At 70.2% G+C, this 57,671-nt stretch carries 45 protein-coding genes and 1 riboswitch (2 of these 46 cut by a window edge); of the genes, 15 read left to right on the top strand and 30 right to left on the bottom strand.

Going from position 1 to position 57,671, the window contains the following annotated elements; all coding sequences use genetic code 11:
- Positions 1–809: the 3' portion of a hypothetical protein gene (locus tag G4X40_RS07045; RefSeq protein ID WP_277831123.1), read on the top strand. 79 nt of this gene lie to the left of the window's left edge; the window shows 809 of its 888 coding nt (coding positions 80–888); its start codon lies off the left edge, out of view; it ends in the stop codon at positions 807–809.
- A gap of 166 nt (positions 810–975) precedes the next feature.
- On the opposite strand, the gene G4X40_RS07040 is transcribed toward G4X40_RS07045, so the two are convergent.
- On the bottom strand, positions 976–1,740 hold the full coding sequence (locus tag G4X40_RS07040) for a hypothetical protein (protein WP_277831122.1): 765 nt from the start codon (positions 1,738–1,740) through the stop codon (positions 976–978).
- Positions 1,741–1,840: 100 nt separating this feature from the next.
- Here G4X40_RS07040 and G4X40_RS07035 point away from each other — a divergent pair, with 100 nt between their 5' ends.
- Positions 1,841–2,824 (top strand): ABC transporter substrate-binding protein, encoded by a 984-nt coding sequence (locus G4X40_RS07035; RefSeq protein WP_277831121.1) that lies wholly within the window; start codon positions 1,841–1,843, stop codon positions 2,822–2,824.
- Positions 2,825–2,827: 3 nt separating this feature from the next.
- On the opposite strand, the gene G4X40_RS07030 is transcribed toward G4X40_RS07035, so the two are convergent.
- From G4X40_RS07030 to G4X40_RS07020, 3 genes are all read right to left on the bottom strand, one after another.
- The gene (locus tag G4X40_RS07030) at positions 2,828–4,144 is read right to left on the bottom strand and encodes a lipase family protein (RefSeq protein WP_277831120.1); all 1,317 of its coding nucleotides are present in this window, start codon (positions 4,142–4,144) and stop codon (positions 2,828–2,830) included.
- Positions 4,145–4,235: 91 nt separating this feature from the next.
- The gene (locus tag G4X40_RS07025) at positions 4,236–8,738 is read right to left on the bottom strand and encodes an amino acid adenylation domain-containing protein (protein ID WP_277831118.1); all 4,503 of its coding nucleotides are present in this window, start codon (positions 8,736–8,738) and stop codon (positions 4,236–4,238) included.
- Positions 8,735–15,316, bottom strand: coding sequence for a non-ribosomal peptide synthetase (locus G4X40_RS07020; protein ID WP_277831116.1), 6,582 nt, complete (start codon positions 15,314–15,316; stop codon positions 8,735–8,737). Before G4X40_RS07020 ends, G4X40_RS07025 begins: the two co-directional genes overlap by 4 nt.
- A 183-nt stretch (positions 15,317–15,499) precedes the next feature.
- Here G4X40_RS07020 and G4X40_RS07015 point away from each other — a divergent pair, with 183 nt between their 5' ends.
- Positions 15,500–16,165, top strand: a complete 666-nt coding sequence (locus G4X40_RS07015; RefSeq protein ID WP_277831114.1) for a GNAT family N-acetyltransferase — start codon at positions 15,500–15,502, stop codon at positions 16,163–16,165.
- Here G4X40_RS07015 and helR read toward each other — a convergent pair.
- Entirely contained in the window at positions 16,128–18,329 is a 2,202-nt protein-coding gene (helR, locus tag G4X40_RS07010) for an RNA polymerase recycling motor ATPase HelR (protein ID WP_277831113.1), read from the bottom strand. The two genes, G4X40_RS07015 and helR, sit on opposite strands and share 38 nt — an antisense overlap.
- Before the next feature lie 155 nt (positions 18,330–18,484).
- On the bottom strand, positions 18,485–18,826 hold the full coding sequence (locus G4X40_RS07005) for a GNAT family N-acetyltransferase (protein WP_277831112.1): 342 nt from the start codon (positions 18,824–18,826) through the stop codon (positions 18,485–18,487).
- A 130-nt stretch (positions 18,827–18,956) separates the two neighbouring features.
- Between G4X40_RS07005 and G4X40_RS07000 the strand changes: the two genes are divergently transcribed.
- Positions 18,957–20,363 carry a DUF222 domain-containing protein gene (locus tag G4X40_RS07000; protein WP_277831110.1) on the top strand — a complete coding sequence of 469 codons (1,407 nt, stop codon included), beginning with the start codon at positions 18,957–18,959 and terminating at the stop codon, positions 20,361–20,363.
- Here G4X40_RS07000 and G4X40_RS06995 read toward each other — a convergent pair.
- The 4 genes from G4X40_RS06995 to G4X40_RS06980 form a co-directional block, all read right to left on the bottom strand.
- A complete protein-coding gene (locus G4X40_RS06995; protein ID WP_277831108.1) occupies positions 20,326–21,132 on the bottom strand; it encodes a siderophore-interacting protein in 807 nt (268 codons plus the stop codon). The genes G4X40_RS07000 and G4X40_RS06995 overlap by 38 nt on opposite strands.
- Before the next feature lie 30 nt (positions 21,133–21,162).
- On the bottom strand, positions 21,163–22,485 hold the full coding sequence (locus G4X40_RS06990; RefSeq protein WP_408642124.1) for a lysine N(6)-hydroxylase/L-ornithine N(5)-oxygenase family protein: 1,323 nt from the start codon (positions 22,483–22,485) through the stop codon (positions 21,163–21,165).
- A gap of 76 nt (positions 22,486–22,561) precedes the next feature.
- Positions 22,562–24,046 carry an aldehyde dehydrogenase family protein gene (locus G4X40_RS06985; protein WP_277831106.1) on the bottom strand — a complete coding sequence of 495 codons (1,485 nt, stop codon included), beginning with the start codon at positions 24,044–24,046 and terminating at the stop codon, positions 22,562–22,564.
- On the bottom strand, positions 24,043–27,558 hold the full coding sequence (locus G4X40_RS06980) for an amino acid adenylation domain-containing protein (RefSeq protein WP_277831105.1): 3,516 nt from the start codon (positions 27,556–27,558) through the stop codon (positions 24,043–24,045). The genes G4X40_RS06985 and G4X40_RS06980 overlap by 4 nt, the downstream gene beginning before the upstream one ends.
- A gap of 89 nt (positions 27,559–27,647) precedes the next feature.
- Here G4X40_RS06980 and G4X40_RS06975 point away from each other — a divergent pair, with 89 nt between their 5' ends.
- Positions 27,648–29,270 (top strand): (2,3-dihydroxybenzoyl)adenylate synthase, encoded by a 1,623-nt coding sequence (locus G4X40_RS06975; RefSeq protein WP_277831103.1) that lies wholly within the window; start codon positions 27,648–27,650, stop codon positions 29,268–29,270.
- A 15-nt stretch (positions 29,271–29,285) separates the two neighbouring features.
- Here the strand turns inward: G4X40_RS06975 and G4X40_RS06970 are convergent, their stop codons facing one another.
- From G4X40_RS06970 to G4X40_RS06960, 4 genes are all read right to left on the bottom strand, one after another.
- Positions 29,286–30,044 carry an alpha/beta hydrolase family protein gene (locus G4X40_RS06970; protein WP_277831326.1) on the bottom strand — a complete coding sequence of 253 codons (759 nt, stop codon included), beginning with the start codon at positions 30,042–30,044 and terminating at the stop codon, positions 29,286–29,288.
- Positions 30,045–30,267: 223 nt separating this feature from the next.
- Complete coding sequence (locus tag G4X40_RS06965; RefSeq protein WP_277831101.1) at positions 30,268–30,642, bottom strand: hypothetical protein; 375 nt, start codon at positions 30,640–30,642, stop codon at positions 30,268–30,270.
- A gap of 377 nt (positions 30,643–31,019) precedes the next feature.
- Positions 31,020–31,136: an SAV_915 family protein gene (locus G4X40_RS22940; protein WP_408642145.1), complete on the bottom strand. Its 117-nt coding sequence runs from the start codon at positions 31,134–31,136 to the stop codon at positions 31,020–31,022.
- Positions 31,137–31,331: 195 nt separating this feature from the next.
- Positions 31,332–32,672, bottom strand: coding sequence for a salicylate synthase (locus G4X40_RS06960; RefSeq protein WP_277831100.1), 1,341 nt, complete (start codon positions 32,670–32,672; stop codon positions 31,332–31,334).
- A gap of 101 nt (positions 32,673–32,773) precedes the next feature.
- Here G4X40_RS06960 and G4X40_RS06955 point away from each other — a divergent pair, with 101 nt between their 5' ends.
- The 4 genes from G4X40_RS06955 (at position 32,774) to G4X40_RS06940 (ending at position 37,105) form a co-directional block, all read left to right on the top strand.
- Positions 32,774–34,186: an iron ABC transporter permease gene (locus G4X40_RS06955; protein WP_277831099.1), complete on the top strand. Its 1,413-nt coding sequence runs from the start codon at positions 32,774–32,776 to the stop codon at positions 34,184–34,186.
- Positions 34,183–35,238, top strand: coding sequence for a FecCD family ABC transporter permease (locus G4X40_RS06950; RefSeq protein WP_277831097.1), 1,056 nt, complete (start codon positions 34,183–34,185; stop codon positions 35,236–35,238). The genes G4X40_RS06955 and G4X40_RS06950 overlap by 4 nt, the downstream gene beginning before the upstream one ends.
- Positions 35,235–36,113 carry an ABC transporter ATP-binding protein gene (locus tag G4X40_RS06945; RefSeq protein ID WP_277831095.1) on the top strand — a complete coding sequence of 293 codons (879 nt, stop codon included), beginning with the start codon at positions 35,235–35,237 and terminating at the stop codon, positions 36,111–36,113. Before G4X40_RS06950 ends, G4X40_RS06945 begins: the two co-directional genes overlap by 4 nt.
- Before the next feature lie 74 nt (positions 36,114–36,187).
- Positions 36,188–37,105: an alpha/beta fold hydrolase gene (locus tag G4X40_RS06940; protein ID WP_277831325.1), complete on the top strand. Its 918-nt coding sequence runs from the start codon at positions 36,188–36,190 to the stop codon at positions 37,103–37,105.
- A 15-nt stretch (positions 37,106–37,120) separates the two neighbouring features.
- On the opposite strand, the gene G4X40_RS06935 is transcribed toward G4X40_RS06940, so the two are convergent.
- From G4X40_RS06935 to G4X40_RS06925, 3 genes are all read right to left on the bottom strand, one after another.
- Positions 37,121–38,329 carry an MFS transporter gene (locus tag G4X40_RS06935; RefSeq protein ID WP_277831094.1) on the bottom strand — a complete coding sequence of 403 codons (1,209 nt, stop codon included), beginning with the start codon at positions 38,327–38,329 and terminating at the stop codon, positions 37,121–37,123.
- 3 nt (positions 38,330–38,332) lie between these two features.
- Positions 38,333–39,073: an acetoacetate decarboxylase family protein gene (locus G4X40_RS06930; protein WP_277831093.1), complete on the bottom strand. Its 741-nt coding sequence runs from the start codon at positions 39,071–39,073 to the stop codon at positions 38,333–38,335.
- 74 nt (positions 39,074–39,147) lie between these two features.
- Positions 39,148–39,507 (bottom strand): Rv2640c family ArsR-like transcriptional regulator, encoded by a 360-nt coding sequence (locus tag G4X40_RS06925; protein WP_277831092.1) that lies wholly within the window; start codon positions 39,505–39,507, stop codon positions 39,148–39,150.
- Positions 39,508–39,601: 94 nt separating this feature from the next.
- Between G4X40_RS06925 and G4X40_RS06920 the strand changes: the two genes are divergently transcribed.
- Positions 39,602–40,042 carry an ArsI/CadI family heavy metal resistance metalloenzyme gene (locus tag G4X40_RS06920; protein ID WP_277831091.1) on the top strand — a complete coding sequence of 147 codons (441 nt, stop codon included), beginning with the start codon at positions 39,602–39,604 and terminating at the stop codon, positions 40,040–40,042.
- A gap of 64 nt (positions 40,043–40,106) precedes the next feature.
- Here G4X40_RS06920 and G4X40_RS06915 read toward each other — a convergent pair whose 3' ends face one another.
- The 8 genes from G4X40_RS06915 to G4X40_RS06880 form a co-directional block, all read right to left on the bottom strand.
- Positions 40,107–40,514: an arsenate reductase ArsC gene (locus tag G4X40_RS06915; RefSeq protein WP_277831089.1), complete on the bottom strand. Its 408-nt coding sequence runs from the start codon at positions 40,512–40,514 to the stop codon at positions 40,107–40,109.
- The gene (gene arsB / locus G4X40_RS06910; protein WP_277831088.1) at positions 40,511–41,638 is read right to left on the bottom strand and encodes an ACR3 family arsenite efflux transporter; all 1,128 of its coding nucleotides are present in this window, start codon (positions 41,636–41,638) and stop codon (positions 40,511–40,513) included. Before arsB ends, G4X40_RS06915 begins: the two co-directional genes overlap by 4 nt.
- On the bottom strand, positions 41,635–42,036 hold the full coding sequence (locus tag G4X40_RS06905; protein ID WP_277831086.1) for an ArsR/SmtB family transcription factor: 402 nt from the start codon (positions 42,034–42,036) through the stop codon (positions 41,635–41,637). The genes arsB and G4X40_RS06905 overlap by 4 nt, the downstream gene beginning before the upstream one ends.
- Before the next feature lie 127 nt (positions 42,037–42,163).
- Positions 42,164–43,495, bottom strand: coding sequence for a sensor histidine kinase (locus G4X40_RS06900; protein ID WP_277831085.1), 1,332 nt, complete (start codon positions 43,493–43,495; stop codon positions 42,164–42,166).
- Positions 43,492–44,193, bottom strand: a complete 702-nt coding sequence (locus G4X40_RS06895) for a response regulator transcription factor (RefSeq protein ID WP_277831324.1) — start codon at positions 44,191–44,193, stop codon at positions 43,492–43,494. The genes G4X40_RS06900 and G4X40_RS06895 overlap by 4 nt, the downstream gene beginning before the upstream one ends.
- A gap of 36 nt (positions 44,194–44,229) precedes the next feature.
- Positions 44,230–44,619 carry a hemophore-related protein gene (locus G4X40_RS06890; protein WP_277831084.1) on the bottom strand — a complete coding sequence of 130 codons (390 nt, stop codon included), beginning with the start codon at positions 44,617–44,619 and terminating at the stop codon, positions 44,230–44,232.
- A gap of 65 nt (positions 44,620–44,684) precedes the next feature.
- On the bottom strand, positions 44,685–45,509 hold the full coding sequence (locus tag G4X40_RS06885; RefSeq protein ID WP_277831083.1) for a CHRD domain-containing protein: 825 nt from the start codon (positions 45,507–45,509) through the stop codon (positions 44,685–44,687).
- Positions 45,510–45,650: 141 nt separating this feature from the next.
- Positions 45,651–46,001, bottom strand: a complete 351-nt coding sequence (locus tag G4X40_RS06880) for a hypothetical protein (RefSeq protein WP_277831081.1) — start codon at positions 45,999–46,001, stop codon at positions 45,651–45,653.
- 156 nt (positions 46,002–46,157) lie between these two features.
- Between G4X40_RS06880 and G4X40_RS06875 the strand changes: the two genes are divergently transcribed.
- On the top strand, positions 46,158–47,234 hold the full coding sequence (locus G4X40_RS06875) for a methyltransferase (RefSeq protein WP_277831080.1): 1,077 nt from the start codon (positions 46,158–46,160) through the stop codon (positions 47,232–47,234).
- A 23-nt stretch (positions 47,235–47,257) separates the two neighbouring features.
- On the opposite strand, the gene G4X40_RS06870 is transcribed toward G4X40_RS06875, so the two are convergent.
- Positions 47,258–47,707, bottom strand: a complete 450-nt coding sequence (locus G4X40_RS06870) for a large conductance mechanosensitive channel protein MscL (RefSeq protein ID WP_277831079.1) — start codon at positions 47,705–47,707, stop codon at positions 47,258–47,260.
- A gap of 249 nt (positions 47,708–47,956) precedes the next feature.
- Entirely contained in the window at positions 47,957–49,921 is a 1,965-nt protein-coding gene (gene htpG / locus G4X40_RS06865) for a molecular chaperone HtpG (protein ID WP_277831078.1), read from the bottom strand.
- A gap of 230 nt (positions 49,922–50,151) precedes the next feature.
- Here htpG and G4X40_RS06860 point away from each other — a divergent pair, with 230 nt between their 5' ends.
- The 3 genes from G4X40_RS06860 (at position 50,152) to G4X40_RS06855 (ending at position 52,270) form a co-directional block, all read left to right on the top strand.
- Positions 50,152–50,958 (top strand): YdcF family protein, encoded by an 807-nt coding sequence (locus tag G4X40_RS06860; RefSeq protein ID WP_277831076.1) that lies wholly within the window; start codon positions 50,152–50,154, stop codon positions 50,956–50,958.
- 144 nt (positions 50,959–51,102) lie between these two features.
- Positions 51,103–51,246: a putative leader peptide gene (locus G4X40_RS22935; protein ID WP_408642123.1), complete on the top strand. Its 144-nt coding sequence runs from the start codon at positions 51,103–51,105 to the stop codon at positions 51,244–51,246.
- Between the two features lie 55 nt (positions 51,247–51,301).
- A complete protein-coding gene (locus G4X40_RS06855; protein ID WP_277831075.1) occupies positions 51,302–52,270 on the top strand; it encodes a sulfite exporter TauE/SafE family protein in 969 nt (322 codons plus the stop codon).
- 25 nt (positions 52,271–52,295) lie between these two features.
- Here G4X40_RS06855 and G4X40_RS06850 read toward each other — a convergent pair whose 3' ends face one another.
- The 3 genes from G4X40_RS06850 to G4X40_RS06840 all read right to left on the bottom strand — a co-directional run bounded on the left by G4X40_RS06850 (position 52,296) and on the right by G4X40_RS06840 (position 57,282).
- Positions 52,296–52,658, bottom strand: coding sequence for a DsrE family protein (locus tag G4X40_RS06850; protein WP_277831074.1), 363 nt, complete (start codon positions 52,656–52,658; stop codon positions 52,296–52,298).
- A 419-nt stretch (positions 52,659–53,077) separates the two neighbouring features.
- Positions 53,078–55,387, bottom strand: coding sequence for a 5-methyltetrahydropteroyltriglutamate--homocysteine S-methyltransferase (gene metE, locus G4X40_RS06845; protein ID WP_277831072.1), 2,310 nt, complete (start codon positions 55,385–55,387; stop codon positions 53,078–53,080).
- Between the two features lie 191 nt (positions 55,388–55,578).
- A riboswitch (cobalamin riboswitch) is annotated at positions 55,579–55,718 on the bottom strand.
- A gap of 145 nt (positions 55,719–55,863) precedes the next feature.
- A complete protein-coding gene (locus tag G4X40_RS06840) occupies positions 55,864–57,282 on the bottom strand; it encodes a short-chain fatty acyl-CoA regulator family protein (protein ID WP_277831071.1) in 1,419 nt (472 codons plus the stop codon).
- Between the two features lie 209 nt (positions 57,283–57,491).
- On the opposite strand from G4X40_RS06840, the gene prpD reads away from it, so the two are divergent.
- Positions 57,492–57,671: the 5' end (the start) of a 2-methylcitrate dehydratase PrpD gene (gene prpD, locus G4X40_RS06835; RefSeq protein ID WP_277831069.1), read on the top strand. It continues 1,323 nt past the right edge of the window; 180 of the gene's 1,503 nt are visible here — the first part of the coding sequence; the start codon lies at positions 57,492–57,494; its stop codon lies off the right edge, out of view.

The raw sequence follows: 57,671 nt of genomic DNA, 5'->3' as shown, positions 1-57,671 counted from the left end.
CCGTCCCATCGGCTGATCACTCGGCGAGCGTGCGGCTGACGTCGTCGGAGGTCGGCCCGCAATGGATCCTCTCCGCGGGGGCGGTGCCGAAGTTGGTGCAGGCCGGGCTGCCGCGTGCGCAACTCGAGCAGGAATTCGACCGGCCGACCACCCTGCTGCTCGCGCGCCGCGTGTGGCGTAACAAGTATCTGCCGCAGAGCTCGACGGCGTTCAGTTTCCCGAGCGCCGATGCGCTGGTGGCCGCCCTCGACACCGGGCAGGTCCCCGACTCGACGCGCTGGCTGCTGCTGGACCTGGAGAGGTGGACCCGCACTCCCCAGGCGGAGCAGCAGGACCCCATCGGCGCGCTGCGCCGGGCCGTCGCCGCCGCACACGCCCACGGCAAGCAGGTGCTCTTCACACCCGGCGTGGACCTGATGGGAACGCTGCGCCCGGGGCTGTCGGGTGTCGCACGGTACGGCGCGTTCATCGAATCGGTAGTGTCCCCCGGCGCCGCGGTGGCCGATGCCTTCGAGGTCCAGTCGCAGAGCACCGAGGCGACCGGCGCGGCCACCACCTTCGTCGGCGCGGCCGTCGCCGCCGCGCGGTCGGCGCATCCCGGCGCCCCGGTGCTGGCCGGACTGAGCACCAACCCGAACGGGCGCCGCGTCCAGCCCGGCGATCTGGTGGCGGTCTACCGCGCGGCCCGGTCGGCCGGCGCCACCGGATTCTGGCTCAACGTCCCCAACGGCGGTACGGCGTGTCCGAACTGCGGGGCGGCCCAGCCGCAGGTCGCCGTGGCGTTCCTGCAGGCGATCACCAACGGGTGACCGCGGATTCCTCCTGGTCGCGCATCGGTCCCGCGGACCAGCTCATGGACCTCCTCGCGGTGAGGCCCTACGACCGTGTCGCCGACCGTGCGCCCCGCATTGCGGGTGTCCCGCAATGCGGGGCCCGCTGTGGCACGAGACCGGTAAATCGCCTGCCGCGGAGGGGTCAGATCGAGCAGGGGGCCATCGCGGTCGCGGCGAGCGAACACACGCTGTCGTTGCTGAGCTTCCAGCTGCCGTCGACCCATGTCCAGGTCAACGGCTGACGACGGTCGCCGAACCCGATCAGCGAGGTCTTCAGCTGCACGGTCAGGGTGTCGCCGTCGACCTTCACCGGCCCCTCCAGCGCCCACTTGTACACCGGCCCTGCGGCAGTCAGTGCCGCACCCACGGCGTTCACGGTCGGCATCGCGGCGCCGCCCGCCTGCAACTCCGCGGACTTCGCGGCGGCGGAGGCGCCCGGGTTCAGCAGCACCTGCAGCTTGCCGGTCAGGTCCTGCACCGACGGGGTGGTCCGCTTCTGCTCGACAGGCTCGGGCTCGGGCTCGGGCTCGGGCTCGGCGGCCGGTGCCGGCTGATGCTGCGCCGCCACCGGGGCGGCCGCGACGGGCGCTGCGGCGGACGGAGTTTCCGCGGGTGCCGGTGCCGCGGGTGCCTTGTCGCCGTCGGGCTTCGGATCAGCAGGCTTCGAATCCGCCTTGGGATCGGCCGGCTTGGCATCGGCAGTCCCCGGCACCGCGGCGGACTGCTGCACGAGGCCGCTCGGCAGCGCCGTGACGACGGTCTGCCGGGTGGAGTCGCGCTGGTCCAGCAGCATCATCCCGACGACCCCGACGGTGACGATGATCGCCGACACCACGGCGGAGACCCCTGCCGCGACCGCGATGGTGACGACCGAACTCCTCGATCCGCGGTCTTGCTCCGTGTCCATCCCGTGCTCGCCTTTCCTCGCTCACCGATCAGGTGAGGCTACACATAGTGAGGTGAGGGTAACCTACCTTCAACTTTCGGATCGAGGGAGGACTTCCACCGTGCACAGCAGAATCATCGGCGGCCGCAGCATCCGCCGTCTCGTCGTCGCGTTGACCACCGGTGCGCTCGCGCTGACCGTGGCGGCGTGCGGCAGCGACGACACCGCCCCGGCCGCCGGCCCGGCCGTCACCATCGAGCACACCCTGGGCAGCACGACGATCACCGGTGTGCCGCAACGCATCGTCACCCTGGGCAGCCAATGGCTCGACGCGACCGAGTCGCTCGGCGTCACCCCGGTCGGCTACATCGACAACGTGGCGTTGACCACCGGCGGCACGCCCGCCCCGTGGGAGCCTGCCGCGCTGGCGGATTCGAAGCAGATCGACGCCAAGGGCGACATCGTCGAGCAGGTCGCCGCGCTGCGCCCGGACCTGATCCTGGCGCCGGGATTCGCCACCGACCGGCAGACCTACGACCAGCTGAGCAAGCTGGCCCCGACCATCCCCAACCTCGGCACCGAACAGGTCGAGCCGTGGGACGAGGAGGTCGAGATCATGGGCCGGATCCTGCACCGGGAGGACCGCGCCAAGCAGGTCGTCGCCGACGTCAACGGCGAGATCGACGCACTCGCACAGCAGAATCCGGGCCTGAAGGGCAAGACGTTCGTCACGTCGTTCCTCGCCTCGCCGACCCAGCTGATGGTCCTCGCCGACCCGAAGGACGGCGCCAGCGCGCTGTTCGAGCGTCTCGGCATGCAGCTGCCGGCGCATCTGGTCGCCGAGGTCGGATCGGCGGGACGCACCGCGCTCTCGCCCGAGCGGCTCGGGGACCTGGACTCGGACCTGCTGGTGATCACCTCACCCGCGAACCTCACGGACTCGATCGCGCAGCTGCCCGGCTACGACGAGCTCCCGGCGGTCCGCAAGGGTGCGGTCGCCAAGGTCGACCTGGCCACCGGCACCGGCATCAATGTGCCGACGCCGCTGTCGATCCCGTACGTGCTCGACAAGCTGACCCCGGCACTGGTCAACGCGGCGAAGTGACCGTCACGGCTGTGGCGTCAGCGGGTTGCCCGGCGCGATCTGTCCGCAGTTCGCCGGGGCCGGACGGCCCGCGAAGCGGTCACTGAGCCACAGCCACGCCGCCGGCAGCCAGGCGGCCATCGCGGATGAATGGCTGAGCAGGTCGTACTGCGCGTACTGGATGTGCGGGTCGCCGGTGGCACAGTACCGGCGGGCGAGCTCACGGACGTCACCGGCGATCATCACCCCGTCGCCGGGCCCGATACCGGGCTTGTCGTTCGGCGTCCCCTCCACGGCCCCGTCGGCACCCTGACCGATGAACATCGGAACGGTCGGGGTCGGTGCGAGCCCCAGATCGATCTTGCGGACGGCCTCCATCAGTGGTGGGACGTCGGCGGGGTCGGCATACTGCGGCTTGGCCATCTGCTGCCAGGTCAGTCCGGGGTAGTGCCCCATCACCTCGGTGATCGACGCCGTCTGCATCTTCGAGAGGATCTGCTTGCCGTAGTCACTGAGGTAGGGCGCGAAGTCGATGCCGTAGGAGCGCGCGACGCCGGTGATCGCCATCGCCGCGACACCGGACCACATCCGGCTCCCGTTGACGTAGCTGAGGTTGTGGACCGGGTTGACCAGCAGGCCGCCCTCCGCCGCACCGACGAGTTCGCGGTCGACGTCCGGCGCATATCCGGCAGCGAGCGCGGCGGCCCAGGCGGTGGCGATCGCCCCACCCGAGTAGCCGAACAGCCCCACCCTGGTGCGTGAGTTCAGGCCGACGGCCGGGGATCGCGTCGCGGCGCGGACGGAATCGAGGGTGGCCATCCCGTATTCGGGACCGGCCGCGAAATCCGCGTTACGGCCCTCGGTGTCCGCGACGATGACCGTGTAGCCCTGCGCGAGCATGCCGACGATGAAGCGGCTTTCGATGGTGTTGACCGTGCCCTTGCCGGAGGGCTGGCCGGCGATGTCCCGGGAGGGACCGTCTGCGGGGTTGAGCGAATCGTAGAACGACTGGTAGGCAACGGCTCTGGTCGGATCGACCCCGCCGGGCGGCTTGAGTACCGAGGTGACGTTCGTCGTCGGCGCACCCTGTGCGTCGGTCGTCCGGTACAGCAACTGCACCGTCGTGATCGGTACCGGCAGACCGGTGACGTGGTACGGGAAGGTCCTCGATGCGAGCACCGTCCCGGGGTCGACCGAGGACAGCGCGGCACTTCCGGAGTAGTCGTAGAAGGACGCCTGTTGCGCAGAGGCGGCCGGCGCGAGTCCGGTGTAGCAGGCTGCGGTCATGGTCAGCGCCGCCGCGGCGGCCGACGCATGCCTGGTCCATCGGGGTGTGCGCACGGTTCCGCCTCTCCACAGGCCAACGCGACAGCGCGTTAGTTCGCGAGCGAAAGTACTCTTGCTCACGGGACCGGGCAAGCGTCCGGGGCGTTCACCGGGGTCCAACCCGTGACAGCAAAACCAGCGCCCGCTCCCAGTCCGCGATCAGCGCGTCCACGTCGGCAGCCGCGAGCACGTCCGCACTCCACTGCCAGGTGCTGCGCAGCTCCGGACCGTCCGCGCCGGACACCACCGCGACCCCCACCGCCAGCTCGCGCGGGGTGGGCGTCGCGGGATCCGCCGCCGACGCCACCGCAGCGGCAATCCGCTCGTTGGCCACCAATGACCAAGGGCTCCCGTCGAATTCGCCGCGATCGAGCCGTCCCAGGTAGTTGAACTCGATCTGCGGACGCGCCCCCGGCTCGAGCCCGCACAGCAGCCCGTGGTCCGCACCGCCGTTCGGTACCGCCGCCATCTCGGCGACCACGGTACGCAGCACGGCCTCGAGCTCCTCGGGATCGCCGCGGCCCAGGTCGACCGCCGCGCATCCGGCCGCGAGCCGCACCGGATACACATCGGTGAACCACCCCACGGTGCGGCTGGTGTCGACGTCCGGGTCCGGCATCAGCTGGTCGTACCTGCCGTGACCCTCGAGCGCGATCAGCGCGCCCACGGTCTCGTCCTCACCGCGCCGACGCCGGTGCGCCGCAACCGCCGAGGCCAATGCGGCCAGCAGGATCTCCCGCACCGCGGTGCCCCGACCGGACAGGTCGAGCAACGGGCCGACGATCGCGGCGGGAGTCCGTGATGCGGTCGACCGCACGGCCACCTGCCGGTCTCGTGACGGGTCGAGCCGTCGCACACCGAGTTCCGGGTCCGCGGCCGAGGTGACCCGCTGCCAGTACCCACGCTGGCCCTGCACCGCCGGATCCTCCACCCGCCGCGCAGCCATCTCGCACCAGTCGCGGTATCCGGTCGTCTCCGGGGTGATCTCGGGCTCGCGACCGTCGCGCAGCGCCGACCACGCCTGCGCCAGGTCGCCTGCCAGCACCTGCCAGGACACCGCGTCGATCGCGAGGCGGTGCACGCACGCCAGCAGCAGCCCCGGTTCCCCGCCACCGGGACGCAGCCACACCGCCTGCAGCACCGCACCGCGTTCCGCGTCGAGCCGGCCCAGTGCCCGCTCGGCGCACGCGCCGACCGCCGCCGCCAGGCCGTCCTGCACGTCCTCGACGCTCAGCGCCGTCTCGATCGAAACACCTTCTGCGCCAAATGTTTCCAGGACAGCATGATCGTCCAGTCGACGCGCCCGCATCCGCAGTGCCGGATGCGCCGCGACCACGGCGTGCCACAGCGCGCGCAGCGCCGGCTCGTCGATGCCCGCAGGCAGGGTCAGCAACTGGACCTGCCCGTTGCGGCGCAGCGGCCCGGCCGCGAGCAGTCGACGCACCGCCGGCAGCGGCGTCACCGGACCGTCCTCCTGGGTGGCACCGGTCGGCCGAGTCGCGGCCTCGTCCACCGCAGCAGCGAGGTCGCGCACGCTCGGGTGCGCCAGGATCATCCGCGGCGTCACCGCGACCCCGGCGGCCCGCGCCCTGTTGACCAGCGCGATCGTGGCGATGCTGTCGACGCCCAGGTCGAAGAAGTCGGTGTCGGCGCCGATGCGGTCGTCGCCCAGCAACTCCGCGATCACGATCAGCAGGGTCCGCTCGGTGGCGGTGGCCGGCGCGAGTGCCGCTGTATCGGCCGCCGGGTGGTGCTCGCGATCGAGAAGCGCCCGTGTGTCCAGTTTGCCGTTCGGTGTGAGCGGCAGGTCGTCGACGAGCGTGATGCGCGACGGGATCATGTAGCCGGGCAGGCGGTCCGCGAGCGCCGCGCGCAACCGCGGCACCGTGGGTTCCGCACCGCCGCGGGATGCGTCGGTGTCGCGAACGACGAAGCCCGACAGGCTCGCCCCCGTCGGGCGCCGTGCGACGACGACCGCCGCCCGCGCCACGCCCGGCACCGCCGTCAGGGCCGACTCGACCTCGCCGAGTTCGATGCGGTGGCCGCGGATCTTGACCTGATCGTCGGCGCGGCCGAGGTACTCGAGCACCCCGGACACGGTGCGGCGCACGACGTCCCCGGTGCGGTAGAGCCGGGTCCCGCCCGGCCCGGCGACGAACCGCGCCGCGGTCAGCCCCGGCCGCCCCGCATACCCGCGGGCCACCTGCGGACCGCCCAGATACAGCTCGCCCGACGCGCCGCGCGGCACGGGCCGCAACCGACGGTCCAGCACGCGCGCGGTCATGCCCGCGACCGGTCCGCCGACGTTGGGCCGCGGCGCGTCCGCGAACGCGGCGACCAGCGCGTCGACCGTGGTCTCGGTGGGGCCGTAGAAGTTGAACACCGCGGTGCCGGGAAGCGCGCGCAGCCGTGACCACGCCTGGGTGCCGACCGCCTCGCCACCGAGCCCGAGCACCGCCAGCGGGCAGCGCGGACCGTCCGGACCGTCGGTCACCAGCCCGGCCTCGGCCAGTTGACCGAACATCGACGGCGACGTCTCGATCATGTCGACGCCCCGCTCGACGATGCCGCGCACCAACAGATCCGCGTCGGTCATCTCGGTCGTCGAGAACAGTTCCACCGCATGGCCGTCGAGCAGCGCGAGCAGCGGCTGCCAGGAGGCGTCGAACGACATCGACCAGGCGTGCCCGACCCGCAGTGGGCGGCCCAACCGCGCCGCCGCGGGCGCATACACCCGGTGGCGGTGGTCGGCGAGCAGCGCGGCGATGCCCCGGTGGGTGGCGACGACGCCCTTGGGCTCCCCGGTCGATCCGGAGGTAAAGATGATGTACAGCGACCGGTCGGGATGGATTGCCGCGTCGATGTTCTCGTCTCGCGGGTCCACCGTGGCGATGTCGACGACGGTCGGCACCTCGGCGACGGTGTCGCTGTGCGCGGCGTCGGTGACCGCGTGCCGGGCCTCGGCGCGGGTCAGGATCGTCGCGATTCGCTCGGGCGGCAGGTCGACCGCAAGCGGCACCGCGGTGCCGCCGGCCTTCGCGACCGCCAGCAGCGCGACGACGAAGTCGATGCCGCGGGGCAGCGCGATCGCGACGCGGTCCTCGGCACCGACACCGCGGCCCCGCAGCGCGGCGGCCAACCCGTTGGCGGCGGCGTTCAGCTCGCGGTAGGACAGTGCGCGTCGGCCGGCGCGGATCGCCGGCGCCTCGGGCACGCGGGCCGCGTGGTATTCGAGGAGTCCCGGAACCGTCTGCGCCACCACAGATTCCGGAGTCCGCATGGGAATCTGGTCGCCAGGTAGCAGCACGTCCAGGCGGTCGGGGCCCGCGGCGGCCAGTTCCGGCAGTTGCCGCAGCACACGCAGCAACCGTTGGCCGACCTCGCGCGGGTCCAGGTGCGGCAGCAGGTCGGCCCGGTGCTCGATCACCAGGCCCAGCGCCTCGCCGTCGAGATACGGGACGACGGTGAGCGGGTAGTCGGTGAGACTGTCCATGTCGACCGGCGTGAACCGGACGCCGTCGGGCGTGGTCACCGGCTCGGCGACGCTGCCGCGCGGCGCATTCTGGAACACCAGCAGCGTGTCGAACAGCGTCGGGATGCCGGCCGCCCGTTGGATGCTCGGCAGGTCCAGGTGACCGTGACCGCGTAGGCGGGCCGACTCACGCTGCAGCCGCGTGCAGTGCTCGAGGACCGTCTGCTCGGCGGCCAGGTCGACGCGGACCGGGATGGTGTTGATGAACAGCCCGATCATCGACTCCACGCCGGGCAGCTCGTCGGGTCGGCCGGAGACGGTGGCGCCGAAGACGACGTCGGCGCGGCCGGTCAGCCGGGAGAGCAGGACCGCCCAGGCGAACTGCGCGGCGGTGTTGGCCGTCAGACCATTCGCCCGCAGCCAGGCCAGCAGCGGCGCGGCCTCGCGGACGCTCAATCGCAGTTCGTGCGCGGCGGGCAGCACGTCGTCGCGCCGGACGCCTCCCTCGGCGAGCAGCGTCGGGCCCTCGAGCCCGGCGAGCTGGTCGCGCCACACCGCGAGCGAGGCGTCCCGGTCCCGCCCGGCGAGCCAGGCGATGTAGTCGCGGTACAGGCGCGGCGCGGGCAGCGTGTCGAGCGTGCCGCCGCACAGGTACGCGGCGACCAGCTCCCGCACGAAGATCGGCACCGACCAGCCGTCCATCACGACGTGGTGAACGGTGAGGATCAGCCGCCACCACCCGTCCGCGGTGCGCGCCAAGACGATCCGCAGCAACGGCCCGCTACCGAGGTCGAACGGCCGGCGCCGCTCCGCCTCCGCCAGCGCCGCCAGCTCCTCCGGCGCGGCGTCGACCTCCCGCCACGGCACGTCGACCGTGCCGGGCACGATCTGCACGGGACGGGGCAGGTCCTTGTCCCAGAACGACACCCGCAGGTTGGGGTGTCGTCGCAGCACCGCGTCGACGCTGCGGCGCAGCAGCGGCACGTCCAGCGGCCCGTCGATGTCGGCGAGGAACTGGATCGTGTACGGGTCCACCGCGCCGTCCGAGAGCCGGGCGAGGGTGAACAGCCCCTCCTGCAGCGGACTGAGCGCCAGCACGTCCTCGATCTCGGCAGGGGCCTGCTGTGTCTGCGTCACCTGTTGCTCCAGGAGGCTCGAAGTGCCGCCAACGCGTCGGTGTCGAGACCGGAGGCGCTCATCGGGGCACTGGGTGGTTCCGGCTGCGCGGTATCCGCCACAGCCGCGGTTTCTTCCGCGGCGCGATCGCACGCCGCGGCGAGTTCGGCCACGGTCGGGTTCTCGAAGATCAGCTGCGGGCTGATGGTCAGCCCCTCGGCGCGGGCACGGCCGGCCAGCTGGATCGAGAGGATGCTGTCGCCGCCGAGCGCGAAGAACCCGTCACCGCGACCGACCTCTCCGGCCGGCGCCAGCAGGTCCCGCAGCAGTGCGGCCAGGATGCGTTCGGTGTCGGTGCGCGGCGGTTCGGCGGCACCGCCGGTGCGCACCCGCGGCTCGGGCAGGGCCAGCCGGTCCAGCTTCCCGGAGCCGGTCAGCGGCATGGTCCCGAGCACGGTCAGCGACGACGGCACCATGTAGCCGGGCAGCGTGCGCGACAGATGCGCGCGGACCGCATCGACGGGATCGGCCCCGGCCGCCTCGTCGACGCCCGTATCGAGCACCACATAGCCGGCCAGGCTGCTCGCGCCGCCCAGTTCCCAGGTGCGCGCGGCGGCGGCCGTGACGCCCGGTGCACCGCGCAACGCGGCCTCGACCTCGGCGAGTTCGATGCGGAAGCCTCGCACCTTCACCTGGTGATCGGTGCGGCCCGCGAACTCCAGGTCGCCGCCGTCGTTCCACCGGCCCCGGTCGCCGGTGCGGTACAGCCGCTCCCCCGGCGTCGCGGGATACGGGTTGGCGACGAACCGCGCGCCGGTCACCCCGGACTGGGCCCAATAGCCGCGTGCCAGTTGATCACCCGCTACGTACACCTCGCCGACCATGCCCCGCGGCACCGGGCGCAGCCGCTCGTCGAGCAGCAGGATCTGCACTCCCGGCACCGGCCGACCGACCTTGATGCGATCGTCGATCACGCCGCGCACGATCGACCCGGCCGTCTCGGTCGCACCGTATCCGTTGACGACCTCCCCGCCGGGGGCGACGCGGCGCAGCCCGGACAGCAACGACCCGGTCAACGGCTCGCCGCTGCACACCCACCGCGGCACCGAGGCAACCGCGTCCGGCGCTGACTCGACGAGCGCGGTCACCGCGCTCGACACCGCGGTCACCTGGCCGATCGGGTGCGACCGGATCAGCCCGGCGAGCGCCTCGAGGTCCCGGGCCTGCGCGTCGTCCGCGACCACCAGGGTGGCCCCCGCGGCCAGGCCCGCCAGCAGTTCCAGCCCGCCGTCGAGGAAGCTCAGCGAGCCCTGCGCCAGCCGGGTGTCGGTGTCCCGGCCCGCTGCGTCCACGGCCCGGACCGGGAACAGTTCCGGCTGCCAGGCCAGGCGGCCCGCCATCGCACCGTGCGTGCCGAGCACGCCCTTGGGCACCCCGGTGGAGCCGGAGGTGTAAAGGAAGTAGGCCGCGTTGTCCGGGTGCACCTTGGCGGGCGCCGCCGGCGCGACCTGCTCCAGATCGACCGTGTCCAACAGCAGGGGTGCCGCGCCGGCCGGCAGCGACCCGGCCGCCGCCGACGTGGTGACCACGCACACCGGTCCGGCGCGGTCGATCATCTGCGCGAGTCGCTGCGCCGGGTAGCGCAGGTCCAGCGGCAGGAAGGCCGCGCCGGACCGCATGGTCGCCACGAACGCGACCACCATGTCGATCGACCGGGGCACGGCGAGCGCGACCACGGTCTCCGGACCGGCGCCGTGCCCGCGCAGCACCGCCGCCAGCCGGTCGGCACGGTCGTACAGCTGCCCATAGGTCAGTTCGGAGTCGTTGCAGCGCAGCGCAGCCCGGTTCGGGTCGGTGACAACCCGGGAGGTCTCGAGCAGCTCGACAACCGTGCGCGGCGCGGTCGCCGTGGTGTCCCGGCTGCGGCTGAGTTCCCCGAGTACCTGCCGCCGCTCGTCGTCGCCGAGCAGGTCCAGCGAGCCGATCGTGCGGTCGGGTTCGGTCGCGAACGCGGCCAGCACCCGCAGCAGCCGCGTCGCCATCGCCTCGATCGTTGCTCGGTCGTACAGGTCGGTGCGGAAGTTGATCCCGCCCTGCCAGGTGCCGGAGGCCACGGCGCAGAAATCGAAGGTGAGGTCGAACTTGGCGGTGTCGAAGCGCGGCTCGATCGCGGTCAGCCGGGTCTGCTCGTCGCCGCCGAAGGCGCCGGACAGCTCGCCGGCCTCCCGCACCTGCACGAGCACCTGGAACACCGGGTGCCGCGAGAGCGAACGGTCCGGTCGCAACGCGTCGACGAGACGCTCGAACGGCAGGTCCTGGTGCGCGTAGGCCCCCAGCGCCGCGTCGCGTGCGCGGGTGACCGCCACCGTCGGGGTCGGGTCGCCGGACAGGTCGTTGCGCACCACCACGGTGTTGACGAAGAACCCGATCAGTGATGCGAGGCCGTGTTCGGTGCGGCCGGCGATCGGGGTGCCGAGCGGCACGTCGTCGCCGGCGCCGAGTCGCGCCAGTAACGTCGCGACCGCGGTCTGCAGGACCATGAAATCGCTGGCGCCACAGCTCCTCCCCATCGCCGTGAGGCTGTCACGGATCGCCCGCGGAACCGTGAACTCGACGGTGTCGCCGCGTGCGGAGGCGACCGCCGGGCGGGGCCGGTCGCGCAGCACGGCAGTGTCGTCGGGCAGCCCGGCGAGCGTGTCGCGCCAGTACGCGATCTGCTCCGCGCCGACGGTGTCCGGCTCGGGGTCGGCGCCCGGTTCCCGGTCCAGGCCCAGCAGTTCGCGCTGCCACAGCGCATAGTCCGCGTACTGGACCTGCGGCGGCTCCCACTGCGGCGGCGTGCCGGTTCGGCGGGCACGGTAGGCGGCGGTCAGGTCGCCGAGCAGCACCGGCGCCGACCACTCGTCGCCGGCGATGTGGTGCAGCAGCAGCGAGAGCACGTGCCGGTCCGGGCCGAGCTGCAGCAGCGTCACCCGCAGCGGCAGGTCGCGGTCCAGTTCGAAGGTGTGGTCGCCGAGCCGTTTGAGCTCGGCGTCCAGATCGGTCTCGACGACGTCGTGCACCGGGATCGGCACCGGCGCCGGCGCACTGATCTGCTGGCGCGGGGTGCCGTCGCGGTCCGGGTAGGTGGTGCGCAGGATCTCGTGCCGCGCCACCACGTCGCCGACCGCGGCGGTGAGTGCGGCGACGTCGAGCGGTCCGTCGATCCGGGCGGCGAACGGGATGTTGTAGGTCGGGTTCGCGCCCTCCATCCGGTACAGGAACCATTGGCGCAGTTGGGCGTACGACAGCGGAAGCTCGTCCGGGCGATCCGCCCGCACCAGCGGTGGGCGGGTGGCCGCGTCGGGGAACGCCGACCGCTTGACCTCGATCAGCGCGGCCAGCCCGGCCACCGTGGGCGCGTCGAACGCCTCGCGGACGGTCACCTCCACGCCGAAGTCGGCGCGCAGCCGCGCCACCAGCCGGGTGGCCAGCAGCGAATGCCCACCGAGGTCGAAGAACGACTCGTCGACGCCCACCCGCTCGCGGCCGAGACTGTCCGCGAAGATCGCGCACAGTGCGATCTCGACAGGTCCTTGCGGATCGCGGGAGTCGCCGGCGGCGACCGGTTGCGGCGTCGGCAGCGCCCGCCGGTCCAGCTTGCCGTTGGGGGTCAGCGGGATCGCGTCGACCGTCGCGTAGGCGGTGGGCACCATGTGCGCCGGCAACCGGCCGGCCACGTGGGACCGCAACTGCTCGAACGGGATCGGCGCGCCGACCGGCACCACGTACGCGGCCAGCGACCGGCCCAGCTCCGGGCTCTCGTGCACGGCGACCGCGGACTGCGCAACGCCCGGGTGGCTTGCCACCGCGGCCTGCACCTCGCCGAGCTCGATCCGGAAGCCGCGGATCTTAACCTGCTCGTCGGCGCGACCGACGAACTCGATCTGCCCCTCGGAGTTCCAGCGGGCCAGGTCGCCGGTGCGGTACAGCCTCCCGCCCCGTACGAACGGGTCGGCGACGAACCGCTCGGCGGTCAACGCGCGGCGACCCAGGTAGCCGCGCGCGAGTTGACTTCCGCCGATGTAGATCTCGCCGATGACGCCGGTCGGAGCCAACTGCAGCGACGCATCCAGCAGGTACACCTCGGTGTTCGCCTTCGGCGAGCCGATCGGTGCGACGCGGGTTCCCTGCGGTCCCTCGACCGGATACCGGGTGGCGGCCAGGGTCGCCTCGGTGGGTCCGTAGAAGTTGTGCAGTTGGGCGTCGAAGGTGCGGTGGAACGCATCGGCCAGCTCGCCGGGCAGCGCCTCCCCTCCGATCGGGATGCGGCGCAGGCTCGTCCACTCCTCGATGCCGGGCAGTTGCAGCAGCAGGCCCAGCAGCGAGGGCACGAAGTGCATCGTGGTGACGGCCTCGTCGCGCAGCAGCGCGGTCAGGTAGCCGATGTCCTGCAGGCCGTCCGGTCGCGGGATCACCAGTCGGCCGCCGGTAACCAGGGCCCCGAAGATCTCGCCGACCGACACGTCGAAGCTGGTCGAGGCGACCTGCAGCAGCACATCGTCCGGCCCCGGCGCGTACTCCTCGTCGAGCCAGGTGAGGTGCTCGACGATGGCCCGGTGGCTCACCGGCACACCCTTGGGCCTTCCGGTGGACCCGGAGGTGTAGATGACGTAGGCGATGTTGTCGGGGCGCAGCGGTGCGGTCCGGTCGGCGTCGGTGGGTGCGGTGTCCGGGAACCCGGCCGCCGCCGACTCCGCGTCGTCCGGTCCCAGCTGCAGCGCCGGTGCCGCGTCGGCGAGCATGTACTCGATGCGGTCCGCGGGATAGTCGGGGTCGATCGGCAGGTACGCGGCGCCGGCCTTGAGGGTCGCGACGGCGGCGACCACCATCTCGGGTGAGCGCGGGTAGGCCAGCGCGACGAGATCCTCCGGTCCGATTCCCTGCGCGATCAGCCGGCGCGCGAGTCGGTTGGCGCGGGTGTCGAGCTGGGCGTAGGTGATCCGCTCCGTGTCGGCGACCAGTGCCACCGCGTCGGGAGTGGCCGCGGCCTGTCGCTCGACCAGTTCGACCAGCGTGGTCGCGGTGCCGCCGGACAGCCGCGGACCGGTGGACAGCTCCAGCGCTGCCACCCGGTCCTCGCCGAGCAGATCGAGCGCCGCGATCGCCGAATCAGGCGCGGCCAGAGCCGATTCGAGGAAGGTGGCGAGGTGCCGCGACCAGTTGGCCGCGACCGCATCGTCGATCACCTCCACCTGGTGCTCGAATTCCAGCGTCGCGCCGTCGGCCCCGCCGAATTCGACCATCACCCCGACCGGCACCTGCGCCACCGCGCTGCGCAGATCCGCACGGGCGCAGCCGATCCCCGGCGGGCAGAAGCCGGCGCCGTCTGCCGAACGCGCGCCGAAGCTCAGCCGGATCAGCGACTCGATTCCCGCGCCGCGTTCCGGCCCCACCTGCTGCACCAGCCGGTCGATGCCCAACTGCTGGTGCGCGAACGCCCCCAGACACATCTCGCGGGTACGGTGCAGCAGCTCCCGGAACGTGTCCCGCGGCCGCACCCGCGCCCGCAGCACCACGGTGTTGCCGAAGTAGCCGAGCGCGCCCTCGGCTTCGCCGCGCCGGTTCACCACCGGGGTCGCGACGAGGAAGTCGTCGGCCCCGGTGTACCGGTGCGCGACCGCATCGAACGCCGCCAGCAGCACCATGAACGGGGTGGCGCCCTCGGCGCGGGCCAGCGCCCGCACCCGATCCAGCAGGTCGGCGCGAAGGGGGCGTTCGAGGTGCCGCGCCGCGGTGGACGCCGTGCGTGCGCCCGCGGGCTCCCCGGGCAGCTCGATCGGCTCGGGCAGTCCGGCGAGGGTGCCGCGCCAGTAGTCCAGGTCGGCGCCCTCGGCGGCGCCGGTGCCGGTGTCGCGTCCGGCGAGCACCTCGACGTCGAGCAGGTGCACCGCGCCGGCGCGTGCGGTCTCGAGGTCGGCCGCGGTGTCGAAGCCGGCTGCGGTGTCGGCCAGGTAGGCGCGGGTGAGGTCGCCGAAGAACACGCCCCAGCAGTCGTCGTCCCAGGCGACGTGGTGCACGACGAGAACCAGCACATGCTCGTCGGGACCGGTCCGGGCCAGCACCGCCCGCAGCGGGTGGTCCCGCTCGAGCCGGTAGGGCCGCGCGAACGCCGCACGGGCGAGTTCCCGCAGGCGCGGCGCGGGGTCCGCGCCGTCGACCAGATCGTGAAAGGCCCAGTCGGGCGCGGTGTCCCCGTCGACCCGCTGGCAGGGCGCGCCGGCGTCGTCCTGGTGATAGGTGGTGCGCAGGATGTCGTGCCGGGCGATCACATGGGCCAGCGCGCGGTGCAGCCGCTCGACGTCCAGCGGGCCGGTCAGGGTGTAGGCCGTACAGACGTTCAACGTGGTGTCGTCGGGGCTCAGGTGCTGCAGGAACCACATCCGCTGCTGGGCGGGCGCGAGCGGGTGACGGACGCCGAGGTCACGCGGACCGGACGCCGTGGGTTCCGGGGCCGAGCCCAGCCTGCTCTGCGCGATCCGACGCTGCAGCAGCGCGGCTCGCCGGTCGGCGAGCGCGGCACTGCGCTGGGTTGTCGGTCGGTGTTCTCCGATGGTCACCTGTGGAGACCTTTCCCCGGGCATCCCGGTTGCCGCTCGCGTCGGATCGGCAGGCCCGTTTTGGTAGCCTACCCTTACTTAGATTTCGTGAGCCTAGCCTAACCAGTTGGGTGCTCGGTGGACACCGGCACGGAATGACGCCGACGTCGCACACAGAGGGGACCGAAACCCGGTATGCCCGAGATGGATTCACACAAGCTGCTCCCGCGGCACCGGACCGAGGGACTGCCTCCGGAGGTGCTGGCGGCGCCGGCCCCGCCGGTCCCGCAACTGCCCGACCCCTTCCGTGTCCGCGTGGTCGACCCGGACGGCGACGACCCCGCACTGGTCGCCACCTGGATGAACCGACCGCATCTGGCCGCCACCTGGGAACGCGCCTGGCCCACCGAACAGTGGCACGCGCACCTGCGCGCCCAGCTGGCCACCGAATATTCGCGACCGCTGATCGCCGCCTACGACGGCGTCGACGTGGCATACGTCGAGGTCTACCGCCCTGCTCAGGACATCGTCGGTGCCGTCTACCAGGCATGGCCGAACGACCTCGGCGTGCACGTCGCGGTCGGCGACCCGCAGATGACCGGGCGCGGGCTGGTGTCGCGGGCGATGAACAACGTGGTCCGGTCGCTGTTCTTCGCCGAACCGGACTGCCACCGCATCATGTACGACCCCGACCACCGCAACCGGCCGGTCCGCGCGCTGCTCGAATCCGCCGGTGCCGTCGGTCTCGGGCTGCACGACGTGCCCGGCCGGCGGATCGCGCTGTACGCCACCGTGCGCAGCGCGGAGCACATGCCCCGGCTCCGGTCGGCGGCTACCGCGGAGCCGGCACTTCCTCGTCCAGACCGGTGAGCGCGGCCGGGAGCGGGCCGCGGTGCACGACGCCGAGGCGCTGGGTCGCGCGGGTCAACGCCACGTAGAGTTCCGCGGCACCCCGGGGCCCGTCGCCGAGGATCCGTTCCGGTTCCACCACGAGCACCGCATCGAACTCCAGGCCCTTCGTCTCCGACGCCGGTACCGTGCCGGGCACGCCGGGCGGTCCGATGACGATGCTGGTGCCCTCCCGGCCGGACTCGTCGCGGGTGAACTGTTCGATGGCCGTGGCGATCTCGTCATCGGTGACGCGGCGTGACCAGGGCCGGATCCCGCACGCACGCACCGACTCCGGTGGCGGCACGGTCGGCGCGAACTCGGCGAGCACCGCAGCGGCCACGGCCATGATCTCCGCGGGCGTGCGGTAGTTCACCGACAGCGATCGGTACAGCCACCGCCCCGGCACGTACGGCTCGAACATCGCGCCCCAGTCGCGCGCCCCGGCCGCCGAACGGCGCTGCGCGAGGTCGCCGACGACGGTGAACGACCGGCTCGGGCAGCGCCGCATCAGTGCCCGCCAATCCATCTCCGACAACTCCTGCGCCTCGTCGACGACGACGTGCGCGTACGTCCAATTCCGGTCGGCTACAGCGCGTTCGGCCAACTCACGGGTGTCTCGCTCGACGAAGTGGTCCGCGAGTTCCTCGGCGTAGAGAAGATCGGTGGCGAAAAGGTGGTCCTCGTCGTCCATGTGGTCGGCGCGAGCGACCAGCGTGTCGAGAACCTCTGCGGCATAGACAGCCTGGGCGCGTTGTTCCCGCTCGGCCGCGCGGGCGGCACGGGCCTCCGCCTCCGTGTCGCGGCCCAGCAGGTCGACGAGCTCATCGAGCAACGGTACGTCCGACACCGTCCAGGCATCGCCCTCGGCGCGCCACAGTGCGGGGTCCGCACCGGCCGCGCCCAGCCTGTCATGGGATCGATAGAGCTGTGCCAGCAGTGTTTCCGGGGTCAGCACCGGCCAGAGCTCGTCGAGCGCTGCGGTGTAGTCGGCGTTGTCCGCGAGTTCGGCAGTCAGATCCGAACGCATCTGCTCCCAAGCCTGACGGTCGTCCCTGGTCAGCCATCCCCTGCCGATCCTCCCGATGGCGCGTTCGGTGAGCGCGTAGGTGAGGACCTCGCCGAACACCCTGCGCGCCTCGTTGTGCGGTAGCCCGCTCGCCCGCGCCTCTTCCCGGGCCCACTGCGCGGTCTCGGTGTCGATCCGTCCCGTGACATCGGCGAGCTCGATCGCGATGGGCTGCTCCGGCAACCGCTGACGGTCGGCGACCGCGGCGGCGAGCAGGTCGAGGATCTTCAGCGAACCCTTCAGTCGCGCGACCTCGGGGGTGTCCTCCACGGTCGTGGTCACGCCGGGTAGCAGGTCACCGGTGGTCGTGAACACCACGTCGGATTCGCCGAGCGACGGCAGCACCCGGTCGATGTGATGCAGGAACGCAGGATTGGGCCCGACCACCAGGACCCCGTGGCTCTGCATCCGCTCGCGCTGCGTGTACAGCAGGTAGGCGACGCGGTGCAGCGCGACCACGGTCTTCCCGGTTCCCGGACCGCCCTCGATCACGAGCACCCCGGGATGTTCGAGCCGGATGACCGCGTCCTGCTCGGCCTGGATGGTCGCGACGATGTCGCGCATCCCCTCGCCGCGCGGCGCGTTCACCGCCGCCAGCAGTGCCGTGTCCCCGCGACCTGCACGCTCGTCGTCGTCGGGCCGGCCGAGGGTCTCGTCGGTGAAGCGGAGCACCTCCCGTCCGCGGGTGTGGAACTGCCGGCGCCGGTGCATCCCCTCGGGTTTCGCCCCGGTCGCGACGTAGAAGGCCCGGGCGGCCGGGGCACGCCAATCCATCAGCAGCGGGACGTAGTCGTCGTCTTCGTCGAAGATCCCGATCCGCCCGACATAGGCGGTCTCGCCGTCCACCGAGTCCAGGCGGCCGAAGCAGAGACCGCTGTCCGCGACATTCAGCCGCCTGAGCTCGGTGGCCAGCGCGCGCACCTGCGCCTCACGGTCGACGAGGGTGACCTCGTGCCCGCGCAGCGCCGCACCGTGCTGGTCCGTAACCCTCGCACGCTCCGCGTCCAGGCGTGCGTAAAGCCCCGCCACGTAGTCCCGCTCGTGCTGCAACTCGTCTTCGTATTCGTGAGCGGCCATCGCCGTTCAACCCCCATTTCCGCAGGCCCTGACATCGGAGCAGTGATTGTGCGGCATCACCGGGGCCTTGCCGCAAGGCCCCCGGTGCGATATATGTTGAGGGTGGAAGGAGTTCGTCCACTCCTTCCGTTTGTTGGTTGCAGGGTCGGTCAGACTCAGTCGAGGCGCGACCTCGGAGCGACCATGCCGGCCGGAATCTCACGCACTCGTTTCGTCAGATGGACCAACGCATATCCGCCCGGAGTCACGGTGCGATGCGTTTCCTGATACCCGAACCGTAAGTAAAGGCGTAGATTGCCGAGGCTGCGTTCACCCGTGAACAGCCGCACATCGGTGACCTGTTCAGGTAGCCGCTGTTCCACAAGTTCGAGCAGTCGACTACCCCGACCCCGGCCCTGCAGGTCCGGGGCCACGACCAGCCGTCCCAGCGCGGCTGTGTGAGGATGCGTCGGAGACAGATGCACCCGCACGGCCGCGACGAGGCGCCCAGAATTCACGTGTCGACATCCATCTTCACAGCGCCACTGCAACTTTCACCACTGTGCTGAGTCAACGCAAACGCAGTCGAGTCCGACCGAATCCAGAAAATTCCTTTGATTCGAACTGTTGTTCGTATACACTGTGATCATGGGGACCGGGGAGATCGACGCACTGCTCGAGGCCGAGCCGTGGCAGCTGACCGAGGGTCAGCTCATCGAGGGTGTCCCCGCATTGACCCGGCGGATCCACGAGTTGGAAGCGGCGCGGGTACGACTGGTCGGCGAGATCGACCAGCGCGGCGCGGCCCCGGACCGGGCGCACCCTTCGCTGAAGAACTGGTTGGCGGCCAACCCGATCGGGCTACTGTCCCCGGGTGACGCCGCCCGGATCGTGGATTTGTCCAGGGCCCTGCGCGCCGAACCGGAGGTCGCTGCGGCCTACGACTGCGGCGCGCTGCGGACCGAGTTGGCGGTCGCGATCGCCTCGTTCTGCCAAGACCCGCCGAAGGGCATGCCCGAGGATCTGTTGCCCGCCTATCGGAAGGTGTTGATCGAGAACACCTCCCACGGGGCGTGTGGGATCACGCAGTTGCGGTCGGCGATCACGAAACTGAGGGACCACTACGCGCAGACCCCGCCCGCCGAAGACGTGGAGCGCAACGAGTTCTATGCGTCGACCACCTTGAACGGCCGGGTGGTCATCAAGGGGGATGTGGACGCGGAGACCGGGGAGATGCTGCTGAGCGTGCTCTCGACCCTGTCGGCGCCGGTGCCGGGTCCGGACGGGGAACCCGACCGGCGACCGGCGGCGCGGCGGCGGGCGGATGGATTCTCGGAGATGGTGCGCCGTTGCTGCGACACCGGTGTCGGGCCGGTCGAGGGCGGCGAGAAGCCCCACGTGACGGTCACAGTGAACCTGAAGGACCTGCACCACTGCGACGGAGACGACAGCGCAGACGGTTCCGGCAACGTGTATGCGCGGATGTTCGGTGACGACACCGGGCCGACGATGCCGTGGCTCGGCGGGCTGACCCGGGTCGCCACCCGCCGGTTGGCGTGTGACTGCATCATCACCCCGGTCATCATCAACCAGGACGGGGTACCGCTCGAACTCGGCCGCACACACCGCCTCGTCACCCCGGGCCTGCGCAAAGCCCTCCTGGTGCGGGACCGGTGCTGCGCTCCCCGGCTGCGGCCGACCCGCCGCCTGGACCGACGCGCACCATATCGTTCATTGGGCCAACGGCGGACCCACCGACCTGGCAAACATGGTGTTGCTGTGCCGGTATCACCACCGGCTGATCCACCACTCGGAGTGGGACGTGATCATGGGACCGGACGGGTATCCGTGGTTCCTGCCGCCGCGGTCTCGGGACCCGGACCGACAACCGATCCCCGCCCACGGCCGCACTGTGGAGTGACCGGGAGGATCAGCCCCACATCCGAGACTGCCTGTCCTGCACCGGCTCACGCGGTGCAGGACAGGTGTGTTTTCAGCCAGAAGTCCGGTGGCGTCCCTACCCTTGGCTCTTGCCGAACCGCCAATAGCCGGTGAACGACACCGCCTGCTTGTTCATGCCACGCTCGCCGACCAGATGCCGGCGCAGGCCGGTGGCCAGCTCGCTCTCCCCCGCCACGTACGCGTATCCCAGGGTCTCCGGTAGCTTCGCCGCCTTGACCGTTTCGAGCACCAGCGGACCCGGATGATCGTGCGCATTCGCACGCGGCAGCCAGTGCACCGTCACCCCCTCGGGTTCGCCCAGGTCCTGCCGGTCGTCCTCGTGCGGGATCTCGATGAACACCTCGCCACCCATGTCCTGCGGCGCCGACGCCAAGACTCCCGCGATCGCCGGGAGAGCGCTCTCATCACCGACCAGCAGCTGAAATCCCTTGGCAAGACCGGGCTCGTAGATCAGCCCCTCGTCGAGGATCGCGAACTCGTCGCCGGGAGCCGCGGCGGTCGCCCAGTCCGAGGCGGGCGTGCCACCGTCGTGGATGACGAAGTCGATGTCGAACTCCGGCCCCGTCACGCCGACCGCACGAAACTCGCGGATCGTGTAGTTGCGCACCGTGGGACGCGACTCCTTGCCCGTCATCAGGTACTGCGCGTACCAGAGGTTGCTGGTCGCCGTCGGCAACTTCAGGTCCGCCTGCCCTGGCCGAGGCAGGAACATCCGGAACCACTGGTCGTATCCCATCGCGGTGAATCCCTCGAGTCCCGCACCGCCGGCGGTGATGCGCAGAACGTTCGGGCTGATCCGCTTCGAGCCCAGCACCCGCAGGGTGCGGATCTCGCGGTGCTGCGGCTTGGTGCGCTTGGCCATCTCGGCTCCTGTTCGGTGGGTCGGGGGTGGTCAGAGCGCGCGGCCGGCGAGCTGGCGGGAGCGGGTGGCCTCCCGGCCGGCGAGCACCGACGTCAGGATCTCACCGGAGCGCACGGCCACGTTCGACAACAGCGACGAGGTCAGGCCGTGCGTGCGCTCGGTGCCGCCCTGCAGGTAGACACCCACCGGGCCGTAGGCCTCGGTGTCCAGCCGATAGTCCCGGGAAATACGCAGCGGCGCAGCGGCGGTCGGGCACAGGCCGGCCTGGAGGACCTCACCGAGCGACGCCGCCTCGAAGCCAGTCGCGAACACGACCGCATCGCAGCGCAGCGAGTCGGTCAGTCCGTCGAGGTTGCTGCGCACCCGGACCTCCACGCCGCCCTCGTCCTCGGTCATCGACTCGATAGTCGACGAGCGCCGCATGAACAGGCGCCGCCGGCCGTCGACCCGCTCGCGGTACTCGGCCGCATACAACTCGTTGATCAGTTCGATGTCGACCACCGAGTAGTTCGTACCGCGGTGCAGCGCCAGCAACCGGTCCCGCTCGGCCTGCGGTGCACCGTACAGCTCGTCGACTGCCGAGGGATCGAAGATGCGGTTGGCGTACGGACTGTCGTCGGCGGGGCTGTAGCCGTACCGCGAGAAGACGTTGTGTACCTCGGCCGCAGGGAAATTCGTGTGCAGGTACTGCACAACCTCGGCCGCACTCTGGCCGGCCCCGAGCACCACGAAGCGCTGATGCTTCGGCGCGGGCAGCTCAGCGACCCGGTGCAGGAACTGATGATTGTGAAAGCACCTGGACGACGGCGTCGCCCATTCGGGCAGCACCGGGCGCAGACCCAGGCCCAGCACGACTGCCCGGGTCCGCAGCAGCTCACCTGTCGCGGTGCGCACCTCGAACTCCTCGGCACCGTCCCCGACCCGACGCACGTCGGTCACCGTGGTGTCGTAGCGGACATCGGCATCCACCGTCGAGGCGGCCCAGCCCAGATAGTCGTGGAACTCCCGGCGGGTCGGGAAGAACGTCTGGTGGTTGACGAAGTCGACGAGACGCTGGCGTGCGTGCAGGTAGGCGAAGAAGGAGTAGCGGCTGGTCGGATTCCGGAACGTCGCAAGGTCTTTCGGGAACGCGATCTGCATGGTCGCGCCCTCCAGCAGCATTCCCGGGTGCCACCCGAACTGCGGCTGCCGTTCGACGAACGCCGCCCGCACCTGCAGGCCCGGGTCACACGACTCGTTGTGCTCCTCGATGGCGATGGCCAGTGCGAGGTTCGCCGGCCCGAACCCGACGCCGACCACGTCGAGCACCTCGCCGTCGATCCGATGGTCCGAACCTGTTGTCACCGCACGCATTCAATGTCTCCTGTCGTCCACACTGGCGCCTCCCGCACACGGGAGGCCCGGGCCGAGTTCGTAGGGCAGCCTAACCTTAGCAACTTGGTGTCGCAATGCCTTCACCGACGGACCGCGGATCACCACCATCCGGCTCTGTCGGCTCTGGTTCCGGCTCCACGGCGAAGCCGCCGAAGATCTCCCGTTCGTCGGGAATCCGCTCGGGTGTCGGCCGCGAGATCGTCGTCCGATTGAGGAAGTGCCGCCAGGTGATGTTCTCGGATTGACTGCATCCTCCCCAGCTGCCGCTGGCCACCACCGAGGTGAAGGGCAGGCCGTTGTCGAAGCTGCCGGCGTTGCCCATAGTCGACTGGTTGACCATGACGCGGCAGGTGGGAACGGCATCGGCCAGGTCCGAAATTCGTTGTTCGGCAACCGGACCGACACCGGTGTGAATGCCGCAGCTGTGACCGATTCCGCTCACCCGAAGTATCGACACGAGCGCGTCGACGGCACCACCGAAGCCGCGGTACGGCGCCACCGTGAGTACCGGTGCGAGCTTCTCGGTGAAGACCCTTTCTCCCGGGCGCGGCTCGGGCCGCACGATGACGAGCGTGCGCACACCGGCACCCGCAGACACATCGATGCCGCTGCGCCGCGCCAGTTCCGCCGCCGTACGCCCGACCGCCGTCCGGTCGAGTCGACCGTCAGGCGTCCACATCACCCGCTCCAGCCGCGCCGACTCCTCGGCCGTGCACACCCGCCCGCCCCGCAGGGTCAGCTCCTCGAGGAACCGGCGCAACGACCGCGCGTCGACCAACGCGTTGCTCTCCGACGAACACGAGGTGCCGTTGTTGAAACCCGCTCCGGCACACATCGTTCCAGCGGCGACGCCGAGGTCGGCGAGTTCGTCGACGAGGAACGTCGAGTTGCCCGTGCCGGCCCCCACCGCCGGTGTGCCGCTACGATACGCACGCCGGACGGTGCCCGGACCGCCGGTCGCCACCACGAAGTCGGCGGCGGCCATGAGTTCCTCGCTGTCCGCGCGGTCGGAACGTTCGAGCAGTTGCACCAGCGATTCGTCGCCACCCACCCGGCGCAGCCCGTCGTGCACGGCAGCGACCGCCTCGGCAACCGCCTCGTATGCGCTGGGGTGCGCACTGATCACCACCGCGTTCCGGGTCTTGAGCAGCGAGAGCGTGTTCGTGGCGATGGTCGCGCAGGGCGCGGTCGCCGGCGCCACCACGGCCACCACCCCGAGCGGCTTGGCCAGGGTCCGGATGCCCAGCTCGGGCCTGTCCTCGATCACCCCGACGGTCCGCCGTCCGTGCAGGTCGCGCAGGGTGCCGAGGACACGTTTGCGGTGCAGGGTCACGAGGTCGTCGACCGTGCCGAGCCCGGTGCACTCCAGCGAGCGACGCGCCATGGTCCGTACGCGGTCCTCGCGGTAGAGCTCCCACCCCACCGCGCGCACGATCTCGTCGGTGCGGATCTGGTCCCAATGCCGGGTCCTCGCCCCGGCGCGCCGGGCCGCCGCGACGGTCGCGGCCACGACCGAGGTCTCCAGGTCGGTCACGGTCACCGGGACTGCTCCGCTTCCGCCAGCAGTGCCGCGTCCAGCTCGGCCTCGTCCATCCGCGCGACCTCCAGATACAGCCGGGCGACCTCGTCGAGCCTGCCGGGCGCGTCGCGCTCGGCCAGCCGGGCTGCCAGCGCCGCGACCGTGCGGGTCGCGAAGATATCCGAGACCGTGGCGGCGGGCACGTCGAGCCAGTGCCGGATCCGCGTCACCGCGGCGGTGGCGAGTACCGAATCGGCGCCGATCGTGAAGATGTCGTCGGTGACGCCGATCCGTACGACCCCGATCACCTCCCCCAGGATGTCGGCCAGCGCCTCCTCTAGCGGTCCGCGCGGCGCCACGTGCGGACGCTCGGTGGCGCCGTCGTCGAGCAGCCTCAGCACGGCGCGGCGGTCCAGCTTGCCGTTCGTCGATAGCGGGAACTCGTCGAGCACCTCGATCCGCTCGGGAATCATGTAGGGCGGCAACGCCTCGACCAAGGCGGCAGCCAGCTCTGTCGACGCTGCCGCCGCCCAGTCCGGATCGGCCGGGACATCCGGCTGCAGGCTCACGGCCGCCACCAGCGATCCGACGGCGGTCACCGCGGCGACCGCCCGGTGCACGTCGGCGCGGCCGCGCAGCGCCGCCTCCACCTCGCCGAGCTCCACGCGGTATCCGCGGATCTTCACCTGGGAATCGGCGCGGCCGAGGAACTCCAGCATTCCATCGGTCCGATACAACGCGAGATCACCGGTGCGGTACCAGTTCTCGTCGTCGTGACGGACGAACCGGTCCGCGGTGCGCTCGGAGTCGCCCCGGTAGCCGCGGGCGACGCCGTGGCCGCCGATCCACAGTTCGCCGGGAACCCAGTCGGGACAGTCGCGGCCGGCGGCGTCGACGACGCGGCATCGCACGCCCCGCAGCGGGGTCCCGTAGGGCACCGACGTCCAGTCGGCCGGCGGTTCACCGACCTCACACACGGTCGAGTGGATGGCGGTCTCGGTGGTGCCGCCGAGTCCGGCGAACCGGCAGTCCGGGGCCTGCTTGCGCAACCGCACGGGCAGGTCGACGCCCACCCAGTCGCCGCCGAGCAGCACCACCCGCAGACCCGCGGCCGCGTCCGAACCCGCCCGCAACAGCAGGTCCAGAACGCTGGGCACACAGTTCAGCACCGTCACCGCATGCTCGCGCACGAGTGTCGCCCACCGCGCGGGATCCCGCCGCTCGTCCTCGTCGACGAGGACCACCGCACCGCCGACGGCCAGTGGCGCGAAGATGTCGAAGACCGACAGGTCGAATTCGAGCGCGGAGATCGCCAGCGTCCGGTCGCCGTGCCCGATTCCGAACCGGTCGACGAGATCGTCGATGGTGCCCATCGCCGCGCGGTGCGGCACCTCCACGCCCTTCGGCACACCGGTGGTTCCGGAGGTGAACAGCACATACGCGATCTGCTCGGGGTCGCCGGCGACCGGCAGCGACAGCGGCGCCGGGTGCCGACCGGCCGGTCCGACGGTCAGCGCCCGCACCCCGACCGGAAGCACACCGGACAGATTGTCGGTCAGCATGATTCGTGCGCTCGCGGTCGTCAGAATCCGTTCCCGCCGCGCCTCGGGCTGGTCCGATCCGATCGGCACGTACGCCCCGCCGGCGGCGAGCACACCGAGCACCGCCACGATCTGGTCGGCACCCTTGGGCAGCTGCACGGCAACCGCGTCGCCGGGCTGCAGCCCCGCCGCGCGGAGCGCGCCGGCGACGGCGAGCGCGCGGTCGGCGAGCTCGCCGTAGCTCAGGTCGCCGTCGGTGCCCACCACCGCAGGCCGGTCGGGGTCGGCGCCGGCCCGGGCGAAGAACCGCTCGTGCAGTCGCAGGACGGGGCGTCCGGGTGCCCAGTCGGTGTCGTTGACGTGTTGCCGGACCGCGTGCTGCGGTTCGGGCAGCGGCCGCACCGCCGGGCCCGACCACGCGTGCGGGTCGGTGCCGAGCGCGTCGACCGTCGCGGTGTACTCCGCGAACATCGCGTCGATCAGGCCGGGCGGGAAGGCCGACGCGCGCACGTCCCAGTTCAGCAGCAAGCCCCCGCCGACCTCGGTGACCTGGGCGTCGAGCAGCACCTGCGGTCCCTGGGAGATGAACCACACCGGCTCACCGAAGGTGTCGGTCACCTCGGGGGAGAACAGTTCGCCGAGGCCGAGCGCGCTGGTGTAGACGATCGGGGCGATCACCGGCCGGCCATGGTGGCGCCCGAGATCGCGCAGCACCTCGAGCCCGCCGTACGACGAGTGGGTGCCGGCCTCGTACATGGTGCGTTGCAGCACCCGGGCGCGGTCGAGGACCGTCGCCTCCGCGGTGACGTCGACGTCCAGCAGTACCGACGAGGTGAAGTCGCCGACCAGACGGTCGATGTCGGGGTGCAGCGGTTCGCGGCCGAACAGCGGCAGGTTCAGCAGGAACCGCGGCTGTGCCGACCAGTGGCCGATGGTCTCGGCGAACACCGACGCCAGCGCCATCGCGGGGGTGACCCCCTGCGCATGAGCACTGTGGAGCAGGCGCGCCTTGGCGGCGGGATCGAGTGCGTGGTGGTACCGCACGGTCCGATGCGGTTCGCGGCGTTCGGTTTCCGGAACGAGCGGCAGTGCAGGCGCGTCGGGCAGCTGCAGCAGCCGGCCTGCCCACCAGGCGCGGTCCCGATCGCGGTCGGGATCGTGGTCGTCCTCGCCTCGCCCGTTGTCGGCGAGGTACTGCGCGTAGGTGTAGTCGGGGTCGGGTCCGGTGTCATCTCCGCGCACCAGCCGGGCCAGGTCGGCGGTGAGCACCCGGTAGCTCATCGCGTCGGCCGCGAGCATGTCGACGTCCAGGTGCATGCGGGACCGGCCGTGCGGCAGCAGTGTCAGGGTCACGTCGAGCACCTGGCCGCGGTCCACATCCAGGCGCTGATGGGTCTTGGCCTCGCGCAGCCGTTCCAGCTCGGCATCGGCGTCGTCCGCCCCGCGCAGGTCGCAGAGCGTGAACACGCCCTCGGGGGCGGCGGGCAGGATCCGCTGGGTGCCGTCCGGGAGGAACTGGGCACGCAGCATCGGGTGGCGCGCGGTCAGCCGCTCGACCGCGGCACGCAGACCGTCCGGATCGACTGCGTCACCGTCGAATTCGACGTATAGATGCGCGGCTACCCCACCGAGTTCCTGTTCCTGCGACCGGCCCACCCAGTACGCATGCTGCATCGGCGCGAGCGCGAAGGCGCCGTCCACAGCGGGCAGTTGGCGGTGCGTCGAGGGCAGCTGCGTCACCTCGACCGGTTCAGGTCCGTCCCCACCGAGCGCGCCGAACCAGCTCTCCAGGGTGGGGTCGGCCGCGAGCACCGCGAAGTTGATGTCGAAGCCCTGCTTGCGCCAGCCGCCGGCGAGTTTCATCATCCGGATCGAGTCCAGACCGAGTGCGATCAGGTCCGTGTCGTCAGCGACCTCACCGGTCGAAATGCCAAGTTGTCCCGCTATTTCCGTACGGATCTCGTCGCGGGTGACCCGATGCGAATCGCTCACCGGAAGTCCTCTCTGCTCGCGGAATGGGAGCCAGCCTAACAGCTAGGGTAGGTTTGCCTAACCTACCCCCAAGGATGGATGAGGAGACCATGACCGGCGCAGCACAGCCCCGCACCGCCCCACTCGACGGAGTGGTCGAATTCCCGGCCGAGTTCGCCGAGCGCTACCGCGCCGCGGGCTACTGGCGGGGCGAGACCCTCGGCGCGCTGCTGCGTTCGACCACCGCCCGCCGTCCGGACGCCACGGCGCTGCACACAGCCGCCGGGCCGATGACCTATGCGGAACTGGACCGACGTGCGGACCGATTCGCGGCAGGTCTGCTCGAACTCGGACTGCACCCGGGAGACCGGGCCGTGGTCCACCTGCCGTCCACACCCGAGTTCGTCGTCGCGCTGTTCGGGATGATGCGGGCGGGCGTGGTCCCCGTGCTCTGCCTGCCCGCCCACCGGCAGAACGAGGTGGCCCATCTGGCCGAATTATCCAGTGCCGCTGCTTATGTGATTCCGGATGTGGACGGCGGGTTCGATTTTCGCGAGCTGGCCGCCACCGTCCGGGACCGGGTTCCTTCGGTGCGGCACGTGGTGGTCGTCGGTGATCCCGGCCCGTTCACCGCGTTCGACAGTGTCGACGCCGACCCGCGCGCACTGCCGGAGGTCGATCCGTCGTCGGTGGCAGTGCTGCTCGTCTCCGGTGGCACGACCGGCGTGCCCAAGCTGATCCCCCGCACCCACGACGACTACGCGTACAACGCCAGGACCAGCGCGCAGATCAGTGCGCTCACCGAGGACGACGTCTATCTGGCGGCGCTGCCGGCCGCGCACAACTTCCCGCTGTGCTGCCCGGGCATCCTCGGCACGGTCGCGGTGGGCGGATCGGTCGCGCTGCTCACCGACCCCAGCCCCGAGAGCGCCTTCGCGGCGATCGAACGGCACGGTGTGACGGTCACCGCGCTGGTACCGGCACTGACCCAGCTGTGGTGCGCCGCAACCGAATGGGAGGATGTCGACCTGTCCACGCTGCGGCTGCTGCAGGTCGGCGGGGCGCGCCTGGCCGAGGCGGACGCCGTGCAGGTGCGGCCGGCGCTCGGCGCCGCGCTGCAGCAGGTGTTCGGCATGGCCGAGGGGTTGCTCAACTACACCCGGCTCGACGACGCGGACGAACTGGTCACCACCACCCAGGGCCGGCCGCTGTCCGACGCCGACGAGGTGCGCGTCGTCGACGCGGACGGCAACGACGTCGCACCCGGCGAGGAGGGTGAGCTGCTGACCCGCGGTCCGTACACGATCCGCGGGTATTACCGTGCGGCGGAACACAATACACGTTCGTTCACCCCGGACGGTTTCTATCGCAGCGGGGACCTGGTGCGCAGGCTGCCCAGCGGGCATCTGGTGGTCACCGGACGGATCAAGGACGTGATCAACCGCGCGGGCGAGAACGTGTCGGCCGAAGAGGTAGAGGAGCACCTCGCGCTGCACCCGGCAGTCCGGCAGGCCGCGGTCGTCGGGCTCGCGGACGACGCTCTGGGCGAAAAGATCTGCGCCGCAGTGGTCGTCGACGGCCAGACACCTTCGCTCCCGGAACTGCGTGGGTTCCTACAGACGAAGGGCCTGGCCGCCTTCAAGCTCCCGGACGCGGTGCACCGGGTGGCGACGCTGCCGCTGACCGCGGTCGGCAAGATCGACCGCAAGGCGCTGCGCGCGCTGATCGGTTAGCGGCGGCGCGTCGGGCTACGTCCGGCCGACCGCGCCGGCGCCCAGGTTCCGGGCGAAGAACCGGGCCGCGTCGTCGACCTCGAACCGCGGTATCTGGTGTTGTCCGCCGGGGTTGGCGTGCAACGTCTTCTGTTCCGAGGAGAACGCGTCGTACAGGTCGAACCCGCATTGTCGATCGAGGACCGGGTTGTCCCACGCGACGAGGTACTGGATCGGGACGGTGATCTGCCGGGCGGCCGCGAGCAGCGACTCCCAGGCGAAGATGCCGCCGATAACCGCCGCACCGATCCGGGGTTCGGCCGCCACCAGCGGGATGCCGATCGCCGCAGCCAACGTCATCCCCTCGTAGCCGACGCCGACCTCGGAACCGATCTCGGGCAGCGACTGGAGGGCGTCGAGTGTGGCCCGCCACTCCGGCACCGCCCGTTCGGCCAGCGAGCCGTAGTAGTCGGCGACGACGGGGCCGAGGGGTTCGCCGGCCGCCCGGGCTCGGTCGCGCGCGTCGTCCCACCGCTTGTCCTGGTCGGATCGGGGGCGGTCGCCGTGCCCGGGCGCGTCGATCGCCGCCGCGCTGAAGCCGTACGTCGTCACGTAGTGTCGCGCACGGCCGACGACCCCTGGCGCGCGCTTGTGGAAGGTGCTGTTGTGGCCGATCAGGATCAGCGGACCGCCAGAGGCACCGGATTCGGGTGTCCAGAGGACGCCGGGGATGTCGCCGACGGTGAAGTCGCGCTCGACGACACCGTCAGAGGTTGTCTCGTTGGTGAATTGCAGAGTGCTCATGTTGATGCCCTTCGGGATTGCCTTGTTGTCGAGGCGCTCCCGGCGACATCTACTGCGGTCGCCCGACCGTGCGCGAAAGCGGGAGCACCCAGCTCGATACAGCGTTCATGGGTCTCACCTCCTCGCGTCGTTCACGGTCGCGTGGAACGGTAACAGCGGCGGTCGGGGGCGTCCAGTGAATTTCCGCGGCATATAGCTGCGCGTGGAATGCCGGCTACAGGTCGAGGATGTTGCGGGTCCTGCGCGACGGCGATGCCTTCCCCGACGCGACGGAATGCCGGATCCCGTTGTAGAGCAGATCCCACAGCGCCGGGTTGGTCTGCGCATCGAGCAGGCTCAACGATCGGATCTTGCGGCCGCTGCCGTCCGTCATACGCAGCATCTGGTTGTTACCGCTGACCTTGATCTCGACATACCGCAGGTCGTAGATCTCGACGTACTTCTCGCGGTTCTGAACCCAACGAGCCCCCGCAGCGACCCACCCGTTTTTCATGGAGAAGTACATGCCGATGCTGGGCAGTACCGGCACCAGCCAAAAGAACCCGAGATGCAGCCACTCGAATCCGTGCGCGATCGCGGTCATCGCCACCGCGCATATTCCAAAGCAGCTGAATGCGTATGTGAGTGCCGAACGCTTGCTCTGCTGACTCCATTCGAGGATGGACCCAAGGTCTTCGGGACTCTGCGGGTGCCGACGCGGCAGCCGATCACTTGGGGTGACCTCTTTGCCGTTCCACGCGCGCGGAGCCGCGGGCGGGCGCGGCTCGCCGGTTTGCGGGTCGGGCATCGGCGGCAGGTGTCCGGTCCCGGGTACGTATTCGGTCATCGGTCCTCAGAAGATGTCGGTGAAGAAGTGGCCGACGGCGTGCACCGCCGTCCCGCTCGCGTGTGAGATGCCGGCACGAACGAGATGTCCACGTTCACGACCAGCAGGTCGAAGCTCGCCCCTAGCAGCAACTTCTGGATCTATGCCCGCGGCACCGCAAGCCACGGCTGCCGATCTCCACAGCACCGGACGAACGCCCCGAGGGACGTGTACACGGGAAGCGCTCGGCGGCCGTCGGAGAGCCCGCGCAGCTCCATCGGATACTGCTCGCGCGACATGGATGCGCCCCGCCGCACGAAAAGCAACTCCGGTAATTCGACATCGGCGTCGTTCACGATTCCCCCTTACCGGCCACCGGAACGTGAGGCAGTGACCGCAACCCGACGTGACGCTACCAGCGGGCAGTTCCGGTCGATTGACAGTGGGAAACTGTGCCTGTTTACTTCAGCGACTTACGCCCGCACCACATACGGCGCGACACTGCCGAGCTTCTCGCAGGTCTCCTCGAACTCGCGCTCGGGATTCGACTGACCGATCACGCCGGCGCCGGCGCGCAGCCATGCCCGACCGTCCTGCTGGTACACCGCACGCAGCACCAGCGTCGCCTCGAGGCTCCCGTCGGACGAAACCGTCAGCACCGCACCCGAATACAGTCCGCGCGGTTCCGCATCGAGGCGGAAAATGCTGTCCACGCAGCCGCGCTTGGGGATCCCCGACGCGGTGACCGACGGGAACAACGCGTCGAGCGCGTCCCACCGGGTGCTGTCGGCGGCGAGCCGGCCCCGCACGGTCGACGCCAGGTGCTGGACGCTGCCGCGTTCGCGCACGGCCATGAAGTCCGACACCGCCGAGGTGCCCGGCTCCGCGACCGACGCGATCTCCTCGAACGAGGTGCGCACGGACACCGCGTGTTCGACGATCTCCTTCGGGTCGTTCACCAGATCGCGTCGGGCGGCATCGTCCGCGTCGGCTCCTCGGCCGAAGGCGCGGGTGCCGGCGAGCGGTTCGGTGACCACCTCACCGTCTCGGTCGACGGCGGCGACCAACTCGGGGCTGAAGCCCGCCGCCTGCAGTCCGCCGAGCTGCAGCAGGAACGAGCGGGCCGGGGTGTTGTTGGCGCGTCCCCACGCGTAGGTCGCCGGCATGTCGACGAGGAAGGGCACCGGCACCGTCCGTGACAGGATGACCTTTTCGTATCTGCCGCTGCAGATCTCGTCGATGGCAGTGGCGACGCGGGCGCGATAGTCACTGTGATCCCGGCGAACGTCGACAGGCTCGGCGACCGTCGCGAAGACGTCACCGGCACCCTGTACGGTGCGCCACAGCGCATCCCGCTCGTCCGGGCCGTCGGCGCGGATCGTGACGCCGTCCGCGCCGATGCGCACCTCGGCGCGCGGGACGATCAGGTGCGCCAGCGGGGTTCCCGGCACCAGGTGACCCTCGGCGCCGAGGCTGTAGGCGCACGACTCGAACCCCATCCAGCCGTATGCGTTCCACGTCGCAGTGGGCAGCGACTCGAGCGCGTGGCCCAGTGCGATCGCCGGCCGACCGGTCCAGCCGGTGCGCCGCTCCTCCCCGTCCCAGTGCACGCGCAGCTCCTCGGTGTCGAGTTCGACCGAGCCGAGCACACCGCCGGCGAAGATCCATTCGCCCTCACACTCGTACACGACGTAGTCGGCGTACAGGCCGGATGCGGCCAGTGCCGCCGCGCAGTTGGCCGGGGCGATCGCCGTGTCGACCTGCAGGTCGGTCGCGTCAACCCGTAGAGAACCGTCCACCGTCACCGCGATCATCCTCCTGATTCCCAGGGCCCGAGCGGGCCGGTTGGGAAGTGAGGTTAGCATTACCTAGCTTCATGTCCAGACCATGACGACGAGCATCGAGGGGAGGGCGCATGCGCGCACCGTCGACCGTGACGCCGGAGAGCGCCGAACGCTCGGATCCACCCGGATCCTCGGCGCGGCAACGTTTCGCGGCCGGGTCGATCGACCTCGCCGTCGTCGCTGCGCCACTCGTCGTCGGCTGGCTGCTGCTCGGTTCCGTCGGCGCGGGCCAGGCCGACCGAGCGGTGTTCGGCGGCGCGGCCCTGGCGACGGCGGTGGCGCTGTGGGTGTGGAACCGCGGCCACCGCGACGGCCTACGCGGCCAGAGCATCGGCAAGGCCCGGTTCGGGCTGCTGGTGCGTGACCGCGCCACCGGCGGGCCGCTAGGTGTACGCGCCGCCCTCGGGACCCGACGCGGTGCCGAGACCCTCACCGTCGCCGGCGCGCTGGCGGACGGCTTCACCCCGCGGGCCGTCGACGGGTCCCGCTCCGCGGTGCGACGCCGCCGGCTGTGGGGGCTGCTCTGTCTCACCGCGATCCTGGTCCTGGCGGTACTGGCCGGCATCGCGGTCGGCGCGCGACCGCTCGAACTGGGGCAGGTGGTGCACGCGGTGTTCACCCCCGCGCACACCGAGACCGATCAGCTGGTTCAGACGCTGCGGATCCCCCGCACCCTGTTGGGCGTGCTTGTCGGGGTGACGTTGGGCGTCGCGGGGGCGCTGATCCAGGGTCACACTCGAAACCCGCTGGCGGACAGCGGCTTACTCGGACTCAATGCCGGAGCCGCCTTCCTGGTCGTGCTCGGCATCCACCTGTGGGGCCTGACCGCGCCCGGCCAGTACCTGTGGCTCGCCTTTGCCGGCACCCTCATCGCGAGCGTGGTGGTGTTCGCGTTCTCCTCGGCCGGCGGCGGCGGACCGCTGACGCTGGTACTCGCCGGCGCGGCGGTGTCCTTCTTCCTGCAGGCGCTGACCAACGCGCTCGTGCTCCTCGACCCGAAGAGCCTGGACGGCTACCGCTTCTGGGTGGTCGGTTCGCTCGCCGGACGCGGACCGGACATCCTCTGGCAGGTCCTCCCCTTCGCGCTCGTCGGCCTGGCCCTCGCCTGCGCCAACACGCCGAGCCTGAACATGCTCGGCCTGGGCGACGACCTGGCGCGTGGGCTGGGCACCAACGTGCTCGCCTCGCGGATCGTCGGCATCGCCGCGATCACGCTGCTCGTGGGGGCGGCCACCGCGGCGGCCGGGCCCATCGCGTTCGTCGGCCTGGTCGCGCCGCACGTGGTCCGGACCGTCACCGGCCCCGACTACCGCTGGCTGGTCCCCTACGCAGGCATCGTCGGCGCGATCATGGTGCTCGTCGCCGACGTGGTCGGCCGGGTGGTCGCCCGGCCGGGTGAGCTGCAGGTCGGGATCGTGCTGGCCGTGCTGGGTGCGCCGTTCTTCATCGCGCTGGTCCGGCGACGGAAGCTGGTGGGGCTGTGACGGTCTCGACGAACTCGGTGCTGCGGGCGGGAACTTTGTCGGTGCGCTGGCGGCCCCGTGTGGTCGTGGTGAACGTGGCACTGTTGGGGCTGATCGCCGCGGTTTTGTGCCTGAGCCTGAGCCGCGGTGACGTGGCGGTGCCGTTCGGTGAGATGCTGCGTGCGCTCGGCGGCGCGGGCCGACGGTTCGACCGGGTGATCGTGCTCGACTTCCGGCTGCCCCGCGCGATCACCGCGGTCGTCGTCGGCGCCGCGCTGGGCATGGCCGGGGCGGTCACGCAGGCGGTGTCGCGAAACCCGTTGGCCAGCCCGGACATTCTCGGCGTCACCGCCGGGTCCGCGGCCGCGGCGGTCGCACTGATGGTCTCGGCCGGCGGCGGGATCTCGGGTGCGCTCGCGGTCGGCGGCGTCCCCGCGGCCGCGGTGTGCGGCGGATTGCTCACCGCCGCAGCGATCTATCTGCTGTCGTGGCGCGGCGGCGTGCTGGGCATGCGGTTGATCCTCGTGGGTGTCGCGATCAACGCGATGCTGCTGGCGGTCGTCCAGTGGCTGCTGGTGCGCGCCGACATCGCCGACGCGACCCGGGCGCAGGTGTGGATCTCGGGGTCGCTGTCGACCAGCGGCTGGGGTCAGGCCTGGCCCACCGCGGTCGCGGTCGTGGTGGTCGGCGGCGCGCTGATCGGATCGGTGCGGCTGCGGTCGGCGCTGCAGCTCGGCGAGGACACCGCCGGGGCGCTCGGCGTCCGGGTCTCCGGCGGCCAGGCGATGCTGCTGCTCGGTGCCGTGCTGCTCGCGGCGGTCGCTACCGCCGCGGCCGGGCCGGTCGGGTTCATCGCGTTGGCCGCCCCGCACATCGCGCAGCGCCTGGTCCGCACGGTCGGGCAGCCGGTCTTCGCGTCGGCCCTTGTCGGCGCGGTCCTGGTGATCGGCGCCGACGTGATCGCCCGGACCATGCTCCCGGCGGAACTGCCGGTCGGGATCGTCACGGTCGTGCTCGGCGCACCGTTCCTGCTCGTCCAACTCGTCCGCCAGAACCGGAGGCACCGCGCATGATCCCCCAGCCCCCGACCACAGCTCCGCTGGCAGCCGGGCCGACGTCCGCAACCTCCGACGCGGACCCGCGCCTGCGGGCGGAGCGGCTGACCCTCGGCTACGGCGACCGCACCATCGTGCACGACCTCGCCCTGACCGTCCCCACGGGTGTGGTCACCACGATCGTCGGCCCCAACGGCTGCGGCAAGTCCACGCTGCTGCGCTCCCTCGGTCGAATCCTCAAGCCCCGCAACGGCCGCGTACTGCTCGACGGCAAGGCCATCACCGCGATGCGCACCAAGGACGTGGCCCGCGTGCTGGGCATGCTGCCGCAGTCCTCGGTGGCGCCCGAGGGCATCACCGTCGCGGAACTCGTTGCACGGGGCCGGCATCCGCACCAGTCGCTGCTGCGTCAGTGGTCCGGCGACGACGAATCCGCGGTTGCCGAGGCACTCGCGTCGACCGGCATCGGCGACCTGGCCGGTCGGTCGGTCGACGAGTTGTCGGGCGGCCAGCGCCAGCGGGTATGGATCTCGATGGCGCTCGCACAGCAGACCGACATCCTGCTGCTCGACGAGCCCACCACCTACCTCGACCTGGCCCACGCCGTCGACGTCCTCGATCTGGTCGACCGGTTGCACGCGGAGATGGGGCGCACCGTGGTGATGGTGCTGCACGACCTGAACCTGGCGATCCGGTACAGCGATCACCTGGTCGCGATGAAAGACGGCCGAGTGGTCGACGCGGGCACGCCCGACGAGGTGATCACCCCGGAACTGCTGATGGAGGTGTTCGGGCTGGCGTCGACGGTCATCGAGGACCCGGTGTCCGGCAGGCCGATGATCGTTCCCATCGGTCGACGTCACGTGCGCGACGGCGTGCACGTTGTACCGTGAACCCGGGCGCAGCCGAGCCGACCGACGGGAGCACCATGGCACCGGACATGGACGGGGAACCGGGCATCGAGGGCATGGCGATGCGCAGCGGCATGGCCGAGGTCGGCGGCATCCGGCTCGCCTACGAGGACCTCGGCGACGTCGACGACCCACCGGTCGTGCTGATCATGGGCTTCGCCAGTCAGCTCATCACCTGGCCGATCGCACTGGTCCGGCGGCTCGTCGACGCGGGGTTCCGCGTGATCCGCTACGACAACCGCGACATCGGATTGTCGACGAAGCTCGACGGCGCACACATCGACGGCTCCCGGTTGCTGCGCCTGGCCCGTTACGAACTCGGTCTGCCCAGCCCGTCCCCGTACACGCTGGTGGACATGGCCGCGGACACCCGCGGGCTGCTCGACCACCTCGGCATCGACCGGGCCCACGTGGTCGGCGCCTCGATGGGCGGCATGATTGCGCAGATCGTGGCCGCCGAGCACTCCGACCGGGTTCGATCGCTGGCGATCATGTTCTCCAGCACGAACCAACCGCTGCTGCCGCCGCCGGCTCCGCGGGCGTTGCGGCGGCTGCTGGCCAGCCCCGGCAAGAACCCGACCCGCGAGCAGGTAATCGACATGACCGTGCGCTCGAACGAGGCGATCAGTAGCCCGAAATACCCTCAGCCGCAGCAGGTCGTGCGCGAACGGGCGGCCGAGGCCTACGACCGCAGCTATCACCCGGCCGGGGTCGTCCGTCAGTTCGCGGCCACGCTCGGCACCGGCAGCCTGCTCGGCTACACCCGCCGCATCACCGCACCGTCGGTCGTGTTGCACGGCACCGCCGACCCGCTGATGCGCCCGGCCGGCGGCAAAGCCATCGCCCGCGCGATCCGCGGAGCGCGGTTGCACCTGATCGACGGCTGGGCGCACGACCTGCCCCCGGAACTACACGAGCAGATCGCGGGCATCCTGGTCAGCAACATGCGCCGTGCCGCCGAGACGACGACCTGAATCGCCGGTCCGTCCTCACCGCGAGTCGTACCTCCCACCGACCCGCACCACCCGCGCGGCCACGGCGATGACCACTGTCAGCACCGGAACCAGCGTCAGCGCGGTGGGCAGCGACCACGTGTCGGACAGCCGGCCGATCAGCGGTGCACCGCCGAGCGAGCCGGCCCAGGCGATGGCCGACACCACCGCGATCGCCGTGCCGGCCGACACGCCCGGCACCCGCGCCGATGCGCTGTACGTGGTCGGCACCACCAGCCCGATTCCCACGCCCAAACAGCCGAAGCCCACCACCGCCGCTACCAGGCCGCCGGCGATCAGTGCCGCGGCCATCCCGGCCGTGGCGACCGCCGCGACCACCGGAAGTACCCGAGTCGCGGGGTAACGGACCAGCAGCCGGTTCCCGACTGTCCTCACCAGCAGCATGCCTAGCGAGAACGCCACGAACCCGAGGCCCGCCGGCGAGGCGTGCAGCGAATCGCGCAGGTACACCGCGGACCAACTCTCGGCGGCCCCCTCACACCAGGCGCTGGCAACCGAGATCAACCCCAGCTCGACGACCACCGGATTACGAAGGGCCGCACGCAGATCGCTGCGGGTACGCGTCGGCTCCGGCCACGTATCCGAGGCTGCATCCGGCGCCGGCCTCGCCGGGTCGTCGAGCAACCGCGGCGACAGACCGACTCCGAGCAGCGCCACGACCGCACCGAGGACGACGAACTGCCATGCCAGTGAAACCCCGATCCACACCCCCGCCAGCCCCAGGCCGGACCCGAGGAAGGCTCCCAGGCTCCAGCAGGCGTGCAGTCCCGGCAGGACCGGTCGACGCAGCGACCACTCGACAGTCGTGCCCTGCGTGTTCATCGCGACGTCGAGTGCGCCCTGAAACGCGCCCCACAGGGCGAGCGCGCCGAACAGCAGCACGGCGCGGTCGGCCAGCCCGATCAGCGGACCGGTGACGCAGTACCCGAGCAACGTCCACCGCACGACCACACGACTTCCCCAGCACCGCAACGCCCAGCCGACAACGGCGACCGAGCAGATCGCGCCGATCGGGCCGCCGACCAGCGCAAGACCGAGGGTCTGGTCGTCGATGTGCAGACGGCCCTCGACCGAGGGGATGTGGGCGGCCCAGGAGGCGAACAACGTGGCGTGGACAGCGAAGACGATCGACACCGCGCCTCGCGCGGTGACACGCGGCCGGGCCCCTGCGATCGTCCCGCGCATCGGTCAGCCGACCTCCTGCGCCTCCTCGAACGTCATGCGCACGTGCGCGATTCCGCTGGCGAACATCGCCCTTTTCGGCAGGCCGAGCTCGCGCAGTTCGTCGGCCCACGGATGTTCACCCAGGATCAGCTCGGCGCCGCCCGGCCGCATCCGGGTTCCGGAGGCCTCGAGCTTCCACGGGATGCGGCGGGTGTGCCCGTCCAAGTGCGCATAGGCGTCCAGAGAGGTCGCGAGGCCCCCGCCCGGTACGGGTAGCCCCGGCCTGACCCTCAGATCCGCGACCAGTTGCCCGTCCAGTCGCAGGACTCCGCGCGCGCCCGCATCGTCGCGCTCGATGTCGATCTGCGACATCACCTTCGGGAACCCCCAGATGGTCCGGCCCGCCTCGAGCGTGAACTCCTCGTTGACGGGCAGCCGGTGGATGAACACCCCGGCGCGGCCGGTGATGAGTGTGCGAAGGTCTCCTGGACCGTCGCCGATCGGGCCGCCGTCGACCGGACGGACCAGGAAGCCCACCCCGTACTCGTGGTACCGGTGGAGGTCGCCGTCGACGTACTGCACGAACAACACCGTGCAGACGGTCCGCCCCGGTCGGTACTCGAGCACGTGCAGGCCCGAATGGTCGATAATCCGTTGGGCGGCTGCCGCGGGAACCGAGTACATCGCCGCGTGCGCGTTCGCGTCGCGGATGCGCACCGGCATCGCGACCCGCTCACCCTGGATGAGATATCCCTCGCCGGGCATCGAACCCCTCTCGTCGTGAAACACGTTCTAGCACAGATCGGTCGCGCCGGACCGGCGTTCCGGACGATGTGTCGCTACCGGCAACAGTTCGGATCCAGGACCGCTCTCAGCGCGTCGAGAGCTTCGCGACGCGCCCGGTGGTAGACGTTCATACCGCGACGTTCGGATTCGACCATGCCGGCCTTGCGGAGCTGGCCGAGGTGGTGACTGACGGTCGACTCGCGTAGCCCCACCCCTGTTGCGAGGTCGCAGGTGCACGCCTCGCCGGCGTCCGCCGTGAGCAGTATCGAGAGCAGCTTGATCCTCGTCGGATCCGCGATCGCCTTGAGCCGCAAGGCGATTTCGAGCGAGGCATCGTCGCTCATCTGCTCCGAGGACACCGGCGCACAGCAGACCGGCGCGCTGACATCGACGAGCGGAAGCGTCTTCGGCATGAACCCACCCTACCCAGCTTCTTGACTTATATCGAAGTAGTGCCATTCTAAGGAAGTCAGGAATTCGATATATGCCACACAGGTGGAGGATGTCATGTCCCGCGCGCAACTCGCCCTCAACGTCGACGACCTGCAGGAATCGGTTGCCTTCTACTCCAAGCTGTTCGGCACCGAGCCTGCCAAGCTCAAGCCGGGCTACGCGAACTTCGCGATCGAGAACCCGCCGCTGAAGCTGGTATTGCTGGAGAACCCGGGTAAGGGCGGCACGATCAACCACCTCGGCGTCGAGGTCGAGTCGAGCGAGCAGGTGCATGGCGAGATCGCCCGCCTGACCGGCGAGGGCCTGTTCACCGACGAGGAGATCGGCACCACCTGTTGTTTCGCGACGCAGGACAAGGTGTGGGTGACCGGCCCGGCGGGCGAGAAGTGGGAGGTCTATACCGTCCTGGCCGACTCGGACACGTTCGGCACAAGCCCGCAACTGCTCACCACCGCGGACGGCGCGTGCGCCTGCGAAACCTCCACCGCTCCCTGAGCGCCCGCAGTCGAGAACCTGGTCGGCCCCGCCGCGGCTCTCCCGAGGCGGGGCGGGCCTGTGCTCAGCGTGCGTCGGGAACCAGTTCGGCGATGATGTCCTCGACCCTGACACGGATCTGATCGCGGATCAGTCGCACGGCCTCGATGTCCTGCCCGGCGGGGTCGTCGAGCACCCAGTCGCGGTAGGACTTTCCGGGGAAGACCGGGCAGGCGTCGCCGCATCCCATCGTGATCACCACGTCCGAGGCCTCGACCGCGTCGGTGGTGAGGATCTTCGGCTGCTCACCCGCGATGTCGATGCCGACCTCGGCCATCGCGACGACTGCAGCCGGGTTCAGCTGCCCGGCGGGTGCGCTGCCGGCCGAGCGGACCTCGATCGAACCGCTGGCGAGGTGGGCGAGGAACCCGGCGGCCATCTGTGATCGGCCGGCGTTGTGGACACAGACGAACAGCACGCTGGGTGTGGTCATGAGACGGAACGCCCCTTGTCGGAGGTGATTCGGGTGGCGGTTGTGGTGACAGCCTCGGATGAGGCCGCGGCCTGGAAACGTCTGCGCAGCGCGAGGGAAACGTAGACCAATCCGACGAGGACGGGTACCTCGATGAGCGGGCCGACGACCCCGGCCAGGGCCTGGCCGGAGGAGGCACCGTAGGTGGCGATCGCCACGGCGATCGCGAGCTCGAAGTTGTTGCCCGCCGCGGTGAAGGCCAGTGTCGTGGTCCGCGCGTACCCCAGTCGCAGTGCGCCGCCGAGCAGGTACCCGCCGCCCCACATGACCGCGAAGTACACCAGCAGCGGCGCGGCGATGCGGACGACGTCGACCGGGCGGGAGGTGATCTGATCGCCTTGCAGTGCGAAGAGGATCACGATGGTGAACAGCAACCCGTATAGCGCCCAGGGCCCGAGCCGAGGAAGGAACCTCTGCTCGTACCGGTTTCGGCCCTTCGCGCGCTCACCGTAGCGACGGGTGACAAAGCCCGCGACGAGCGGAATCCCGAGGAAGATCAGTACCGATTTCGCGATCTGCCACGGCGAAATGGCGATATTGGTCTGCTCGAGACCCAGCCATCCCGGCAGGACCGACAGGTAGAACCAGCCGAGCACGGCGAACATGAGCACCTGGAACACGGAGTTGATCGCGACGAGCACCGCGGCGGCTTCGCGGTCTCCGCAGGCGAGGTCGTTCCAGATGATCACCATCGCGATGCAGCGGGCGAGGCCGACGATGATCAGCCCGGTTCGATACTCGGGGAGGTCGGGCAGCATCAGCCATGCCAGCGCGAACATCACGGCGGGGCCGACCAGCCAGTTCAGCACCAGCGAGCTGACCATCAGCTTGCGGTCGCCGGTCACGGTGTCGAGTCGGTCGTAGCGGACCTTCGCCAGCACCGGATACATCATGACCAACAGACCGAGGGCGATCGGCAACGAGATCCCGTCGACCTGCACCTTCTCGATCGCCGTGCCGATACCGGGCACCCCGCGCCCGAGCAGGAGGCCGACCGCCATCGCGGCACCGATCCACACCGGCAGGAACCGGTCGAGGGTGGACAGTTTGCCGACGACGGCCGGCGGTGTGGCTGTCTCGGTCACGGTGCCACCGCCACCGCAGCGTCGGTACCCACGCAGGTGGAGCCCTCCACCACGCCGGCCGCAGGAGACAGCACCGCTGACAACTGCTGTAACGCGGCGGGGATCACCCGGTAGTACACCCAGGTGCCGCGGCGTTCGCAATCGAGCAGTCCCGCTTCGCGGAGCACCTTGAGATGGTGCGAGATCGTGGGCTGCGACAGGGCGAACGATTCCGAAATGTCGCACACACACGCCTCGCCACCGGCATGCGATGCCACCAGCGACAGCATCCGCAGCCGCACGGGATCACCGATCGCCTTGAACATCCGGGCGAGGTCACCCGCCCAGTCCGAACTCAACGGCTCCCGCACCAGCGGCGAGCAACACGGCTCGCCGATCCCCTCTCGTTGATTCGACATATGTCAATATTGACAGAAGTCGAATCAGACGGCGAGCGGAAGTCATGCCGCGGGGGCGGGCATCCACGTGTCCTCGGGCTACGCCGACGATTGTGGACAGTCGAGTTCAGCACCCGATTCCACGCTGTCAGCGTGCCCACAACCACAACTCCACACGGAGCCCGCCGAGCCGCGACGGCGACAGCCGCACCCCTCCCCCGTGCAGCGCCGCCTGCTGAACGACCAGCGCCAACCCCAGCCCCGATCCACCCGGTGCTGCGGTGCTACCTCGCTGAAACCGTTGCAGCACTTGGTCGTACTCCACCGGTGGCAGGCCTCGCCCGTCGTCGTCCACCGACAGCACGGCCGGTCCGCGCAGGTCCGCACCCAGTTCCACCCGGCGCGCACGGCCGTGCACGACAGCGTTCTTGATCAGGTTGTCGACGGCCAGCCGCAGGCCGGCGGGCCAGGCCCGGACGGCCGGCAGGTCGGCGGACGCGGCGACACCAGGCAGCACCGTGACCACCAACTGCGGGTACAGCCGGCTCGCGTCGTCGGCCGCCCGACCGAACAGCTCCCGCACGTCGACGTCGGCGAAGTCGCTCTCGCCGGCCAGCTCCCCCGCGGCCAGCTGCCCCAAGGCGGTCACGATCCCCTCCACCCGCGCCTGCGTGCGGGCCAGTTCGTCGAGGACCTCGATGCGGTCTTCATCCGAGAGTTCGTGCGCGCGAAGCACTTCCAAGTCGGTTCGCATGACCGTCAGCGGGGTGCGCAGCTCGTGTGCCGCGGAGGCGGCGAAGTCGCGGGCGGTGCCAAGCGCATGTTCGGTCCTGCCCTGGGCCTGCTGGATACGCTCGAGCAGCCCGGTGATCGCGCCGGCCAGTTCCTCGGTCTCCCGTGAACCACCGGCCTCGACGGAACGCACGGGCCTCGCAGTGTCCCAATGGATTTTCCGGGTGCGGTCGGTGAGCAGGCGCAGCGGGCGCAGGGCCCGTCCGCCGATGAGCCACCCCAGTCCCCCGGCGAGCACGACCGCGCCGATCCCGATGAACAGCACCTCCCACCGCGCCCCGGCGGCGCGCGATTGCGCCGGCGCCTCGGGCAGACCCACCGACAGCAACTCGCCGCCGTGGCCCTTGATCGGCAAGGTGTGCACGCGGAAGCGCTCCCCGTCGACAGTGGCCGTCGAGAACCCCTGGCCATGGTGCGGCAGCAGCACCGTGCCGGTGTCGAGCACCGATCCGGCGCGATCGCGGATGGTGACTGCCAGTGCCGGGTCGGCCCGCTGCGCCGACGCCGGCACCTTCCCTCGCTCGGCGAGCGACAACGCCAACGTGTCGACCCGCACATCGAGTTGGCTCGACTCGTTGTGCGATATCCACGCCGCGGCGATCACCCCCACGATCACCACGATCAGCAGCGCCCCCGCGGCGGCGGAGGCCGCGACCCGCAGCCGCAGCGACGGCGAGCGGATGGTCACCGCGGCTCGCGCAGGACGAAACCGACCCCGCGGATGGTGTGGATCAGCCGCGGCCGGCCACCGGCCTCGAGTTTGCGGCGCAGGTAGCCGACGAACACGTCGACGACGTTGGTGTCGGCGGCGAAGTCGTAACCCCATACCAACTCGAGCAGCCGCTGCCGGCTCAGCACCACTGTGGTGTTCTCGGACAGCACCTCCAGCAGATCGAACTCGCGCTTGGTCAGTTCGATCTGCTCGTCGTCGACCAGCACCTGACGCTGCGCCGGGTCCACGGTCAACGGTCCGATCACGATCACCGCGCCGCGCTGTGGCACGGCTACCGCGCGGCGCAGCATCGCCCGCACCCGCGCGATCAGTTCCGCGAGTGCGAACGGCTTGACCAGATAGTCGTCGGCACCCGCCTCCAACCCAAGGACGCGGTCCTCGATGGTGTCGCGCGCGCTGAGCACGCACACGGGGACTTCGTCGCCGAACGCCCGCAGCGCGGTCACCACCGCGACGCCGTCCATGCCGGGCATGTTGACGTCGAGCACGATCGCGTCGGGTGCGGACTCACGCGCGGCCCGCAGTGCGGACGGCCCGTCGCCGGCGCCGATGACCTCGAAGCCGGCCAGCCGCAGGCCGCGCTCGAGCGACGCGCGGACATCGGCGTCGTCGTCGACGACGAGCAGGCGGGGTGCACTGGCCATGCCGAGCATCATGCACCCGCTACCTGGGGGTCGGGTGTGCGCCTCTTACATCTGGTGGTGGTGCATGTGCTGCGGGTGGCAGGCCTTCACGTAGTCGCGCATCGCGCTGTGGGTCTGCATGAAACCCTGCATCTCCTGCTGGTGGCTCTGCGCGTAGCTGTGCATCGCGGCCTTGCGCTGATCCTTCGGCATCTGGTGAACCGTCCACATCTCGTTGGCGAGGTCCGGGTGGGACGCGAGGTAGCCCAGCGACTGCGGCACGCTCTGGGAGGCGGCCTGCCACATCGCCTGCTGGTTGCACTGCGGCGGCGGCGCCTGCACCGGAGCGGCCTGCGCCAGCGCCGATCCGCCGACCAGAGTCGCGCCGCACACCGCGGCGACGAACACGGTCCTCATTCTGCGGGTCACCCCGCGGGGTCCGGACGAAGCGTTCATGACCTTCTCCCTTCTGCGAGAAATCATTCCGTGTGGTCGCAGTACCGCCTGATCGATCGGAACGGTCATCCGTTCACGTCGCCGCACAGGATGGGGGCGAAGAGCTCCGTCGGTGCGCCGTCGTGGGTGATCTGGTCGCTGGACCCGAGGTGCACGTTGACGTACCAGCCGGTGGCCGGCGGCGGGGAGGTGATGTCGTCGAGGGTGATGGTGGCGTGCGCGGATCCGTCCGCGCCGGCGGTCAACTCGGGCAGCGGATGCACGACGGATCCCTGCGCGTCGCACGTGCCCTGGTGCAGGTGCACGGCGTGCGCGGTGTCCGGTCGTAGTCCCTGGGCCACCACCGTGACCTTCAAGGTGTGCGCGGCCTTGTCGTAGGCCAGCGTGGCGGTGCCCGTGGGCGCCGTGCCGGACGGGTGCAGTTTCAGCGTCACCGGACCGTGCGGCGATGTCCCGGCCGGAATGTCCGCACAGGCCAGGGAGGTCATGCCGACACCACCGGGTGGCCCCAGCGTGGCGGCGGGTGCGAGGTGCACATTCAGATACGAATTCGCGGGGATGCCCTCGGGCGCCGGTTCGCTGTGCACGGTCTGCTGCACGGAACCGCCGGCGTCCGCGACCAGGTCCGGCAGCGGCACCGAGGGCGGGGTGCGCTGGTCCGCACAGGTTCCCGGATGGATGTGCATGGCGTGGCTGCTGCTCGGGGTGAACCCGTGCATGGCCAGCGCGACGGCGATGTCCTGGGTGTTGGGGTCCCAGCTGAGCGTTGCGGTGCCGACCGGCATGGCGGCCAGGCCGATCGTCTTCGGCGGCGGGGCGGCAGACGTGCCGGACGGCGGGTTCGACGCGCTCGAACACCCGGCGAGCGTGAGCGCGGCCGCAGCCGTCACGCAGATAGCGGCACCACGGAGCATCAGAATTACCCCCTGAACTGGGCGGAAATGCTGGCTTGTATCGACGCTAGGCCCAGGGTGCGGCGCTCCGCAAGACGGTGGTCGGCCGCCGGGGCCCGACGGCCCCGGCGGACCGGCTCACTTGACGTACGCGACCATGCCCCAGCTGATGTCGTTGACCGGCCCGTAGAAGCTCAGGCTCAGGTGACCCGCCGGGGTCGACGCGGAGTGGTGCGCGAGCACGGCGAGGTCCTCGCCGTAGGGCGCGCCGACGTTGTCGTACAGGTTGAGCAGGGTCGGCATGGCGCCGAGGATCTGGCCGACGTGCCCGTTGCTGACCGCGACGGTCTCGTCGTGCGAAAGGTTGAGGGTGACGCCGCCCGGTTCGGGGACCACGCTGGCCGCCGAGGCCACCCCGGATCCCAGAATGCAGACGGCCGCGGTGGCCGCCAAGGTGGCTCCGATGGTGACGAGTCGTGTGCGCTGCACGGTCTTCTCCCCTGAATTCGATGTGCTGATGCGACCAGGCTACCCAAGCTCGGAGCGGAAACGTGGCCCGGGTCACAGATGAGGCAAATGAGGCGAAAGATGCAGGTCGGACAGTCTTCTGGCACCGATGCGGACCGGGTGGCATAGCGTGAGCGGGTGCTGATCCCACCCCGCCCGGTGGTGCTGGCCGCGATGGCGGTCCGCCGACGGCTGCACCGACTGATCGACGCCCCGATTCCCGCCGAGCTGACCCTGTACGAACTGACCAATGGGGTCGCGGCCACCCAGGTGGTCGCCGCCTTCGCCGAGTTGGGGCTCGCCGACGCGCTCGCCGACGGACCCCTCCGTGCAGAAGATCTGGCGACGCGGCTCGACGCCGATTCCGCCGCGGTGCTGCGGCTGGCCCGCGCCGCGGCGGCCTTCGATCTGTGCACCGTCGACCACAGGGGCAGGGTCGCGCTGCGACGGCACGGCCGCGTGCTCCGCAGCGACCATCCGATGTCGATGCGCGACTGGGCGATGTTCATGGGCCTGCGGTCGACGACCGCGGCCTGGGCAGGGCTGGCCGGCAGTGTCCGAACCGGCGAGGGCGCGTTCCGCCGCGAACTCGGCAAGCCGATCTGGGAGTGGTTCGCCGACCATCCCGATGCCGCGCGCACCTTCGACGCCGCGATGCTCCGCAGCACCGAACTCAACGTCGGCTCGATCGTCGCGGCGCTGTCGTGCCCGCCGCACGCGACCGTGTGCGATGTCGGCGGCGGGGTGGGCGCACTGCTCGCGGGCGTGCTCGACGCGCATCCCGATGTCACGGGAATCCTCGTCGATTCGGCGTCCGTACTGGCCGAGGCGGCCGGCTATCTCGACGCGCGGGGGCTCAGCGGACGGGTGACCCCGGTCGCCGCCGACATGTTCGTGCAGATCCCCGCCCGCACCGACCTCTACCTGCTCAAGGACGTGCTGCACGACTGGGACGACGGGCGGTGCGCGCTCATCCTGCGCAACCTCGCCGAGGCCATGCCCGTCGGAAGCCGGGTGGTCCTGGTCGAGCAGTTGCAGCACCCGACCAGGGCCGACGCCATCGCCCCCACCGCCGATCTGCAGATGCTCACGCAGACCGACGGTGGTCGACAGCGGTCACTGGGCGAGTTGCACGAGCTGCTGCGGGCCGCCGGTCTGACCCCGACCGGGCACGCGCACGCGACCATGCACGCCCTGGTCGAGGCGACCCGCTGAGGGGTGGCACGGGATCGCCGTGATCAGACGCCCGCCGAATGGGCGCCACCGGTCTGCGGCTGCTCACTGCCGCAGTGCTTGCACTTGCGCGCGGCATCGGGGATGTCGTCCGACAGGCACTCCGGACAGACCTTGGTCGGCGGTTCGTCCCCGAACACGGTGATGCCGCGACGCGCCTGAATGTGCTTGTACGGCAACACGAGCACGAAATAGACAACCGCCATGAAAATGATGAAATAGATGATCGCCGAGATGAACGATCCGATGTCGAGGAAGGTCGCCTTGTTGCCCGCGTGGCCCAGTTGCCACCCGAGGCCGATCGTGTTGCCGCCCTGCGCGGCCGCCACCAGCGGATTGATCACATTGTCGGTAAAGGCCTTGACCAGAGTCGAGAATGCCAGGGCCACAACCAAACCGACAGCGACAGTGATCACGTCACCGCGCATCAGGAAATTCTTGAACCCCTTGATCATCCGAGCCACCCTTCTCATCGCACCGACGACTGAGGACGACCCCGACATCGCCCGTCAAAACCGTATTCCGATCTTGCCGGGTGTGCAGGCCAACCGCCGGAACCGACAATTCAAGGGTGACCGGTTTCGGGTCGATCGTCCCGTTTCCCTGGCGGGGAAATGGGACGATCGACCCGTGACCGGCGATTCAGCCTGTGTGACAACGATACGGTTGCGGTCCGCCGGTGGCCGCCGATCCGCGGGCGGCGCTCAGAGGGTGGCGGTCAGCCGATCCGCGAGGGTGTGCGCGAACTTCGCCGGGTCGCTCAGCTCGCCGCCCTCGGCGAGCACCGCCATGCCGTAGACCAGCTCCGCGGTCTCGGTCAGTGCGGCGTCGCCGGGCCGCTCGGCATGGGCCTTGCGCAGCCCCTCGACCAACGGGTGCGTCGGGTTGAGCTCGAGGGTGCGCTTGGCGTGCGGAACCTCCTGGCCCGACGCGCGATACATCTTCTCGAGCATCGGGCTCATGTCGAACGCCTCCCCTACCAGACAGGCCGGCGAGGTGGTCAGTCGCGAAGACAGCCGCACGTCGCGCACATCGGAGTCGAGCGCCGACTTCAACCACGTCAGCAGGTCGGCGAAGTCCTTGTCCTGCTGCTCACGCTCGGCCTCGTGCTCCTTGCGCTCGTCCTCGGTGTCGAGGTCGACGTCGCCCTTGGCGATCGACACCAGCGGCGTGCCGTCGAACTCCGGCACCGATCCGACCCACATCTCGTCGACCGGGTCGGTGAGCAGCAGCACCTCGAAACCCTTGGCGCGGAATGCCTCCATGTGCGGGGAGGACTCGATCTGCTGCCGGGATTCACCGGTCATGTAGAAGATCTTGTCCTGGCCGTCCTTCATGCGCTCGACGTACTCGCGCAGAGTCGTCAGGCCGGCCTCGTCGCCCTCGGCCGTCTGCGTCGAGACGAACGAGGAGATCTCCAGGATGGTCTCGCGGTTGTCCAGATCGGAGAGCAGGCCCTCCTTGATCACCCGGCCGAACTCGCGCCAGAAACCCTGGTACTTCTCGAGCTCGTCGGCGCGCATGTCCTTGACCGTGGCCAGCACCTTCTTGACCAGCCGGCGCTGGATCCGCGCGAGCTGGCGGTCCTGCTGCAGGATCTCGCGGGAGACGTTGAGCGACAGATCCTGTGCGTCGACCACACCCTTGACGAACCGCAGGTACTCGGGCATGAGTTCCTCGCAGTTGTCCATAATGAACACCCGCTTGACGTACAGCTGGACCCCGCGCTTGTGCTCGCGGGCGAACAGGTCGAACGGCGCGTGCGACGGCAGGAACAGCAGCGCCTGATATTCGAAGGTGCCCTCGGCCTTCATCGGGATGATCTCGAGCGGATCGTCCCAGGCGTGCGCGATGTGCCGGTAGAACTCCTTGTACTCCTCCTCGTCGACCTCGTCCTTCGACCGGGCCCACAGCGCCTTCTGCGAGTTCAGCGTCTCGGTCTCGACCGAGATCTCCTGCGTCTGCTCGCCGTCGTCGTTCGTGACGGTCTTGCTGCGCTCGATCTCCATCCGGATCGGGAAGGCGATGAAATCGGAGTACCGCTTGATGATCTCGCGGATCTTGTGCTCGGCGGTGTAGTCGTAGAGGTGGTCCTCGGTGTCCGCCGGCTTGAGGTGCAGCGTGATGGTGGTCCCCTGCGGCGCCTTCTCCGTGTCCGAGCCCTCGACGGTCTCGATCGTGTACGTCGACTCACCGCTGGACTCCCACCGGGTGCCGGCGTTCTCACCGGCCTTACGGGTGATCAGTGTGACCCTGTCGGCGACCATGAACGTCGAGTAGAAGCCGATGCCGAACTGGCCGATCAGCTCCTCGGGCGCGGCGGCGTCCTTCGCCTGCGCAAGCGTGCGGCGGACCTCGGCGGTGCCGGACTTTGCGAGGGTGCCGATGAGGTCGACGACCTCGTCGCGAGACATGCCGATGCCGTTGTCGCGCACGGTCAGCGTGCGGGCGACCTTGTCGACGTCGATGTCGATGTGCAGGTCGGAGGTGTCGGCGTCGAGGTCCTTGTCCTGGAAGGCGGCAAGCCGCAGCTTGTCCAGGGCGTCAGAGGCGTTCGAAACCAACTCCCGCAGGAAGATGTCCTTGTTCGAGTACACCGAGTGGATCATCAGCTCCAGGAGCTGGCGGGTCTCCGCCTGGAACTCGAGTTGCTCGGTCTGCGCGTTCACTCCGATTCCCTTTCGATTTCGCGATGTTCGCGTGCCTGTGCCGCCGTTTCGGCAGGCGGCGTTTCCGGCAGATGATACTGCGGCCGGGCGGCCGGTCCCGGTTCACAGGTTCGGTCGTTCACCTGCGGCTCAAGATCAAAGCCCCTAGCATTGACCCGCGCACGCGTGAGCATCGTCCAATCACCCCGCCGGGTTCCGGCGGGGCGCTCCTCGATCCGAGAGGATCCGCCGTGCGCAAGTCCCCGAAATGTTTCGCCTCCGCTCGCCGATTTCTCGTCGTCGTGGCCTCCGCTGCCGCCCTGTTCGGCGGGGTCGAGGCCGTTCCTGCGTGGCTGACCCCCGCGGTCGCCGCCGCGTCCACCCCGGCCGATCGCGCCCTCGCCGAGCAGGCCATCTGGGACAACTACAACGGCGACGTCGTAGGCCAGACGATGGCGATGGCGAAGCTGACAGCCGCCGACCCGGCGCTGGCCCAGCGGACGGGACAGGTGCTCTCGTCGGTGGGGACGGCGGTGCTGACGGTGCCGAACCCGGCGCCGGTGCCGGCCGGGGCGCAGACGGCGATCGTCGTCCTCGGCTACGGGCTGCTGCCGAACGGGACGATGCGCCCCGAACTCGTCAACCGGCTCAGCGCCGGCCTGCGGGAGGCGCAGGCGTCGCCGTCGTCACCGATCGTGGTCACCGGCGGCAACCCGCAGAGCGGGGTCACCGAGGGACAGGCCATGAAGGCGTGGCTGACCGGTCACGGCATCTCCGCGGACCGGGTGCACGCCGAGACTCGCGCGAACTCGACGGTCCAGAACGCCCTGTTCTCGACCACGATCATCAAGTCGATCGGGGCGACCGACGCGGTGCTGGTCAGCTCGCCCGACCACATCCGCCGGGCGACCGGCGACTTCCTCGTCGCCGGCACACCGGTCGTCGGGGTGACCACCTCGCTGACCGAACTGGCCGCGCAGGTGCCGCCGCCCGACAAGTCCGAGCGCTGGGGCATCTACCAGGACGCGATCAAGGTGTTCCAGGCCCAAGGGAATTGACCGGGCGGAATTGACCTCGCGGAACTGACCGGCCGAACCGAACCGACCCGCCGATCCTGATCAGTCGGACGACACCGCCCCCGCGCCGGCCGCACCGTCTAGGATCGGCCCGACACCGAACACCACACACGTCAGAGGTCAGCCATGAACGAGAAGCAGTCCGCGTCCCGCGGGCCCCGCTGTGGTGTCCGACCGACTGGTGTCCGACCTACCGGTGTTCGACTGACCATGCGGCGCCACGTCGATCTGCTCCGCGTCGCCAGCGCCGGTTGTCGCGCATCTCGCTGAACATCCTTCCGTCCCCGTCCGGTCCCCGGGCGGCCGAAGTTCTCCGAGGTTCGACGTGACTGCTTCCACTGTTTCCGACACTGCCGTTGTCACCCCCGCCGATGCGACCGTCGTCGAGCCGGCCGTCGCGCCGACCGGTCGGCTGCGCGGGTTCTTCGACTACCGGCGCACGACGATGACCCTCGCGGTCCTGCTGGTGCTGGTGCCCGCGATCGCGCTGTTTCCCGGGACCAGCCACGAAGCCCTGACCGCCGGGCTGAAGACCGGGTTCACGACGACGCAGTTGGTGACGTTCCTCGTCGTCGCGATGGTCGCCGCCGCGGTCAAGGGCCTGTCCGGCTTCGGCTACGCGCTGATCGCGACCCCGTTGGCGGCGGTGCTCATCAACCCGTCGGTGGCCGTCGTCGTGCTCGCGGTGCCCGCGCTGATGATGAATCTGTTCCAGGTCGGCGAGACCGGCACCGGGCTGCCGTACCTGCGGCGGCACTGGCCGCTGATCGTCGCGGCGCTCGTCGGTTCCGCGATCGGCGTGTTCATCCTGACCCGGCTCCCGGCCACTCCGATCCTCGGTGTCGTGATCGGGGTGCTGCTGGTGTCGTACGTGATCTGGTCGGTGGTCCGAAAGGGTAAGCCCGCCACCGGAACCGCGCATCCGGCCGCGCTCGGCACCGTCGGCGTCGCCGAGGGCGTACTGCTCGGCGCCGTGAACATGGGGCCGCTGCTGCCCGCCTATCTGCACACCTTCGAACGCGACGCGCGCCGCTACATCGGCGGCATCTCGCTGGTTTTCACGCTGGTCTTCGCGGAGCGGATCGGGCAGATGACGGTGAACGGCCTGATGACCCGCCAGCTGCTGTGGCTGGGGTCGGTGATCGCGCTGGTGACCCTCGTCGGCCTGGTCGCCGGCACCGCCCTGCGCCGGTGGGGCCGGGTCAACCCGGCGGTGTTCAACGCGGTGGTGCTGACCGTGCTCGGGGCGACCGGCGTGACCATGCTGGTCAAGGCGCTGCCGCACTTCCTCTGAGCCGAGCTACCCCTGATCCGGGCCGTCACGGTCGCAGGTACGACCAGCCCTGCCTCTGCCGGACCACCAGGTGCGCGATCCCCGATGGCACGAGCGTGACGCCCGGGAGCAGATCAGACTCGGCGAGTTGGCGCGCGGCGACGGTGTTCGCGCACGCACAGACGGTCACACCGCGCTGCTGCAGATCGGCCACGGTGTCGGCGAGGCCGGTCTCGCCGGTGCACAGTTCCACCCCGGGCCCGTGGGTGACGAGTTCGACGACGGTGTCGGGCCCGAGCGCACGCAACAGGTTGGCGACATTGCGCAGCACCGTTTCCTGACGCTTCGGGTCCGATTCGGGTAGGTGCACCACCACACCGTCGTCGACGGTGTCCCTGTTCACGCTCATCGTTGTCCTCTCGCCGCGGTCGCATGCCGTGATTGTCTGCAGGGGCGATTGTCGTCCGCCGCCAAGCGGGTCGGGCCCGCCCCCCTGTGCGGGAGGCGGACCCGACGTCGTTTCCGGTTGTCAGGCGGACAGCGCGGCGACCGCCGCTCCGGCACCGACCAAGGCGATGACCGCGCCGGCGAGGCCGGTGATCGCGGCGATCTCGTTGAGCTGATCAGCAGACGAACCCATGAAAATCACTCCTGAACTGTTGGCAGGACCAGTCGGCCCACCGATGTGTTGTAAACGTGTGTGTTGCAACGATCTGTCGAATGCCCTTGTGTCTCGGGCCGAACTCAGTTGTGCGTGCGTGAACACCCCGCTTCCGTTCCGTGCCCATGGCTGAGCGAAAGACGTCGAGAACCCGTTCCGGACGGTGCTCAGGACAACTCGGCGCGCACCTGCTTCGCCGCAGCGACCAGGTTGGTCAACGACGCCACGACCTCGTCGGTGCCGCGTGTCTTGAGGCCGCAGTCCGGGTTGACCCACAACCGTTCCGCGGGAACGACCGCGAGAGCCTCACCGAGCGAGTCGACGATCTCCTCGACGCTCGGGACCCGCGGCGAGTGGATGTCGTACACGCCCGGCCCGACGCCGAGGTCGAATCCGACGGACTCGAGATCGTCCAGCACCTCCATGTGCGACCGTGCCGCCTCGATCGAGGTGACGTCGGCGTCCAGGTCGACGATCGCGCCGATCACGTCGCCGAACTCCGAATAGCACAGGTGGGTGTGGATCTGTGTAGTGTCCGCCACCCCGGACGTGGCCAGCTGGAACGCGCCGACTGCCCAGTCCAGGTACTGCGGCCGCTCGGATGCGCGCAGCGGCAGCAGTTCCCGCAGGGCCGGCTCGTCGACCTGCACGATGCGTGCTCCCGCCGCTTCGAGGTCCACCGTCTCCTGCCGGATCGCGAGGGCGACCTGATCGGCGGTGTCCGCGAGCGGAAGGTCGTCCCGAACGAACGACCACGCCAGGATCGTCACCGGACCGGTGAGCATGCCCTTGACCGGCTTGGCGCTCAGCGACTGGGCGTAGCGGAACCAGTCGACGGTCATCGCGTCGGGCCGCGCGACGTCGCCGTACAGGATCGGCGGCCGGACACAGCGGGTGCCGTAGGACTGCACCCAGCCGCGCTCGGACGCGAAGAACCCGTCGAGCTGTTCGGCGAAGTACTGCACCATGTCGTTGCGTTCGGGCTCCCCGTGGACGAGCACGTCCAGGCCCAGCTTCTCCTGCAGCCGCACGACCTCGGCGATCTCGGCCCGCATCCGCGCTGTGTACTCGTCGCCGTCGATGCGTCCGGCACGCAGGTCGGCGCGCGCCACCCGGATGGCGGTGGTCTGCGGGTACGAACCGATCGTGGTCGTCGGCAGCAGCGGCAGGCCCAGCTCCTGCTGTTGCACGACGCGTCTGCGCGTTGCCGGCGTAGACCGAGTGCGGTGTCGACGCTCGGCCTCGACCGTCGCCCGGACCGTGTCGTTGCGCACCCGCGGGTCCGCGCGGCGCTGCCCGGCCGCGGCACGCGAGTCGGACAGTGCGTCGCCGATCGACTCTGCGCCGTCGCGGACCGCAGTGGCCAGGGTGACCACCTCGGCGACCTTCTCGTCGCCGAATGCGAGCCAACTGCTCAGCGTCGCATCGATTCCCGTCTCGGCAGCCAAGCTGTACGGCACGTGCAGCAGCGAACAGGATGTCGACACGGCCACGCTGCCGGCGACCGCGCGGACCGCTTCCAGGCGCGCCAGCGCGCGGTCGAGGTCGGTGCGCCAGACGTTGCGGCCGTCGACCACGCCGGCGACGACCAGGGTGTCGCCCAGCGCGTCACTGCCGGTGACCGCGTCGAGCCCACCGGATACCAGGTCGACAGCGATCGCCTCCACCCCCGCACCGGCGATACGGTCCAGCGCCCCGCCGGTGTCGCCGAAATAGGTGGCGACCAGCAACGACGGCCGGACCTGCTGCTCGGACAGTGAACGGTAGAGGCGGGCGGCGCGGTCGAGAGTCTCGTCGGAGACATCGGTGACCAGGATCGGTTCGTCGAACTGGACCCACTGCGCACCCGCGGCATGCAGGTGCGTCAGCAGCTCGCGATAGAGCGGGACGAGGTCGTCGAGTCGGGTGAGGGGGTCGGACAGGCCGTCTACACCCTTCGACAGTGCGAGGAACGTGACCGGGCCGATCAGGACCGGCCGTGCGGCGATCCCCTCACGCAGCGCCTGGTCGAGGTCGTCGAGCACCGACGTCGCGTCGAGCCGGAACGCCGTGTGCGGGGCGATCTCCGGCACCAGATAGTGGTAGTTCGTGTCGAACCACTTCGTCATCTCCAGCGGTGCGACCTGCGCGGTGCCGCGCGCGGCGGCGAAGTACCGGTCCAAATCGTCGGCGATGTGCGCGACACGGCCCGGTAGCGCGCCGAGAAGGGCTGCGGTGTCGAGCATCTGGTCGTAGAACGAGAAGGTGTTCACCGGGATCGCATCGATCCCGGCGGCGCGCAATCCGGCCCACATGTCGGATCGCAGGCGGGCCGCGACCCGCTCGAGCTCGGTACGGTCGATCGCGCCGGCCCAATAGGATTCGGTGGCGCGCTTGAGTTCCCGGTCGGGTCCGACACGGGGTGTGCCCAGAACGGTCGCCCCGAAGGCAGGCCCGGTCGACCTCGGCGATGTGGTGATGGGCGTGGTGACAGCCACGGTGAGACTCCAGTATGTCGTCGGTCCGGCGCGCCACCCGCGGGCGCACTCCCGACGAACTCCGGCGCACCTTTCGAGGCGCTCACGCATTCGCGATCGCGGCCGGGAAGGGGTCATCCGGTCCGTCAGGTCCACGCGCCCAGTCCTCGAGGCGGTACACCGCCGAGCGCGGCGCGCTCGGCGCAGCGGGCAGGTCTTCGGACTCGCAGGCTCCCGGACACATCGCCCGGACCTAATGGCCGTCGCTTCCCGGGCTCACGCCCAGTGCTGGTGACGGCGGTCGTTCCTGCACACCGCTGCGGGACAGTCCCGGATTCGAACCGGGTTCCCTCTCACACTCTTTCGGGTGTTTCGACGCCGACCCCGAACCTTCGGGGCTCCGCTCGGACGAGATCGGCGAACCAACTGCGTGCGTCAGCATAGCCGAGGCCGCAACCCTACGGCGCCGCCGTGTGCGGTCGTGCACACGACAGCGGTCAGTCCGAGGGCGGATACGGAAGTCGGCTGCTGACATCGACGTCGACCCGGATCTCCCGGCCGATCTGCGGGAACGCCCGCTGCGCGCAGTCGGTGCGTTCGCAGATCTTGCAGCCGGCGCCGATCGGCACCGGCGACATCCGCTCGTCGAGTCTCAGACCTCGCGAGTACACGAGCCGCTCGGCATGCGAGATGTCGCAGCCGAGACCGACCGCGAAGCTCCGCTCGGGGGCGCCGTACGGTCGCGCGGTGTCGTCGGTGGTCCGCGCCACCCAAAGGTAGGTCCGGCCGTCTGGCATCTGTGCGACCTGGGTGAGGATGCGGCCCGGGGTGCTGAACGCGTCGTGCACCACCCAGAGCGGGCAGCTGCCACCGACGCGGGAGAAGTGGAAGGCGGTGGCGGACTGGCGCTTCGAGATGTTACCGGCGCGATCGGTGCGCACGAAGAAGAACGGCACACCACGCCGGGACGGTCGCTGCATCGTCGAGAGCCGATGGCAGACCGTTTCGAATCCGACGTCGAATTGCAGCGCGAGCATCTCGATGTCGTAGTGCAGCGACTCGGCCGCGTCGAGAAACCTGTTGTACGGCAACAGCAACGCGCCGGCGAAGTAATTCGCCAAACCGATCTTCGCCAGTTCACGCGCGCCCGGGCTGAGCCTGTCCGCCGACCCGATCAGCCGCTCGATGGTCGCCGCCTGGGTGAGAAAGGCCAGCTGGGTGGCCATCTGGAAGGCCCGCTGGCCAGGAGAGAGATGGCCGGACAGCGTCAGGGTGCGGTCGGCGTCGTCGTAGTGCCGTTTGGGTCCCGGACAGTCCGGGGGGTCGGTGCGGATCCGGACCGCGATGTCGTGCCCGGAGGCGAGCAGCGCGGTCAGCTGGGTGTCGAGCGAACCGATCCGCAGGCCACATTCGGTGAACAGGCGCTCGGCGGCGTCGTCCAGTTCGGCGATGTGGTTGTGGCGGTCGTAGAAGAAGTCACGCACCTCCTCGAACGGCATCGGCACGCCCGATCCGGTCAGCGACGATGCCGCCAGATGGGCACCGTACTGCTCGAGTTGCTCGGTTGCGGCGAGCAGCCGACGGTGCAGGCCGACCAGTGCGACCCCGATCTCCGGCATCCGCGCGATGAACTCCTCGACGAGCATCGGTGCGGGCGGTTGCGCGGCCACCGCGGTCAACACGTCGTGCAGGTCCGCGGCCAGGCGGGCGTCCTGCGCGGCCGAGAAGAATTGGGGATCCAGATCGAACGCCGCATTGAGCTTGAGCAGCACCGGCACGGTCAGCGGCCGCTGGTCGTTCTCGAGTTGGTTCACGTAGCTCGCCGACAGGTCGAGGGTCCGGGCCAGTTCGAGCTGGGTGAGCCCACGCTCCTCACGCAGCCGCCGCAGCCGCGGTCCGGCGTGGATCTTCTGCATCGTATGTCCTTCCGCCTGCGCCGCAGGTGCGCGCCGCAGCCGACTCTGCACGACCGACGAGATTCACACCATTCGCAAGTTCTGCCATTCAACACCACTCAAATACGCAGGTTCAGCCACTTCTCACCGATCGGATGCCTGCATACGCTGCAAGTAGAGAGGCGCCGAGGCAGGTCTTCCGGCGCAGGTTCAGCGAAGGACGACACAACGTGAAGACGCACACCGTTCGCACCCATCGGTCCGCAGAGGACTTCCCCCGCCACGAGCACCTCGCCTGGAGGATCGCCGAGGTGGCCACCGACCCGGTGGCCGTGCCCGAAGACACCGCGGAGATGATCGTCAACCGGGTCATCGACAACGCGGCGGTCAGCGCGGCCTCCTTGATCCGC

The organism is Speluncibacter jeojiensis, from assembly GCF_029589495.1.
Lineage (GTDB): Bacteria > Actinomycetota > Actinomycetes > Mycobacteriales > Mycobacteriaceae > Speluncibacter > Speluncibacter jeojiensis.
Note: the sequence above shows the minus strand (reverse complement) of the source record. Positions and strands in the feature narration are given on the sequence as shown.

Excerpts from the sequence above, each read along its gene's own strand:
- G4X40_RS06890 (WP_277831084.1), bottom strand. The coding sequence starts at position 44,619 with ATGAACGCTTCGTCCGGACCCCGCGGGGTGACCCGCAGAATGAGGACC.
- G4X40_RS07000 (WP_277831110.1), top strand. The coding sequence starts at position 18,957 with ATGGGGACCGGGGAGATCGACGCACTGCTCGAGGCCGAGCCGTGGCAG.
- G4X40_RS06995 (WP_277831108.1), bottom strand. The coding sequence starts at position 21,132 with ATGGCCAAGCGCACCAAGCCGCAGCACCGCGAGATCCGCACCCTGCGG.
- G4X40_RS06925 (WP_277831092.1), bottom strand. The coding sequence starts at position 39,507 with ATGCCGAAGACGCTTCCGCTCGTCGATGTCAGCGCGCCGGTCTGCTGT.
- G4X40_RS06975 (WP_277831103.1), top strand. The coding sequence starts at position 27,648 with ATGACCGGCGCAGCACAGCCCCGCACCGCCCCACTCGACGGAGTGGTC.
- G4X40_RS06935 (WP_277831094.1), bottom strand. The coding sequence starts at position 38,329 with ATGCGCGGGACGATCGCAGGGGCCCGGCCGCGTGTCACCGCGCGAGGC.
- G4X40_RS22940 (WP_408642145.1), bottom strand. The coding sequence starts at position 31,136 with ATGGAGCTGCGCGGGCTCTCCGACGGCCGCCGAGCGCTTCCCGTGTAC.
- G4X40_RS06955 (WP_277831099.1), top strand. The coding sequence starts at position 32,774 with ATGCGCGCACCGTCGACCGTGACGCCGGAGAGCGCCGAACGCTCGGAT.
- G4X40_RS07015 (WP_277831114.1), top strand. The coding sequence starts at position 15,500 with ATGGATTCACACAAGCTGCTCCCGCGGCACCGGACCGAGGGACTGCCT.
- helR (WP_277831113.1), bottom strand. The coding sequence starts at position 18,329 with ATGGCCGCTCACGAATACGAAGACGAGTTGCAGCACGAGCGGGACTAC.
- G4X40_RS06945 (WP_277831095.1), top strand. The coding sequence starts at position 35,235 with ATGATCCCCCAGCCCCCGACCACAGCTCCGCTGGCAGCCGGGCCGACG.
- G4X40_RS06915 (WP_277831089.1), bottom strand. The coding sequence starts at position 40,514 with ATGACCACACCCAGCGTGCTGTTCGTCTGTGTCCACAACGCCGGCCGA.
- G4X40_RS06895 (WP_277831324.1), bottom strand. The coding sequence starts at position 44,193 with ATGCTCGGCATGGCCAGTGCACCCCGCCTGCTCGTCGTCGACGACGAC.
- G4X40_RS06990 (WP_408642124.1), bottom strand. The coding sequence starts at position 22,485 with ATGCGTGCGGTGACAACAGGTTCGGACCATCGGATCGACGGCGAGGTG.
- G4X40_RS06840 (WP_277831071.1), bottom strand. The coding sequence starts at position 57,282 with ATGCAGAAGATCCACGCCGGACCGCGGCTGCGGCGGCTGCGTGAGGAG.
- G4X40_RS06940 (WP_277831325.1), top strand. The coding sequence starts at position 36,188 with ATGGCGATGCGCAGCGGCATGGCCGAGGTCGGCGGCATCCGGCTCGCC.
- G4X40_RS06920 (WP_277831091.1), top strand. The coding sequence starts at position 39,602 with ATGTCCCGCGCGCAACTCGCCCTCAACGTCGACGACCTGCAGGAATCG.
- G4X40_RS22935 (WP_408642123.1), top strand. The coding sequence starts at position 51,103 with ATGAACGAGAAGCAGTCCGCGTCCCGCGGGCCCCGCTGTGGTGTCCGA.
- G4X40_RS06870 (WP_277831079.1), bottom strand. The coding sequence starts at position 47,707 with ATGATCAAGGGGTTCAAGAATTTCCTGATGCGCGGTGACGTGATCACT.
- G4X40_RS06960 (WP_277831100.1), bottom strand. The coding sequence starts at position 32,672 with ATGATCGCGGTGACGGTGGACGGTTCTCTACGGGTTGACGCGACCGAC.
- G4X40_RS06905 (WP_277831086.1), bottom strand. The coding sequence starts at position 42,036 with ATGTCGAATCAACGAGAGGGGATCGGCGAGCCGTGTTGCTCGCCGCTG.
- G4X40_RS06850 (WP_277831074.1), bottom strand. The coding sequence starts at position 52,658 with ATGAGCGTGAACAGGGACACCGTCGACGACGGTGTGGTGGTGCACCTA.
- G4X40_RS07040 (WP_277831122.1), bottom strand. The coding sequence starts at position 1,740 with ATGGACACGGAGCAAGACCGCGGATCGAGGAGTTCGGTCGTCACCATC.
- G4X40_RS06930 (WP_277831093.1), bottom strand. The coding sequence starts at position 39,073 with ATGCCCGGCGAGGGATATCTCATCCAGGGTGAGCGGGTCGCGATGCCG.